This is a genomic window from Armatimonadota bacterium (genome assembly GCA_029907255.1).
Taxonomy (GTDB): Bacteria; Armatimonadota; UBA5829; order DTJY01; family DTJY01; genus JAIMAU01.
This window is the reverse complement of sequence record JARYMF010000018.1, coordinates 1-50,050: the sequence shown is the minus strand read 5'-3', so window position 1 is coordinate 50,050 and position 50,050 is coordinate 1. Positions and strand designations below refer to the sequence as shown.

39 protein-coding genes and 2 rRNA genes are annotated in these 50,050 nt (G+C 48.0%); 24 read left to right on the top strand and 17 right to left on the bottom strand.

Annotation, left to right across the window (positions count from 1 at the left end; all coding sequences use genetic code 11):
- From QHH26_12945 to QHH26_12915, 7 genes are all read left to right on the top strand, one after another.
- Positions 1-409, top strand: a 23S ribosomal RNA gene (locus QHH26_12945); the annotation flags it as partial.
- An 85-nt stretch (positions 410-494) separates the two neighbouring features.
- Positions 495-611 (top strand): 5S ribosomal RNA (gene rrf, locus QHH26_12940).
- 298 nt (positions 612-909) lie between these two features.
- Positions 910-3,765 (top strand): glycoside hydrolase family 38 C-terminal domain-containing protein, encoded by a 2,856-nt coding sequence (locus tag QHH26_12935; protein ID MDH7482863.1) that lies wholly within the window; start codon positions 910-912, stop codon positions 3,763-3,765.
- A gap of 124 nt (positions 3,766-3,889) precedes the next feature.
- Positions 3,890-5,329 carry a serine hydrolase gene (locus QHH26_12930; protein ID MDH7482862.1) on the top strand — a complete coding sequence of 480 codons (1,440 nt, stop codon included), beginning with the start codon at positions 3,890-3,892 and terminating at the stop codon, positions 5,327-5,329.
- A gap of 40 nt (positions 5,330-5,369) precedes the next feature.
- A complete protein-coding gene (locus QHH26_12925; GenBank protein ID MDH7482861.1) occupies positions 5,370-6,572 on the top strand; it encodes a sialidase family protein in 1,203 nt (400 codons plus the stop codon).
- Between the two features lie 168 nt (positions 6,573-6,740).
- On the top strand, positions 6,741-7,676 hold the full coding sequence (locus QHH26_12920; GenBank protein MDH7482860.1) for a glycoside hydrolase family 130 protein: 936 nt from the start codon (positions 6,741-6,743) through the stop codon (positions 7,674-7,676).
- 5 nt (positions 7,677-7,681) lie between these two features.
- Positions 7,682-9,151 (top strand): sulfatase-like hydrolase/transferase, encoded by a 1,470-nt coding sequence (locus QHH26_12915; GenBank protein MDH7482859.1) that lies wholly within the window; start codon positions 7,682-7,684, stop codon positions 9,149-9,151.
- Positions 9,152-9,246: 95 nt separating this feature from the next.
- Here QHH26_12915 and QHH26_12910 read toward each other — a convergent pair whose 3' ends face one another.
- On the bottom strand, positions 9,247-10,095 hold the full coding sequence (locus QHH26_12910) for an NlpC/P60 family protein (protein ID MDH7482858.1): 849 nt from the start codon (positions 10,093-10,095) through the stop codon (positions 9,247-9,249).
- Positions 10,096-10,320: 225 nt separating this feature from the next.
- On the opposite strand from QHH26_12910, the gene QHH26_12905 reads away from it, so the two are divergent.
- The gene (locus tag QHH26_12905; protein ID MDH7482857.1) at positions 10,321-10,482 is read left to right on the top strand and encodes a hypothetical protein; all 162 of its coding nucleotides are present in this window, start codon (positions 10,321-10,323) and stop codon (positions 10,480-10,482) included.
- A 19-nt stretch (positions 10,483-10,501) separates the two neighbouring features.
- Here the strand turns inward: QHH26_12905 and QHH26_12900 are convergent, their stop codons facing one another.
- From QHH26_12900 to QHH26_12885, 4 genes are all read right to left on the bottom strand, one after another.
- Positions 10,502-11,611, bottom strand: a complete 1,110-nt coding sequence (locus QHH26_12900) for a uroporphyrinogen decarboxylase family protein (GenBank protein ID MDH7482856.1) — start codon at positions 11,609-11,611, stop codon at positions 10,502-10,504.
- A 23-nt stretch (positions 11,612-11,634) separates the two neighbouring features.
- Positions 11,635-12,213 carry a peptidylprolyl isomerase gene (locus QHH26_12895; GenBank protein MDH7482855.1) on the bottom strand — a complete coding sequence of 193 codons (579 nt, stop codon included), beginning with the start codon at positions 12,211-12,213 and terminating at the stop codon, positions 11,635-11,637.
- Between the two features lie 183 nt (positions 12,214-12,396).
- On the bottom strand, positions 12,397-14,190 hold the full coding sequence (locus tag QHH26_12890; GenBank protein MDH7482854.1) for a GxGYxYP family putative glycoside hydrolase: 1,794 nt from the start codon (positions 14,188-14,190) through the stop codon (positions 12,397-12,399).
- 438 nt (positions 14,191-14,628) lie between these two features.
- On the bottom strand, positions 14,629-14,775 hold the full coding sequence (locus tag QHH26_12885) for a hypothetical protein (protein ID MDH7482853.1): 147 nt from the start codon (positions 14,773-14,775) through the stop codon (positions 14,629-14,631).
- A 160-nt stretch (positions 14,776-14,935) separates the two neighbouring features.
- Between QHH26_12885 and QHH26_12880 the strand changes: the two genes are divergently transcribed.
- From QHH26_12880 to QHH26_12865, 4 genes are all read left to right on the top strand, one after another.
- Positions 14,936-16,777 carry a peptidoglycan recognition family protein gene (locus QHH26_12880; protein MDH7482852.1) on the top strand — a complete coding sequence of 614 codons (1,842 nt, stop codon included), beginning with the start codon at positions 14,936-14,938 and terminating at the stop codon, positions 16,775-16,777.
- Positions 16,778-16,794: 17 nt separating this feature from the next.
- Positions 16,795-17,343: an isoprenylcysteine carboxylmethyltransferase family protein gene (locus QHH26_12875; protein ID MDH7482851.1), complete on the top strand. Its 549-nt coding sequence runs from the start codon at positions 16,795-16,797 to the stop codon at positions 17,341-17,343.
- Positions 17,344-17,431: 88 nt separating this feature from the next.
- A complete protein-coding gene (locus QHH26_12870) occupies positions 17,432-18,451 on the top strand; it encodes a Gfo/Idh/MocA family oxidoreductase (GenBank protein ID MDH7482850.1) in 1,020 nt (339 codons plus the stop codon).
- An 85-nt stretch (positions 18,452-18,536) separates the two neighbouring features.
- Complete coding sequence (locus tag QHH26_12865) at positions 18,537-19,181, top strand: haloacid dehalogenase (protein MDH7482849.1); 645 nt, start codon at positions 18,537-18,539, stop codon at positions 19,179-19,181.
- A 105-nt stretch (positions 19,182-19,286) separates the two neighbouring features.
- Here the strand turns inward: QHH26_12865 and QHH26_12860 are convergent, their stop codons facing one another.
- The 3 genes from QHH26_12860 to QHH26_12850 all read right to left on the bottom strand — a co-directional run bounded on the left by QHH26_12860 (position 19,287) and on the right by QHH26_12850 (position 24,530).
- Complete coding sequence (locus QHH26_12860; protein MDH7482848.1) at positions 19,287-21,242, bottom strand: glycoside hydrolase family 2 TIM barrel-domain containing protein; 1,956 nt, start codon at positions 21,240-21,242, stop codon at positions 19,287-19,289.
- A 154-nt stretch (positions 21,243-21,396) separates the two neighbouring features.
- Entirely contained in the window at positions 21,397-23,676 is a 2,280-nt protein-coding gene (locus QHH26_12855) for a heavy metal translocating P-type ATPase (protein MDH7482847.1), read from the bottom strand.
- 119 nt (positions 23,677-23,795) lie between these two features.
- Positions 23,796-24,530 carry an SPOR domain-containing protein gene (locus QHH26_12850; protein MDH7482846.1) on the bottom strand — a complete coding sequence of 245 codons (735 nt, stop codon included), beginning with the start codon at positions 24,528-24,530 and terminating at the stop codon, positions 23,796-23,798.
- A 234-nt stretch (positions 24,531-24,764) separates the two neighbouring features.
- Here QHH26_12850 and QHH26_12845 point away from each other — a divergent pair, with 234 nt between their 5' ends.
- The gene (locus QHH26_12845; protein MDH7482845.1) at positions 24,765-25,901 is read left to right on the top strand and encodes a hypothetical protein; all 1,137 of its coding nucleotides are present in this window, start codon (positions 24,765-24,767) and stop codon (positions 25,899-25,901) included.
- Positions 25,902-25,906: 5 nt separating this feature from the next.
- Here the strand turns inward: QHH26_12845 and QHH26_12840 are convergent, their stop codons facing one another.
- Together QHH26_12840 and QHH26_12835 are read right to left on the bottom strand one after the other, a co-directional pair.
- Entirely contained in the window at positions 25,907-27,325 is a 1,419-nt protein-coding gene (locus QHH26_12840; protein ID MDH7482844.1) for a family 10 glycosylhydrolase, read from the bottom strand.
- 292 nt (positions 27,326-27,617) lie between these two features.
- Positions 27,618-28,232, bottom strand: coding sequence for a biotin transporter BioY (locus tag QHH26_12835; protein MDH7482843.1), 615 nt, complete (start codon positions 28,230-28,232; stop codon positions 27,618-27,620).
- Positions 28,233-28,607: 375 nt separating this feature from the next.
- Here QHH26_12835 and QHH26_12830 point away from each other — a divergent pair, with 375 nt between their 5' ends.
- The 3 genes from QHH26_12830 (at position 28,608) to QHH26_12820 (ending at position 33,063) form a co-directional block, all read left to right on the top strand.
- Positions 28,608-29,246 carry a hypothetical protein gene (locus QHH26_12830; GenBank protein ID MDH7482842.1) on the top strand — a complete coding sequence of 213 codons (639 nt, stop codon included), beginning with the start codon at positions 28,608-28,610 and terminating at the stop codon, positions 29,244-29,246.
- 166 nt (positions 29,247-29,412) lie between these two features.
- Positions 29,413-30,426 (top strand): uroporphyrinogen decarboxylase family protein, encoded by a 1,014-nt coding sequence (locus QHH26_12825; protein ID MDH7482841.1) that lies wholly within the window; start codon positions 29,413-29,415, stop codon positions 30,424-30,426.
- Positions 30,427-30,516: 90 nt separating this feature from the next.
- A complete protein-coding gene (locus QHH26_12820) occupies positions 30,517-33,063 on the top strand; it encodes a glycoside hydrolase family 2 TIM barrel-domain containing protein (protein MDH7482840.1) in 2,547 nt (848 codons plus the stop codon).
- A gap of 3 nt (positions 33,064-33,066) precedes the next feature.
- Here QHH26_12820 and QHH26_12815 read toward each other — a convergent pair whose 3' ends face one another.
- The 4 genes from QHH26_12815 to QHH26_12800 all read right to left on the bottom strand — a co-directional run bounded on the left by QHH26_12815 (position 33,067) and on the right by QHH26_12800 (position 37,470).
- Positions 33,067-34,389 (bottom strand): HD domain-containing phosphohydrolase, encoded by a 1,323-nt coding sequence (locus QHH26_12815; GenBank protein MDH7482839.1) that lies wholly within the window; start codon positions 34,387-34,389, stop codon positions 33,067-33,069.
- A 177-nt stretch (positions 34,390-34,566) separates the two neighbouring features.
- Complete coding sequence (locus QHH26_12810; GenBank protein ID MDH7482838.1) at positions 34,567-35,397, bottom strand: tetratricopeptide repeat protein; 831 nt, start codon at positions 35,395-35,397, stop codon at positions 34,567-34,569.
- Positions 35,398-35,435: 38 nt separating this feature from the next.
- Positions 35,436-36,119, bottom strand: a complete 684-nt coding sequence (locus QHH26_12805; GenBank protein ID MDH7482837.1) for a hypothetical protein — start codon at positions 36,117-36,119, stop codon at positions 35,436-35,438.
- A 19-nt stretch (positions 36,120-36,138) separates the two neighbouring features.
- Positions 36,139-37,470, bottom strand: a complete 1,332-nt coding sequence (locus QHH26_12800) for a glycosyltransferase (protein MDH7482836.1) — start codon at positions 37,468-37,470, stop codon at positions 36,139-36,141.
- Positions 37,471-37,645: 175 nt separating this feature from the next.
- Between QHH26_12800 and QHH26_12795 the strand changes: the two genes are divergently transcribed.
- Positions 37,646-38,359 (top strand): prolyl oligopeptidase family serine peptidase, encoded by a 714-nt coding sequence (locus tag QHH26_12795; protein MDH7482835.1) that lies wholly within the window; start codon positions 37,646-37,648, stop codon positions 38,357-38,359.
- 71 nt (positions 38,360-38,430) lie between these two features.
- Entirely contained in the window at positions 38,431-39,279 is an 849-nt protein-coding gene (locus QHH26_12790; GenBank protein ID MDH7482834.1) for a Gfo/Idh/MocA family oxidoreductase, read from the top strand.
- Positions 39,280-39,282: 3 nt separating this feature from the next.
- On the opposite strand, the gene QHH26_12785 is transcribed toward QHH26_12790, so the two are convergent.
- Genes QHH26_12785 through QHH26_12775 form a run of 3 tightly spaced genes read right to left on the bottom strand, consistent with a single transcriptional unit; the run spans position 39,283 to position 42,753 of the window.
- Positions 39,283-41,154 carry a cytochrome c3 family protein gene (locus QHH26_12785; protein MDH7482833.1) on the bottom strand — a complete coding sequence of 624 codons (1,872 nt, stop codon included), beginning with the start codon at positions 41,152-41,154 and terminating at the stop codon, positions 39,283-39,285.
- Positions 41,129-41,860, bottom strand: coding sequence for a hypothetical protein (locus QHH26_12780; GenBank protein ID MDH7482832.1), 732 nt, complete (start codon positions 41,858-41,860; stop codon positions 41,129-41,131). The genes QHH26_12785 and QHH26_12780 overlap by 26 nt, the downstream gene beginning before the upstream one ends.
- Positions 41,860-42,753 (bottom strand): cytochrome c3 family protein, encoded by an 894-nt coding sequence (locus tag QHH26_12775; GenBank protein MDH7482831.1) that lies wholly within the window; start codon positions 42,751-42,753, stop codon positions 41,860-41,862. Before QHH26_12775 ends, QHH26_12780 begins: the two co-directional genes overlap by 1 nt.
- 692 nt (positions 42,754-43,445) lie before the next feature.
- Between QHH26_12775 and dnaK the strand changes: the two genes are divergently transcribed.
- The 6 genes from dnaK to pyk all read left to right on the top strand — a co-directional run.
- Positions 43,446-45,278, top strand: coding sequence for a molecular chaperone DnaK (dnaK, locus tag QHH26_12770; GenBank protein ID MDH7482830.1), 1,833 nt, complete (start codon positions 43,446-43,448; stop codon positions 45,276-45,278).
- A gap of 91 nt (positions 45,279-45,369) precedes the next feature.
- Entirely contained in the window at positions 45,370-45,813 is a 444-nt protein-coding gene (locus QHH26_12765; GenBank protein ID MDH7482829.1) for an Hsp20/alpha crystallin family protein, read from the top strand.
- A gap of 81 nt (positions 45,814-45,894) precedes the next feature.
- Positions 45,895-46,773: a DnaJ C-terminal domain-containing protein gene (locus QHH26_12760; GenBank protein ID MDH7482828.1), complete on the top strand. Its 879-nt coding sequence runs from the start codon at positions 45,895-45,897 to the stop codon at positions 46,771-46,773.
- Between the two features lie 67 nt (positions 46,774-46,840).
- Positions 46,841-47,179, top strand: a complete 339-nt coding sequence (locus QHH26_12755; GenBank protein ID MDH7482827.1) for a MerR family transcriptional regulator — start codon at positions 46,841-46,843, stop codon at positions 47,177-47,179.
- Positions 47,180-47,594: 415 nt separating this feature from the next.
- Positions 47,595-48,905 carry a phosphopyruvate hydratase gene (gene eno / locus QHH26_12750; protein ID MDH7482826.1) on the top strand — a complete coding sequence of 437 codons (1,311 nt, stop codon included), beginning with the start codon at positions 47,595-47,597 and terminating at the stop codon, positions 48,903-48,905.
- Positions 48,902-50,050, top strand: a 1,149-nt coding sequence (gene pyk / locus QHH26_12745) for a pyruvate kinase (GenBank protein ID MDH7482825.1), incomplete at its 3' end; no start/stop codon positions are given. The genes eno and pyk, both read left to right, overlap by 4 nt.

The following is a 50,050-nucleotide window of genomic DNA, read 5'->3' as shown; positions in this document are numbered from 1 at the left end:
TCGATGTCGGCTCGTCGCATCCTGGGGCTGAATAGGGTCCCAAGGGTTGTGCTGTTCGCACATTAAAGCGGTACGCGAGCTGGGTTCAGAACGTCGTGAGACAGTTCGGTCCCTATCCGTCGCGGGCGCAAGAAGTTTGAGGGGAGCTGTCCCTAGTACGAGAGGACCGGGATGGACAGACCTCTGGTGTACCAGTTGTTCCGCCAGGAGCAGACGCTGGGTAGCTATGTCTGGTCGTGATAAGCGCTGAAAGCATATAAGCGCGAAGCACACCCCAAGATTAGACTTCTCTTCCCGCCTTCGGGCTGGGAGTAAGACCCCAGGTAGATTACCTGGTTGATAGGCAGCAGGTGTAAGCACAGCAATGTGTTCAGCCTAGCTGTACTAATCGGTCGAGCGGCTTGACCACTAATTTGCTCTCAGCTTTTCGCTGAGTAGCTTTGCCCAAACTCTATGCGGTTTTCAATGTGCGGTCTCGCACAATCTTAAGTTTTGCTGGTGACCATGCCGGAGGGGGTACACCCGTTCCCATCCCGAACACGGTAGTTAAGCCCTCCAGGGCCGACGGTACTTCCGGGGCAACCCGGCGGAAGAATAGGTCGTCGCCAGCTTATAAATAAAGCCCTTGGATTCATGCGAATCCAAGGGCTTTTTCATTGGTCATGACTTTTGGTTTTAGTGAAGGTGCTGGGTGTGTCTATAGCATTAAATTTGCCCAAAACATCTAACTCAAAGGAAATTCCTCACAAAAACGTTTCTACATTTCTTCATACCGCCACATTTTCGAAGGAATCACTTTACTTCTGCACCAATTATTACTCAGGTGGACCTGGAGAAGGTAAAATCCGGGATTGAAAGCAAAAGCTTAAAATTCCAAAAAAGCTAATAATATTTGAGAGGAAGAGTTAGATGGACTTCAAAGAATCATTCGATGGTTTACTCAACAGCATAAATTTGGCTGAGGCAGAAGGGGCAGCCTTCTTGCAGAGAATCAGAGCCGAAATGAAGTTTGCCGCAAAGTTTGTCCAACTATTCCCAGAAAAGCAAGAGGAATGGCAGAATCTCATTCTAAAGGCGGCAGAGGTGGTAAAAAACGCGATTTCGGCAGAGGGCCCGGTAGATGTTGAGGCTGCGGTGTCGGAGGCAGAAAAGATAATGGCGCCAATTGGGGAGGCGGCAAAGGCGTACACTATCCATTGCTGTGGGCATGCTCACATTGACATGAACTGGATGTGGCCTTGGCAAGAGACCGTCAATGTAACGCATGACACTTTTTTGACAATGGACAAGTTAATGGACGAGTATCCCGACTTCTGCTACGCTCAGAGCCAGGCGTCCGTGTACATCGCCATGCAGACCTACTGCCCGGAAATCTTTGAAAAAATTAAGCAGCGTGTAAAGGAAGGCCGGTGGGACGTTACGGCTAGCATGTGGGTGGAGGGCGATAAGAACATCGTATCTGGTGAATCGCTGTGCCGCCATCTTCTATATACAAGGCAATATTTTAGGGAAGCCATGGGTCTCGAACCAGAAGACGTCAAAATTGACTGGTCGCCGGACACCTTCGGGCATGCGCACACCATTCCTGCAATCCTCTCTCGAGGTGGTGTTTCCAGATATTACCATTGCCGCACAGGGCCAGGGCCTTGGCTTTATAAGTGGAGATCGCCGGATGGGAGCGAAATAATTGTTTTCAACGACAAAGATAGGCATGGTTACAATGGTCCAATTTACCCAGAGATGGCGGAGAACATGATTGATTTTGTCAAGGAAACTGGGCTTAAGGACTTCCTTTACGTTTGGGGCGTTGGAGACCATGGAGGCGGGCCGACAAGAGCAGACCTCCGCAGGGTTCGCGATCTTCAGTCCTGGCCAATTTATCCGAATGTCAAGCTTGATACCGTCAAGGCATTTTTTGATATCGTCGAGAAGGCGGATGTGAAGCTACCCGTTGTGGATTCGGACTTAAACTTTATATTTGAAGGATGCTACACCTCGCAAAGCAATATCAAATATGCCAACCGAGTAAGTGAAATCACTCTCCCTGAGGCAGAGACCCTGGCTATCATCGGTTCTCATTTTGGAGAGATGGAATACCCACATGATTTGATTCGCAGGGCGTGGAGATGGGCGCTTTTTAACCATTTCCATGATATACTTCCAGGGTCCGGTGTGCACGCTACTTATGAGTATGCGCAGGGTCTTTTCCAGGAGATTATGGCTACATCGTCTTCGATTCGAACGAGGGCTCTCAGGCAACTAGCGTCAAAGGTTAATACCGAGAAGGCGGTGAAAGGGCAAACAAGCACAATGGCGTCAGGATTGGGCAATGGACTTGGGGCAGGTGCAGGCGACCCTAGTCTACCTGGCGGAGTTACAGCGTATAATGCGGGTGCAGAAGGAGCTGAGCCAGTTTTAGTATACAATCAGAAGCCATGGGCACGCTCGGAGATTGTATATGCAAAAGTTTGGAACAAACCTTTGGATGACGATAAGGTTGTGGTGCGCGACTCGGAAGGCAATGAGTTGAAGGGCCAGGTAGTCGGAAAGGGAGGCTACTGGGGCCACAACTTCGTCACAGTTGCGTTCAAGGCGGATGTACCCCCATTGGGATACAAAGTATATGCTATAGATAGCAAGTCAACCCCAGTTTCTGGTGAAGGCGCCAGCATGAGCCACATGTTTAACAGCATCTATGGGATTGACTTTCCAGATCCAAGCGGGCCTAGCATAATGGAGAATGAATTCCTGAGGTTAGAGATAGACTTTCCTTCGGGCGCTATCAAGCATCTGATTGATAAAGAGACGGGTTTTGATTATGTTCCCGAAGGAAAGCTACTAGGAGTACTTGAGGTTTATCAGGAGTGCCCTCACGGGATGACAGCTTGGGTTATTGGCCAAACGCAGGAAAAGACTGAGCTCACGAGTGGCGGTGTTATTAAGGTGACTCAGCGTGGGCCAAACCGTGTCGCAGTAAGGTGTGACAGAAAATATAAAGATTCCACCATTTCTGTTGAGATAGGTTTGAATGCCGGTTCTCGAATGGTGGATTTCAAACTAAACACACGGTGGGTTGAACGCGGCACACCAGAGACCGGTGTCCCAATGCTGAAAGTGGCGTTCCCTGTAAATGTGGTTGGCGGCACTGCTACCTATGAGATTCCTTTTGGCAGCCAGACCAGACCTCAGTCTGAGCAGGAAATACCAGCGCTGAAATGGGCAGACCTTTCAGATGAGGAGCATGGCATAACGCTGGTCAATGATTCAAAGTATGGGCATTCGTGCTTTGAAGATACGCTGAGACTTACCCTCATAAGGTCAAGCTTCGATCCTGACCCACTGCCCGAGATACGGGATCATGAAATCAGGTTTGCCGTAATTCCGCACATTGGACCATGTGATAGGGTGGCTGCAACACGGGCAGGTGAGGAGTTCAACTCACCAATGTCGGTGGTCAGCACTACTGTTCAGACAGGGGAACTCCCACCGGAAAAAAGCTTTATTGATGTGCTAACGCCGAATGTGATGCTGGCGGCGGTAAAGAAGGCAGAGGACTTTGACGCGCTGATACTGCGACTCTACGAAGTAAAAGGCATCGACACAGAAGCTCGCATAAAAATCTCGGACCTTGTCGCTCCAGGTTCGCCATTTACTCAAGTTGACCTGCTGGAAAGGAGGATTCATGGTACCGAGGGGCGCATGAATGGGGATATATTGACCGTAAAGGTCCCAGCATACGGGATTGTATCTGTTGCTGTTGGATAGGAGAGACTATGGAGGCATGGAGAGCCTAAAAATGAGGGCTTGGGCAATAGACAGCAGCTGCTATTTCTTCTTTTTGGCGTCTCTCCATGCCTTTAAGTTCAGCGAGGGGCGACATCATTGAGCTATGAATACGTCTGCAATTGACAAAGCGATAATATCCGCGATGAGGGCATGGAAAACCCCTGGAGTGGCAGTCGCCATCGTCGAGGGGAATGAGGAATACATCCAGGGATATGGCGTGAAGGAGGTTGGCACGACCGCCTCCATAACGCCGAATACTCTATTTGCTATCGCCTCAATGACGAAGGCTTTCACGGCAACGGCAATGGCTATTCTCGTTGACGAAGGCAAGATGGCTTGGGACGACCATCCTAGGAAATATCTTCCTTATTTTAGACTGTCCGATCCGGTCGCAGATGCCAACGTTACAATGCGCGACTTGCTTTCTCATCGAACTGGTATGTCCCGACATGATGCTCTTTGGTGCGTTGGGGAAAGAAGTGCAGAAGAAATCGTTAAGCGATATGGACTTGCTCCTCCATCAACTTCGTTTCGTTCAACCTATGAGTATGCAAATGTTCCTTTTACAGCAGCTGGCCTTGCAATCGGGGCCGCGGCAGGTACTACCTGGAGCAAATTTGTGGAGGAGCGCATTTTCAAACCTCTTGGAATGAATGCGGTATGCCGTGTGTCAGAAACCGAGGCATCGTCGGATCATTCCCATGGTCATGTCCCTTATAGGGGCAAAATTGTTGTTTACCCGACTCCTGAACATGATAATTCCACTGCGGCGGGCGCAATCAATGCAAGCGCCAACGACATGAGCAAGTGGATTCGCTTTCATCTAAATGACGGAGTGTTTGAGGGCGAACAAATTGTATCTAAGAGAAACCTGGACGAGACGAAAAAGCCGCATATGGTCGTACCGGTAGAGAATCCAGATAAATACGGCTTTGATCTAGGCACTAACTTGAGCACATATTGCTTGGGATGGAGCAAAGAGGAGTATCGAGGTGAAATTATTGTCACCCACGGCGGCTGGCTCAGGGGTTTCACTGGCAACGTTACGCTTATACCAAAACGCAAAGCGGGGATTGCGGTGTTGACCAACCTTGCAGTTGCGGGTGAAGCCATATCAATCAGGAACTTGCTTCTCGACATTCTTTTGAGTCTACCAAAAAGAAATTGGCCTTCGATTTACAAGAAGATCAATACGCTAACGAAGAAAGAGGCAAAAGAACAAAAAGCCAAAGAGGTTCGACACAAGAGGACGAAGCCATCCCGTGAGCTTGAGGCTTATGTGGGTGACTATGAGGATTCGGCGTATGGGACTCTAACCGTTTATCTTGAGGGCGGTGCTTTACACGCCAAATATGGTGCGGCTGATTACAAGCTTAAGCATTTCCATTTCGATACGTTCACAGGCAGACATGAAAGGCCTGAAATATGGGAGGACATAAAGGTAATGTTCGCCCTCGGCCCGGATGGCGAGGTTGCTTCCATCAAGACGCTTGCAGATTGGTTTTCGGTTGAGTTCAAGAAGGTGAAAAGAGAAGCATCGTGAACAACCGGCGCTGTTTCTTGCGAATCATGAGGGATAATTCATGAGACTTGTTAGCAAGGAAATCTTCGCCAAATCACCTGAGGCTGGTGTCGCCGGGCTTGGATACTGCTGGTATGTGCAGCCCGATGGCGCGGAAATGGAAGCAGTGTATGCAGCGCAGACAAAAAGCGACATGCAGGACAGAAAATGGCGCCGGTGGTCTAGCGACAATGGGAAGACTTGGAGTGAGGCTGAGGAGATTGAGTTCATACGAAAATCGCCTGAGGGGGTCTATCGTATTTATTCCCATCCGCCGAGAATAGACCCTTATAAGCGTTGTTTGATTCGCTTTAGCAACCGAGTATGCCTTCCCAACGATAGAATCAGCGAAGCTCCATCTCGTTGGACGATGTGGTATGAAGTGTCGCGCGATGGAGGAAGGAATTATACTGTTGCAGAGCAGATTATCGGTGAGGGCTTTACGCCCGACCATCCCTTTGAGCCGATTTTTTCTGGCAAGAATGGCTATATGCTGGGTGATCAGACTTGCGCGCCGATTTTTCTGCCAAATGGAACAATCTTAGTTCCAATTCAGATAGCGGAGCTCAATGCGGATGGAGAGCTGTTTCAGCCTTATAACACGCCGTTTTACCAATCTAGGGTTCTCATTGGAAAGTGGAAGAATGACACGCAAATTTCCTGGGGGATATCTAGCCCAGTGCGTCTTTCGCCGGCAAAGACCACAAGGGGTGTATTTGAGCCAACGCTGGCGCATGTTGCCGATGGAAAGATTCTAATGGTGCTTCGAGGAAGCAATATGCGAAAGAAAGAATTGCCAGGATACAAGTGGTATTCTGTATCAGAGGATGATGGTAGGACTTGGAGCGAGGTTAGGCCGTGGACATATACTAACGCTGAAAGGTTCTTCTCACCAAGCTCATGCTCGCAGCTTATCAAGCACAGTAGCGGTCGGCTTTTTTGGCTTGGCAACATTTGCCACGATAATCCAGATGGCAATTTACCACGTCACCCTTTTGTAATTGGTGAAGTTGACCAGGCAAGCCTATTGTTAAAAAAGGAAACCCTGGTTGTAATTGATGATGTGCAGAATGGTGAGAACCCCGATATGCGTCTTTCAAACTTTTATACTTACGAGGACCGCGTGACGCATGAGATTGTGATCTGTATGCCACGATGGTTTGCTTATCGGAAGAGCGAGAATGATTGGACAACTGATACTTATCGATATCGAGTTCGCGTGTGACGGAATGCGAGCGGGTTGTTATTGCAGTCCCCAGTGATGGCATATTAGAAGCTTGTCGAGTTGTCTGAAGTCGGACAGGAAGATAGCATATGATTTGGCGAGTATTTTACTTTCACTTTGTTGATTAAGTGGCGGCCATGCACCAAATAAGCAGGAGCGGAGAATGAGATGAAAGAAGAGCTTTTGAAGCGATACCCAGGCAATCCTATACTTACCTATAAAGATTTGCCCTACCATGTTAATGCCATCTACAATCCGGGAGCAGTGAAGTTTGGCGACAAGTATATTCTCATACCACGTGTCGAGGACGGCCGCAGGGATAATGACCTTCACGTTGCTGTTAGCGACGATGGCATACATTTCCAGGTCAATCCATCGCCAATTGAAATTCCTGGCACCGAGAATGATTTTATGTGGGAGAAGCATCGCTATGACGCCCGAGTAACGTATCTTGAAGGTGCTTATTATATCGCTTACTGTGCACAGACGATGGCTGAAACAGTGCGCATTGGCTTGTGCCGTACCACTGATTTCAAAACCTTTGAGCGGATGCCTTTTATAACTTCGCCATGGAGTCGAAATTGCGCCCTCTTTCCTGAGAAAATCGGCGGTCGGTATGCGCGGCTCGAACGCCCGATGAGTGGAAATAACGCCATTACATTTGTCTCATACTCGCCAGACCTTGTTCATTGGGGTGAATGGGCGCCGCTTAATCTTCAAGTCGAGACCTGGATGCGTGAGAAGTGGGGTATAGGTCCGACGCCTATCAAGACAGAGCGGGGCTGGCTGCTGATTATTCATGGAGTGTGGTTTGCATGCAACTTTGTTTATCGGCTCGGCGCAGTCCTGCTCGATTATGAAGATCCTACTGTAGTAATTGGCCAATGCCCGGAATTCATACTAACCCCGCGAGAGCCTTATGAACGATGTGGGGAGGTGCCGAACGTTGTTTTCTCGAATGGAGCGATTCTTGAGCCCAATGGCGAGCTTAAGGTTTACTATGGCGCGGCGGATACCTGCATTTGTTTAGCTACTTGCCAAATAGATGATTTAATAGAGGCATGTCTGGAAGGTATTAGACCAACCATTATAGTATCCTATTGAGAAGTATGGCAAAGCGACCCAACATTGTAATCTTCAACCCTGACCAGTGGCGCGGAGATGTGCTCGGGCATATGGGCAATCCGGGCGCCTTAACGCCGAACCTCGACAAAATCGTTGAGGAGGAGGCAGTTTCATTCAGGTATGCTTTCTGTCAGAATCCGGTGTGCACCCCAAGCAGGTGCTCGTTCATGACTGGCTGGTATCCCCACGTTCGGGGGCACCGCACGATGTATTATATGCTACAGCCGGATGAACCAGTGCTCCTCAAAACCCTAAAGGATGAAGGATACTTCGTTTGGTGGGGCGGAAAGAATGACCTAGTCCCCGGCCAGAATCCATTCGACCCATACTGCACGGTGCGCTATAAGCATTCTAAGCCTTTTAAGAGAAGCCGCCTTGCAAGGCAGGAAGAGTGGCGCGGCGAGCCTGGGAGCGATACCTATTATTCGTTCTATGTTGGAAAAATCGAGGGTGGCAACAGGGAATCACCGCTTGACGCCGATTGGTCAAATATTTATGGGGCATTGGATTTTCTAAAGAATCCTCCGAAAGATCAACCTTTCTGTATTTTTCTGTCTCTTGGCTATCCGCATCCGCCTTATGCGGTCGAAGAACCATGGTATAGCATGATAGACCGGCGGAAAATTCCCGCTCGTATACCTACGCCTAAGCATTGGACTGGCAAGCCTAGTATTCTGAAGGGCATCTGGGAGCGGCAGAATATGCAGACATGGAGCGAGAAGCGATGGACCGAGCTTCGGGCTACTTATTATGGCATGTGTGCCCGCGTCGATCATCAATTCGGTTTAATCGTGGAGGCGCTGAAGAGCGCTGGCGTATATGACGACACGGCGATTTTCTTTTTCAGTGACCACGGTGATTTCACTGGCGACTATGGGCTAGTTGAGAAAACCCAGAACACGTTTGAGGACTGTCTAACCCGTGTGCCGTTTATTATTAAGCCACCTTCGTGGATTCCTGTTAAACCTAGAATTAGCAATGCGCTTGTAGAACTTATTGATTTTCCAGCTACTGTGGAGGCTATGACTGGAATCCACCCCAGGCATACTCATTTCGGACGATCGCTACTACCAGTAATCGCGGGCAAGACGGATAAGCATAGAGACGCGGTCTTTTGCGAGGGCGGACGGCTTCATGGTGAGCTGTATGCAATGGAACTTGAAAGCACTAGCTCGCAGAACCCTACGGGTTTGTACTGGCCACGTGTGGGTCTCCAAAGGAGCGAAGGTCCTGAGCACACAAAAGCCACAATGTGCCGAACGCGCGATTTTAAGTATGTTCGTCGGTTTTATGAGCAGGATGAACTTTATGACCTAAATCGCGACCCGCAGGAGCTCTACAACTTGATAAACGATCCTGGCTTTGCAAATGTGGTAGCTAGTTTAAAAGAGCGTATGCTTAGCTGGTATCAGGAGACCTGCGATGTTGTTCCCCACAAGGCCGATGCAAGGTGAGCAATATTCCTTCATTAGGGAATCGTTTCCGGTGATCTTCGAATAATAGGGGTCGCGGCACCTTTTGTTTTTAAGCAAGATGCTTGCTATTTCTTTTACTTGTTGCTTATTATGCGACGCGCTCCGACGTATCTGCGGCGATAGTAAGCTTGGTCAAGCGAGTCAATTCGGACGCCGCGCCCAGGTGATGAAGCATGGATGAACTGCCGATTTCCGACATAGATGCCAACGTGAGAGATTCCCCGCCGATAAGTGCCCCTAAAGAAAACGATGTCGCCTTCTTGGAGATTCGATTGAGCAACAGGCTTGCCACAATTGAACAAGGCTCTTGATGAGTGAGGAAGTTTAACCCCTTTAGTCGAAAAAACGTATTTCACAAACCCAGAGCAGTCGAATCCACTTCGTGAGGTGCCACCTCGCCGGTATCTTGCTCCGCGGAAGGCGAAGGCAGTTCGAACAATGTCGCGCCTAACATCATAGCGGTCTACTTGCGGCTTTGCGGGTTCGGGTGCATTGATGGTATTAATAGGTACCCAACCAATCCGACCGTCTTCTAGTTTGATTCGGATGAAATTGCCGGTTCGCGCTAGCATAGTAAACTCAGAGCCTCTTGTGAGGACAGCTACCACTTGATTGCCAGCACGGACCTCCACGTTGTCGCGCATGCACTTTGCAGTTGCACCGAGTGCGTACTTTTGAGAAGGGGTTGGATTATTAAGTGAAATGATTAATTTCTGACCGGGCTTTAAGAGGTGGATGTTTGTAATATTGTTTAGTCTTTTAAGTTCAGAAATGGTAGTTGAGAATTTATTGGCTATTTCGCTGAGAGTGTCGCCCTTGCGAACAATGTAGGTTTTATTTGCCCAAGCGTCGGCTGTAGCAGTAACCAACGCCAGTGCTATCATTAAGCAAATCAGCAAGGCGGGATGTTCGTTTCTTTTCAAAACGCCATCTCCCTCCCAGGCATAAGAGTCCAATTATTGTCGGCGTTTTGGCTAATCAGGATTACCAAGCCTAGTAAAGCTCGATAGCTGATTTACCATACGCCATACCAAATCGCATGATACCCAATCGTACGTCCACTGTCAACGCATTGGGGAAAATATCAAGAAAGTATCACAAAGGTTTCAAATTAGGCCAGTTTCAAGCAAGAGGGTACTCACGATAAATTGAGCGATAATGATGAGCTTGTTCAAGATGATGTCATCTCTTTTACATTCCGCCAACATATTCGGCGAGGCCTTGGAGTAGTGGCTGACTTTTTAAGATATCACGTTTTGAGGAAAGATTATATGCTTATCAATCCTGAAAAAACATTCGGCTCTTATTAAAAAAGCAGTGTTGCTTGTATCACCTACTCGCGGCTCGGAGATATGCGTCAAGGTTTTCTGGAGGTGTGCCAGGAATGAGAGGACTACCGTTTGCGAGAATGAAAGGCCCATACTCTGCGGCTCGGAGTTGTTTTTCGACCTCAACTTTGATTTCACTTGGCGTTCCCCGAAGCAAAAGCGCAGAGTCAATGTTACCAAATAGGCAAATTTCGGGCTTAAGTATTTGTCTGATTTCAACAGGATCGAGTGTGAATGTTTTCTTGTCTTCCTCTATCATTAAACCTGCCATGTCGATGGAATTTATAAAACGCATGTTCTTCCGAACGTCGCCGAGAAAATAGCCAATTGGTAGGAGCCCAGTCTTGCGGACTTCGGTGTAGAACCAACGCTTTGTGTCCAGCTCAAGACGCTTGTGCATCGATGGTGATAGGTTGTCCAAACTGCCAAGGAAGCCTTCCGAGAAAATATATGCATGTGCCCCTGCCGTTTTTGCTGCGCGGACGTCGGCTAGAAAGCGCTCACAGTCCTTGTAAATGAAATATGCGACTAACTCGGGTTTTTCAGCACAAGCGATTGCGATATCCTCGAAGCTCCATCTATGAATCCAACTGCCGGGCGCACCATCGTTGATGGCAATTAGTACTGAATCGCCGTATTTTTGGGCAAGGATACTGATGTGAAGAAATCGTCCAGATTCTAGGATTTCCTGCTCTGAAACTGTGATTTTAGCAAAGTAGTCATCAATTTCCGATTTTGATTCCAGCTTCGGGATTGGGCTGGATTCCCACCAGGGCACATCGCTGTAATCGGCTAGCGAGTAATCATCTTTAATCTCGATCCAATGGCTGGCGTCGGCGCTTGAGATGAAAGCCCTCCCACCTTCAGTCTTCCGTGCTCTTTGCCAAAATCCCCTCCACCCTGCTGAGCCGAGATGAAACCAATCTGGTTGGAACCGCTCATAAAATTTCATCTCGATTTCTGCGAGTTCGCTTCCTCCCAGGTAGTATTGGAACTTGGGATGGTAGCCGCTGAATTCGACCTTGTAGTCGCCCCAGCTATGAAAAACGACTGGTGGTGGTATCAGCCTCGAGCCATGGAGCGCTTGCAGCATTCGTTGTTTGGGAGTCATTGGAATTTCAATTAGGCATTCATCTACTTTTTAGATTCCGATTTTTGTTTGGGCTTGGGTTCAGGTGGCATGCGGAGCGTAATCTTTTTTATTTTGTCTCCGACTTTTATCTTTTCAACTACATCCATGCCCTTTATTACTTTGCCGAAGACGGTATAATTTCCATCCAAGAAGTGAGCAGGCTCAAGGCATATATACCACTGACTACCTGCGCTGTTTGGCAGTCTTGTTTTTGCCATGCCGACTGCGCCTTTGTCATGCTTGAAAGGAGTTTTCTCGTCCTTGATAGTATATCCAGGGCCGCCCCTGCCTGTGCCTGTGGGGTCGCCTGTCTGCGCAACGAACCCTGGCTCTACCCTGTGGAAGATAAGGCCATCATAAAACTTCTTTTTTACTAGATTGATGAAATTCCCCGCTGTTATGGGGGCCTCTTTTGGGTATAGTTCTATCTCAAAGGTACCGCCCTTTTCCATCTCGACAACGGCAATTGGGTTTTTCTGAGGCTGGGGCTTTGAAGTAGGGTTTTTAGACTCTTTGGTTGCGGCTAAGGTTGCCGTTGCAAGTATGAATCCTGTGATAATCAATACAAAGGCTTTCCTCATCTATTGCTCTTCTCCTTCTGGTCGTTTGCTTGGTGTTGTTGGGTTTATCAATGATTACGCATAATTATCCCGCAAGTTATGGCTGTGGTCAAGGTTGATGGATTTAATCATTTTTAATATCTATGCCAGCATTCATTTTAAAACGCTTATGCTTCTTGGGTTTGAATTGGTCCTAAGCGATGCCTAACGTTCTTCATGTTGTCTTATAAGCATGAAGAGCGTATACGGATCCACGATTTCTACATCTTTTCCATGTGGAGATCCTTTCAACGCATCGAACAGTTGCTTATGGGCACTTGGGCTCCATAGAATCGTGCGGAATATAAAAAACTCCGGCTTTGATTTGCCAATCTGCTGGAGAATCTTTTTGGCTGATTCCTCCGGTTTCCAATTAAGGTCCATGCCCATTTGGATGAAGGGCATTCCCTTAAATGTTCCCCAGCGTTCGATTTTTTGAGCGACAATTCCATTTGGCGAAAAAGTTGTGTAAGCCTCAATAACCTCCTCCGACATTGCCGGCGCATAACCATCAATTATGAAGCCTGTAACTGAGATATCCCACTGGCTATAGTACTTCTTGCAATGCTCTGTCCAAGTTTTCAGACCTGATGGAAGGCCTGAAAATATCCTCGGTTCCTGAAGATGGCCTGGATTAATATATCCTGCACCCGAGTCGCCGGCTACGAAAAAGTCGTTTGCGGTTTTAGTTTTCCTCGTCCATGCCATTCCAGGCGCAAAGCGTTCGGCAAGGTTGGGATTGAAAGCCCAACCAAGTTGAATGCTTCCCCTAGCTTGGTCGTTCCAGAGTTGTGGAAGTTTCTGATAGAGCCAGGCAGCTGAGTCATAATCGCCAACGTAGATGGTGATATATGTCTTCGGCACTACTTTGCCGAATTCATCCACCAGACCCTTGGCTTGGAGGTCGTGGATGCTTGGAAGCTTTTGGGGATACTGCTCTTCAAGCGGGTAATGCTGGAACACCGATGCATTCGCCATGCACCCAATACCTAAGGCGTCGGCGTCCATAAAAGCGTTGAAGCAGGTAATTATCTCTACAAAGCGCCATTCGCTAGGAACGGCGTCATGCTTGCCGTTGTTATTCACTGTGGTGTATTTCTTATCCCAGGGGACAAAGCCGCCGATATGGATCATTTTTTTACCTGAAAGTTGTTTCCAGGCGGATAGGAGGATATCTTGAAGGGTTCTCATATCTGCACCTAGTGGCTGGCCGCAGTCATCAACTGGTGCTTCGTCATCCCAGGGCGAAAGATCGAAAAAGAACCCTCTGTTGGCGATGAAATAATCATGGTTCGATAAGGTATGATTTGGAATATATCCTTCTGGTTTTCTCAGCCAATATTGGTCAATATAGTAACCCATCTTTGCTGGATTACACCTGCCAGTGTCGAGGTATTTTTCCTTAGCCCATATATATGCGTCACACTTTGCACTCCCTGTGGAAGGCGTGCTTGAGTTTGGAATCGTACCGTTGCCTGTGAACATACTCGAGCCATCCTCATTCAAAAGGCGTACCTTCACGGGCAACTTTGGCCCTTCAGGGTCGAGCGTTAACCAGTAATAAAGTGAGTCCTGTGAGAGATCAAAACGAATGCAAGCTAGGTTTTCAACGCCGGCAATCGTTGAGGCAACGTTTGATGTTGCAGGGACGTTTTCATCATAGACGACGAGCCCAGATATATTATCTCGAAATATTTCGATGAGCTCCGACAGGCTTTTGATTTCTTCAATAGAATGTTCTGCCAACCACTCGCCGGGCTCGCGAAGCTTGTCCAACCAGAAGCGGTCGATGCTGCCATCTTCGCCACCAATAAAATAAAGGTACAGCCGCGCCTTCTCACGGTTGACTATCCCTTGAAGTGATGAAACGAAATGTGCCTCATCCCATATTCGCCGACGCTCATTTTGGTTGTCACGGTTCATTTTTAATGTGTAAGTTAGGTCGTATGTGTAAAGCATTTTATCTCCTTTGGGTTACAAAAGCACAAGGAACTTTGGCCTACTGGTCGGTTATATTTTCTTTAGTGTTAGTCGGTTTCTTCCGATTACCTGCAGAGGCACAGCAAAATGTATTAGAAGTGGCGCAAATTATGACAGCTTTGTGAACATCCTTACGGAGTTTTGTTGGAAATTATAGAGCTTATTTATGTGGAAAAAAATTCGAAAACTTAAAAATCGGTCAAAAAATTTTCACTTTTTTGAGTTTTGGATGTCTAAAAACCCAGTTGGCAGGGTATAATAAGAACGTAAGGAAAGAGGAGGCTGCAAGAAAGGATAAGTTAGGGGAAAGTAGGCGATTTAGCCATTTCTAGCAGTCTTCTAAAGATTCAAAGGTGGGCCTTGGGTAGGCCGCCAGTCACCGGTTGGTCGGCGACGAGCCTGGTTCGCGCCGTGCGTTCATAAGATGAGAAACGCCAACCTACCAGGTTTGTCGGGCCCTGCACTGGGGTAAATGTGGGGTGTGCACTCTGGAGCAGGCTTTCCGAACTCAGCATCGATGATTTGCCCAAGGTCCACCTTATTGTTATAATGAGGCCGGGTCATTCTGGCCTCATTATTGTTAGACTTAGGAGCTCAAATGGTGGCAAGGGTGATATTTTTCGGATTGGTTTGCTTTTCCTTGTTTTTCTTCTCTATTGCATTGGCCTCCCCTGCTCTGCGTGTACCCCAACCTTCCATTGTAGGCAAAAACATTTGGGGCTCGATGCGCGAAGGGGATTTCTGGCAAGACCATCCGTATGACCCCTATTCTCAAGGGATTATGGGTGACCCAGTAGCGATAACCATTCATCATACGTACAGGCCTTTGGGGACAAACCCCCCTGACCCTGCACAGGATAGGCAGAAACTAATAGAGATTCAGCGCTTCCATGTTGGCAAAGGCTGGGGCGATATTGGCTACCACTTTCTGATTGGAAGTGATGGAACGATATATGAAGGAAGGCCTTTGGGATATACAGGAACGCATGCCCCACCAAACTATGGAAACATTGGTGTAAATGTGATAGGCGATTTTCATGAAGCGGAGTACCCTTCTAACGCGCAACTTGAGGGTCTTGTGCGCCTTCTGTCATGGCTGTGCGACAGGTTCGATATAGATCCCACCTCAAAAATTACCTTATTTGGCCAAAGCAATCTGGCAGTTGCAGGTCATAGGGATTGGAATGCCACTGCCTGCCCTGGTGATAGGCTTTATTGCTTAATTCCGCAGATTCGAGAGCAAGTACGCACCCGCCTTCTTTCAGGACCGCCGTATGATGCTCGCGTTGCGGTAACACAATTTCTGCCGCCGGCGATTCTTGCCGGGCACGTTTACGAGCTCCCATTGACCGTTCGAAATACGGGATATGTCGAATGGTCTCATTTAAACTTAGTTGGCTTGGATGCGGTTACGCCTGAAATAGTTTCAGTTTCGGAACCTATGTTGAAATCACCGGAGACAGTCAGCCCTCTAGCAAACCGTCAGTGGAAAGTAACTATAAAGGCGCCGAATAATCCAGGTGCTAACCGCATTTCCCTTCAGATGATTGAGTCAAATCGCCGGTTTGGTCATGAGCTTGCCTGGAATACGCTTGTGCTTTCACCGAAGGACTTTATTTCTTCATGGCTGGTAGCTGGACCGTTCCCTGCCGAAACACCTGATAAGGCTTATGCAAAAGATTTCCTAGCTGGAGAACCGCTAGATTTGCTTGATGTGATGGACACTGTAAGCGAGGCTGCGCACGCCTATAAGGTCGCTGGAGAATATGAAAGTGGAGAAGGTAACTACCGAGGTGAGGATGGTGAACGTTTCAGCGAAAGCGGCCGCTACTTCAGAGGTGAAGAAAGCTTTCGGCTATCGCTTGGCAAGTATAGGGGTGGTGACTTAGTCCTTCGGAAGCTGATTAACGCGGGCGTTAGGGACCAGGAGGCGGAAGTATATCTCGGCGATCGTAGATTAGCCTTTTGGCGTACCCGTGGGTCTGAGAGATTTCGCAGATGGAAAGAGATTGACCTCATATTGCCGGCATACCGGGTTGCTGGAAAAAAATCGCTGGATATCCGATTAAAGGTGCTTGGGACAAAACAGTGGGGATGCAACTCATTCCGATATGTGTTGCTGGATAAGGCAGAACCGCTAGCAGCTCCGAAGCCTAATGAGAAGGGGTGGTTTGCCTGGAAGTCCGATGCTGGCTTAACAGACCTTTCGTCGGTAATCAAGACTGCGGAAAGCGGAGCGGTATATCTCGCAGTCTACGTGAAGGCGCCACGGACCGCTTGGGTAGAGCTTCGTGCGGGTTATGCTGGCAGGCTTAAAGCATGGCTAAACGGTGAACAAGCAATTGCTTCTCTTGGAGGATTCGGCGATTTCCCCGACACAGCAAAGGCGGAGGTCTTGCTGAAAGAGGGTTGGAATAGGCTGCTTTTGAAGGTTGTGCTTGAGCCGGGGAAAAAAGACTTGTACGTTCGGTTTTGTGATCGTCAGGGGAAGCCGCTCGAGGGACTCAAGTTTGCTTTGGAACCTTCAGACAAATCCTCTGAGCTGTGGATAGCATCAAATCGCTGATTTGCGGGAGCAGAATATTGAAGCTCAGTCTTGAAAGTGTTGGCAGGTACAGGCTCATATTTGGTTATTTGATTGCAGGCGCATGTCTTGCGTTTGCGAACCAGCGCCTGTTTCTGCCTGGTGTGGCTGTCGCACTTTTAGGTATTGCTTTTAGAATGTGGGCGGCTGGTTACATCCAAAAGAATAAGCAGCTTGCTATTGACGGGCCATATGCGCTCACCCGAAATCCGCTTTATTTTGGTAGTTTTTTGCTGGGTGTTGGCGGGGTTATGGCTGTTAGGGCATGGTTGCTATTGGTGATATACATCATCGGCTTTGCGATCTTCTATCTTCCTACTATTAGAAAAGAGGAGAAAGATTTACTTGCTATCTTTGGCGATGAATTTCGTGAGTATCAAAAGCAAGTGCCGGCTTTTTTCCCATGGAAGCCTCGACTGCCAATAAAAGGGTTCTCCTGGTCAAACATGGTGCGCAATGGCGAGCTTAAGCATGCTGTCTTTTATTTGGGCTTTTTATCCTTTCTTGAAGTGTTGGGTGAGTTGCGCATGTTGGTGAATGGCAGATAAAAAGCTGCTGAGTTAACATTAAGTAGGTAGTGTACTGAAGTCGTAATTTGGGGAGAACCTTAGTAGCAAGTATGAATGGAGGGCTTGAATGGATCGCTTAAGAATCGGCATAATTGGCGCTGGTGATGTCGTACAGGCTGCCCATGTTCCGTCATTCGTAGAAAATCCTAGAGTTGAAATTGCGACGGTTGCTGATCCTGATATTGATGCAGCACAGTCGCTTGCTGAAAAGTATGGAATTCCAAAGGTAATCGAGGACTACCATGAAATTCTTGACGACGGGAGTATAAACGCTGTCGACATAGCTGTCCCCCACTATCTTCATTATTCTATAACGATGGATTGCCTAAATGCGGGGAAGCACGTGATTTGCGAAAAGCCGATTGCCATGAACCTTGAAGAGGCAGACAAGATGATTGAAACGGCGCATGAGCTTGGGCTCTGGCTGCTCGTCACTCTTAATCAGCGATTCCTTCCAATCCATCGAAAGCTTAAGGAGATGCTTGACGATGGTCGATTGGGTAAGCCGTTTCTTGTAAATGCATATATCACTGGCGATGTTCTTGCAAGGCTTGATGACCCTTATGATTGGAAGTCTACATGGGACCGTGCTGGCGGTGGTGCGTTTTTCGATACCGGAACCCATATCGTTGACCTAATGCATTATTGGTTTGGGCCGCCCACTGCCGTGACTGCTAGCTTGAAAAAGCTGCTAACCAAGCCCGAAAATAAGGCTGATGATAACGCCTCTGTAATCCTTGAATGGGACAGCGATCTTGTAGCCAATTTGGTAGTTTCGTATACCGTTGACCAGGAGCCGTGGAGCGAGAAAAAGTTCATCTACTGCACAGAAGGGGATGTCTCGATGATAAACGAGGCGGCGGTGCCAATGTTCTTGGTTCGGAATGGCGCTCCTGAGATAATTGAGGTTGAGCACAACGCTAACTGGTGGGACTGGTCGCTCGATCGTTGTCTTAGACATTTTGTGGATTGTATACTTGATGGCATAGAGCCGATTGTGACAGAGGAAGATGCACGCGCGGCGCTTAAAACTATTCTAGCTGCGTATGAATCTGCTAGACAAGGAAAGCGGGTGGAGATAGACTAATAGCTGTCAAAAGTTGAACTTCTAACGACAAACTTGCTTATAGAGGTTCATGATATAAATGTTAACGACTAGTCAAGGAAGACCTATGGAAAACTTGGCAAAAATAGCAGAAGAAATACGCGCTGAAATGGACGTAAAGAATGCCGCTCGGGACAAAGCACTCGTAACGACAAGGGAGGCAATCCGTTTCTGCGCGAGCTCAATTAGGTCGCTTCACAGAGGCGAATTCGAGGAGGCAGCTGCGCTTCTTGACGAGGCGCGCAAACGCATACGCGAGACAACTGAGGAGTTGAAAAACCATCTCGATATTTACTTCTCGGGCTACGTGCAAGACGCACAAAAGGAATTTGCTGAGGCTGAAACCCTAAGTTCGATAATTCGAGGATTGCCGCTCCCCAGTCATAAAGACCTTGGGATTGAGGCGTCGCCCTATCTAAATGGCCTTGCCGAAGCCATAAGTGAATGTCGGCGTTATGTTCTTGACCGACTTAGGGAGGGCCGAACACAGCGAGCCGAAGAGATTATGAAGATCATGGATGATGCCTACTACGTGCTAGTGGGCTTTGATTACCCTGATGCAATTACTGGGGGACTAAGGCGGACAATGGATGGAGTTCGGGCTGTGTTGGAACGGACGCGCGGTGATTTGACAATAACGATTAGGCAGAGAGATCTCGAGGAGGCGATGAATCGCGCAGTCGAAAGATTTGATAAGAGTTCGAAGGCTTGAAAGCCATTCGGCAAATTCGGTGCCTTTCAGAATGTGAAAGGTAAGCTCGCTAAGGATTTTGCGTGTTTGCCTTTTTTGGACCAAGCATTTAGCTGATATTAGATTTTAAAGTGGCTTTGTGGAGGGATTCCTCCAGATTTCTTTTAATTCCAACGCAGCCGGTTTAGGATTTCCTTCAAAATCAACGATAGCCGTGTTCGCAGTGCAGGGGAAGCAGTCATGCCCCATCCATAAAATGATTCCACCGCACCGGGGAAATCTGCCCTTGCATGCTTTCACAGCTATTGCAAGTGCTTTCTTCTGCCGTTCCTGACTCCAAGCAACATATTCGTCAAGGCTTTCAGGTTCACGGCCCTTTTCAGCAACGAATTCATGCCATTCAATCCACCAGGTAGAGGTGCGGCGCCAGAGGGGATTCTCCGGAGTTGCAGGCATGACTGGAAGTTTGCCGGCTGACTTGCGGATAATCTCGGTGGGACTTGCCGAAGGAGCCCCCACCTCTGACCGAAACAAGGCATCGTCGTTCTTCCAGTAATCTGACCATTCGCATTCTAGATTGCCAACAGCTTTCCATGGCCCATGTACATCCCAGTGTATGCCCTTCCCAAAGTTCTCAGGCGAGCCCCATTCCGATGGTCCGCTGGCAGATGTTGGAAGAAATCTTCTAGTAGGGTCCTCATTTTTCACTATGTCATGAAACCGTTTAATAAGTGGATGAGAAATATCAACTGGCTTGCCGTCTAGGTACATTAGCTCATTACCGCCGCTCCATAGAAGGAGCGAGACATGGTGCTGCCTACGGGCGATATATGATTTAGCGATTTCACTCATCTCGCGGATTGTCTTCTCGTCGTCCGGCGGCAAGTTGTCAACCCCTGAAGATGACAGGGGGAACTCCTGCCAAACAAGTATGCCTAACTCATCACATAAGTCATAGAAACATTCTTTCTCAAGAACTGCCCCGCCCCATACACGCAAGACGTTGCATCCGAGGTCGCGATAAAGCTCGAGGCGCTTGCGGTAATCTTCAATGGTTACGTCGGCGAAGTTAGTGCGGATGGGCGTCCAATTGACGCCTTGAAGAAAGATGGGGCGGCCGTTTACCTCACATATCCACGGGTCGGCATTTTCTGGTGCATCTTCGCAGGGAACCCATCTGACGTGTTTGAAGCCTATTCGGCGGTCAATTTGATCAAGTTCTCGGCCTTCTTTGTCAACCAGGGTGCATGAAAGTATATACAGGGGTTGTTGACCCTCCATATTCGGCCACCAAAGCTCAATAGAGGGTACTTCCCAAATGACCCCTTGACTTATATGCTCGGGTGGAACTTCCTCTGTCCGAATTATCTGCTTATTTTGGGTGAGGGTAATGCGAATCAGATCACTTTTTCGTGCAGAGACGAGCCCGTTCATTTGAATTATGCCGGTTGCTGTTACGGGGTCGGCATCGGTGAAACAGCGGAAGTCCTTTATCTCGCGTCCATCGGTTACCTCGAGGATTACATCGTCCCATATGCCAATCTGCACCAGCCTAGCAGTCCAATCCCAAGTGTAATTAAATCGGACTTTCCAGTCCTTCATTTTAGAGGTATAGCCGAATTGCCCCAGCCACCGAGGGGGTGTCGTGAAGACAATGCGCAATATATTACCTTTCTCCTGTAAGTGTGGTGTGAGATTGAAGCAGTGGGGAATGAAGGAGCCGCAAAAATCGGATACTAGTTTACCGTTTAGGATGACCTCCCCTGCGAAATCAAGGCCAAGACATTTTAGTCGAAACGTTTTCCTTGCCTCAATCCACTCATCCGGGATTGCCACTTCGTAAATCCAATGGCGATTCTCGACCCACTCGCATTCTCGGAAATTAAGACCAACATTCCAGTCTGGGATGATACCCGCCTCAAGTAGCGCATGCTGTACTGAACCTGGCACATGAGCGGGAATCGCTGGTATTTCAGCATCGGGCGAGGTGCCAATTTCCGCCGTTTGATTGAGCCGCCAGTATTCAGGTATCCACCCCGAAAGCTTCCAATGGAGTTTTGATAGATTATATTGCTTCTTCATATATCCCATCCAAATATGTGCTATTCATTAGATTAGCGAGGAAGTACCAGAAAACCTACCAAAGTCTATTACGAATTCGATTATTCAAAAATGTTGGGTGTATCAAGTGTTTATATTCAAGGTCTCACGCTATAGGCAAATCTAAAATTGCGTTTTAGTGACTAAGCTTTTCTGGTTGGAAATTTCGAAGTCGAAGGGAATTGCTGACGACAGAGACGGAGCTGAGGGCCATTGCGGCTGCAGCCCACATTGGGTTTAGGAGGATGCCGAAGAAAGGATGGAGCACTCCGGCTGCGATTGGAATTAAGATTGTATTGTAGAAGAACGCCCAGAAGAGATTTTGTCGAATTATCCGCATTGTTGCTCGGCTTAACAAAATCGCTGTTACTGATGCGCGGAGGTCGTCACTAATTAGCGTAATATCGGCGGCTTCCATCGCAACATCTGTGCCAGTTCCTATGGCAATCCCTATATCGGCTTGTGCAAGTGCTGGTGCATCGTTAATACCATCGCCGACCATGGCTACGACCCTGCCTTCTTCTTGCAGGCGCTTTATCTCATTGGCTTTCTGTTCAGGCAGGACTTCAGCCATCACGCGTTCGATTCCAAGTTGGTTGGCGATAGCCTCTGCAGTACGGTGATTATCGCCAGTGATTATTGCAACTTCCAAGCCAAGGCGTTTTAGCTGGTCTATGGTTTCGCGCGAATAAGGTTTGAGCGGGTCAGTAATAGCGATTATCCCAGCTGGCATTCCATCGCTTGAAATATAAACCAATGTTTTTCCTTGCATGGCAAGTTTGGAACCAAGGTCTTCTTCCTCTTTGGCAGGGGAAATTGACGAGGTATGGGCAGTTGTTTCTTCAAATAGTTGTCGACTGCCAACGATGACATTATGCCCCTCGACATTTGCCCGGACGCCCAACCCTGCGATGGCTTCGAAAGCAGTTGGGTTTGGGATGATGATATTGCGCTCTTTTGCAAGCCAAACGATCGCCTCGCCCAGGGGGTGTTCCGAGTTCTTCTCTGCAGAAGCCGCCAAACGAAGGAGTTCGTTCTCGGAGAAACCAGGCGCTGGAATGACATCGGTTACGACGGGCTCGCCTTGAGTAAGGGTCCCGGTTTTATCAAATACAATAGTATCAATTTTGTATGCCTTCTCGAGTGCCTCGCCGCTCCTAATCAGCACGCCGTTCTCTGCGCCCTTGCCGGTCCCGACCATAACCGCCGTTGGCGTCGCCAAGCCGAGTGCACATGGGCATGCAACAATTAAAACAGCGATGAAATTCAAAAGCGCATGTGTGAATGCTGGCTGGGGACCAAACAAGTACCAGACAAAAAAAGTAAGGACTGCTACCCCAATGACTGCGGGTACGAAGTAGCTTGCGATTACATCGGCTAGGCGCTGGATAGGCGGCTTAGAACTTTGAGCCTGCTTTACAAGTTGGATTATTTGAGCTAGGACAGTATCTTTTCCCACTCGGGTTGCTTTGAATTGAAAGCTTCCGGTTTTGTTGATAGTCGCTCCGATTACCTCATCGCCGGGCTTTTTGGCTACTGGGATTGGTTCGCCAGAGATCATTGATTCATCTACGGTGGATTGGCCGTCAATTACAATGCCGTCGACAGGTATCTTTTCGCCGGGGCGGACGATAATAATGTCGCCGACTTGAACATTCTCGATAGGGATATCAACCTCTTTGCCATCACGGATAACCCTGGCAGTTTTCGCCTGCAGGCCAATTAACTGTCGAATAGCCTCTGAGGTTCGTCCTCGTGCTTGCATCTCGAGAAACCGCCCAAATAGAATAAGGGTCACGATGACGGCTGATGTATCGAAATATAAAGCTGGCATAACCTTGGTTGCTCTTGCAAAAAAGTCGGGGAACAAGATGACAGCTACGCTGTAGAGATAGGCTGCCGAGCTCCCCACAGCGATAAGCGTGTTCATGTCGGTGGTTTTGTGTTTTGCGGCAGTTATTGCGCCCTGGTAGAATTGCCACCCACCCCAGAATTGTACTATAGATGCTAGCGCCCAAAGCAGGTAGGGGTTTGCGAGCCATCTGGGCAGTAGTGGTAAGAATTCCCTGAAGCTCCCGAGTAGGATTGGAAGCGTGATGCCAGCACAAATGACGGTTTTGACTAGTAGATTTCGAATATCACCCGCGTAAGAAATGTGTTCTATTTCCTCCTTCTCAGCTAGTTCTTCTGAAATTGCCGACTTTGGCACTGAGTAGCCCGCATCTTCTATTCTGCGAACGATATCCTCTAGTTTGACTTTATTAGGGTCGTATTCGATGGTTGCTGTGTTGAGTGCAAAGTTCGCGGTTGCCTTTATAACTCCATCTAGCTCTTGGAGGGCTTTTTCGACCTTTGCGACGCATCCAGCGCAGTGCATTCCCATTACTGGTAGAGTAATCTTTTTTGTCTCGCTCATCTTTTTATACCTTCGCACAATATTATACACTAGGGCTTAAATTAGGAATTTTGGTTGAATGGCGGGCGGTTGGCTGGTGGCGTTCCTTTAGTAGTGTTTTTTATAATTAATACCTTCAATTATTCTTTTGGCTCGGAGGTGATTGTAGGCGAGTAGCCTTCATCTATGAGGTCGTTTGCAAGCTCCAAGGCATCTTCTTGGGTATTGTACCTGCCAATTTGAACATGGTAGAGGGTGCGCCCACCGTCTTTTATCTGGACAACCCTTGCTTTGTAGCCTTTCTCTTGGAGCTCGGTGGCTAGTCGGTCTGCATTTTCTTTATTGTGGTATTTCCCCACCCGAACGCGGTAAGTGATTTTGGGTGCGGCTGGAGCTTTTGGTTCAGTTGCAACTCTAGGGCGTTCAAGATTCGACTGTTCGGCAGGTTGGGGGGTCAAATTTTCCTTTGCGTTTCTGTTGCTATCAGTTGGTGAGACGTCTTTCTGCGGCTCGAGGGTCATGGTAATTTCATTATTGTTTACTCTTACACCCTCGTTGGCATTTGATTCCACAGATTTAGGCTCGGTGATAGGCTTTGGCTCTTCCTGATGTTCCCTAATTTCTACTTCTACCGCTGGTTTTTGCTCGTTTCGCCAGGGCTCTTCGAGTTGGCGCGTTGGCGGAGTTTGTGTGTATGAGGTCGGAGGGACTTGCTGAAAGGTTCCTTCATGCGGAGAGTTGATTTTTGGACCAATGATTAGAAAGCCGAGCATGAAGAGTCCGGCAAGTGCGATGAAACCGATAACGCCTAGTGCGATTATCCGTCGGTCAATTTCTCCTTTTTGTTGTCGGTGGGGCTTTCGCGGAGTTTGCATTATAAGTTCTCCAGCACCTCAAGTTTATTCACAAACGTTGGAATTGTCAACGACATTGAAAGTATGGCTATTTCTTTTTACGCACGATAGTATAAGATTGTTTCGCCGCAAGGTGGGAAGGGAATGTTAGTCATTAGAAACCTACTTGAACCACAAGAAGGATTATTATTGCTTAGTTGCTAATGATTGTTTAAAGTCTTGGCATGGGATGTAATCCTTTAAGGGGGCGTGGGGATGGATTTTATAAAAGCAATGGGTCCTGCTTGGAACCAAATGGTTGAAGTACTATTCCGCCCATTCCAGTTAAGGAAGTGGCTTGCACTCACATTTGTTTCCTTGATAGCGTATGGCGGAGGGGGCTTTAATGTTCCGTTTTCGCACTGCAGAGAGGATCATGATGTTAAGAATGCTTTGTGTTCGCCCTCACCTAATTTTATTTATGCTCAATTGAAAGATAGCATAAGAATAAATTGCAGTGATAGCACTGCAGATTGGAGAAAGGATACGGTCTTTGACGAGCTTTTGCAACTGTTTTTTTCTGAAAACTGGCCATGGATAATTTTGGGTTTTCTTTTGTTATTGGCAGTTGGCATTTTGATAGTTTGGGTTATCTGCGTGCTCAATTTTGTATACATTGACCAGGTCGCCAGGAATTCAGGCGCTATACGCGAACCATGGGCACGACTAAAACATTTGGGCACTTCATATTTCCTTTGGCAACTGTGTTTCACTGGTGTGGTATTAGTTGTCCTTGGGCTCGAATTAGGGGTTTTAATTTGGTCTGGTGTTACTTTTACCGGGGATTCTGGGAGGCCTGGGCCAGCCCTTTGGGGGATTATAGGGATTGGTGTATTGATATTTATTGCGCTCGCTATTCTAGCGGTGGTTGTTCAGGTTCTCACAAATCATTTTGTAATAGCGACGATGTATGTTAAAAATATTCGAGTTTTGCAGGCTTGGAGAGAGTTTTGGGGTATTTTGCGCTCAAACGCGGGGCAGGTGGTTCTTTATTTGCTTATGAGGATAGGCTTGGCGATAGCCACTGCCATTGCCGCATTGTTTGCCTTGATACCTGGTTTGATTGTGGCAGCGATTCCTGGGGTCGTTGTTGGCGCTATTATCCTTGTGCTTTTAAGCCTTCATGTTTCCACCCCGGTGGTGATCATCACGGGTGTAATACTGGGGCTTCCTATCGTCTTTTTATTTGTGTTTGCTGTCAATTTTGTGATGCAACCTGCATATGTATTCCTGCGAGCATATCCAATGGTCATGCTTGGGCAAGCAGACCCTGCTTTGGTGACAATACCGATAGGTCCTACCCATCTCCGCCCACCTGAGGGGATAAGCGAACAGGGGTCGCAGGCTACGTAACCATCTTAAGGTTGCTCAAGCTTCTTGAGCTCTTCCAACGCACCTTTGTGTGAACCCTCGATTTCCAATGTCTCGCGGAATTGCTCAACCGCCTTGATGGTCATGCCCTTTCTAAGATAGCACCGGCCAAGGCGGAAGTGGGCTTCGGCAAAGTTTGGTTCGAGCTGGATTACTTGTTCGAGGAGTGAGATTGCCTCATCTAGACCCGCGTCGTTTTTTGCCGCTTGGATTGCCTTGTCGAATAGTTCTTTTGGCCCGGGAGGCTTCTGGGGGCCACCGCTAGGTCTGGGAGGCTTCCACGGCATCGAAGGTGTCGGGACCCACGTCTTAAATACTTCATTTCTGAGAGCATTGGCTAGTTCTCGGCGGTATGGGCTGGTATTAAATGCGAAACCACACATGCCATCGGCGCCCCTCTTTCGAGTTTCTGTGATTTGTGTAATTAGGTCGCGCGTTCCGCGAATACTGATGCCATTGTATACATGTCTTCCACTTCGCCATCTGACCATCCCATCAATCCAATCGCGGAATTGTTTTGCCTCTGTTGGGTCTCGCTCACTTTTGTAGTTCATTGGTATTACGGCGTCTATGATGCCCTCGCGGAGCCAACGGTCCCATTCTTGTAGAAGTAGCAGATAAGGGCGCGTTTGTTTGAAATCTTCTGAGCAATCTCCACTGCAGACGACAGAAGCGGTAACTTTAACCCATGGTTTAATCTTTTTAACTCCTTCGTAAACTTCTCTTACCAAATCGGTCACGCGGTCGCGCCGCCATTGGCACCATTCGGGGTCGTCTGACTTTGGAATACCAGTGCGTCCCTTTTCCTTATTAAAACGGTTTATGGCAAGCTGGGTGTAGCCAAAGTCTGGGTCCCAGTAGCGCACATAGTCAAAGTGTATGCCGTCAACATCATACTTCTTTACGACATCAAGATAGATTTCGCGTAAATAGTCGGTGACTTCTCGAATACCTGGGTCAAGAGCGTAGTTACCGCTTTTCGAGGTTGAGCCATTCTTGTTTTTATTTATCCATTCTGGGTGGCGGTTGTAAACGTGGTTAGGATTGCTTGGCGGACTGCTTCCCTGCCAAACTTTGAATGTGTTTATCCATGCATGTATCTCTAGCCCCGCCTCGTGGCCCTTCTTTATTATGTATTCGAGGGGGTCAAAATCTGACTTCGGCAGGTTGTCTGCTCTTGGTTCGTAAGCGGATTTGTAGTATGCATCTCCCGTTTTGCGCACCTGGACCACCAATGCATTGAGGTTGGCGGCACGGGCATCGGCTATCAGTTTGTCAATGGCGGCGGGGCTTCCAAGGTCAATGTTATTGCCGTATGAAGAGATCCACATCCCGCGAAACTCGGGCTTTTCATCCGCACCAATAGCTGCCCCGGCTATGGTTAACAAGGCGAATAAACAAATCAAAATTGCTCTTATTTTTATCAGAAACACCTCCGTTTTCGGTCTGAGTGAAGGTTCAACTTCACCAATTTAGTTGTATTTGGCACAGCGCCGTTCCTGCAAGAAAAAGGCTATATTTCTAGCATCATATTGTTTAGACGCTCTACTTATGCCTGGGGTTAGCTAGAAAGTATCGGGCACGAGTTGAATAGAAGTTATAATGTTTAGATGGATTGAAAAGATTTCTTAATATCGTTAGTTCTCCTGCAAGCGAGCAAAAATTGGGAGTAAAGCAAGCAGCACAAACGAAATCTTGCTATCTATATTTGGTGAACGCACTAAGAGACCCTTTGCTAAATCTACCGCCGAGCACAACACCGGATGCAATGACCGCTTTAAGGAAGTCAATTCCGATAAAAGGTGCTACCCCTAGCTGCCAGGCGCCCAGGATACAGCCGCCGATATTCTCGCCTTGAAAGAATGCCAGCCAAACAGCTAGCCAGCTGGCGCCGAATAAATAGATTACAACAATCCCAAGGCATCCTGCTAGCACGGCTGAGGCATTGGACCGCGATTTGAGTTTTTCAAATACCATTCCAGAGACATAGGCGCCGACGACGAATCCGATTAAATATCCGCCGGTGGGCCCAGCGAAGGCTGCCATGCCAAAATTTCCACATGAAAATACCGGCATCCCAAGCAAGCCCATCATAAGGTATTGGATTTGACTCAATGCGCCGAGCCGACTGCCAAGTGTGAGACCGGAAAGGATTACTGCAAATACTTGAAGTGTGACAGGCACTGGCGTATACCACAGGCGGAAGGATATGTGAGCACATATTGCCGTAACGCCTGCAAAAAATAACGAAGCAAGAAAATGGATGCCTGAAACTGGGAATACACGTGTTGCTTCTCTAGAATAGTTTGCCATCGAGGCCTCCCTCAAGTCACTTGCGTTTTCTACCACCTATGATAACGGTTGGTTCAAGATGTGTCAAATAAAAAAGCCCGTTGCTATGGAGCAAACGGGCTCCCGTGCCACGAGCCTAGCCACCCCGGGCACGGCAAAAGTGAAAGGAAGGGGAAAGTTGTTCTTTCCCAAGCAAAAATACCTGCAAGAATCGTGCCAATTTGTGAAAACTTAAAGATTAAGCTTGCAATACCCTGCAAAAACTGCTGGTCTGCGGCTTTTAGATTGCACATTTAAAGAAACCTAAAGTTGGTTTCGATGGTGTTAATTAATCTCTGCGGATGATGGGTATGAAGTTGCGTGATAATCTCAAGCTTGTGGAGCATTTTATAAGCGATGGTGGATGAAAACTCGGCAGAGCATTATAAAATTCAGGAAAATGGCTTTAACTGGCGAGCGTGCCTCATTGCTCCTGCTGGCGCCATTCTCGCAATTCTTCTCTTAACGGTGATGGCTTCAGTTTTTAGTCTACGATCGAAGGTGCAGAATGGCAACCCACAAACCCCACGCATAGTTTTGGAGCGACGCGAGGCATTTGCAGATTTTGGGCGGGAGTTTTTTGCAATTGCGCACAAGGCTGATCAAGTTAACGAACGGGCGTTTGCAGAATTGGGCAAGCTATCGAAACACACTGGCGACCTTGCGCGAGTTCAAGACGCCTTTTCGGATGCATCTTTGGCTAACAAAAATGCATCATCGAGATATAAAGCGCTTGTGGTCCCACGTGTTCTGGTTTCGCGGGAGCAGCTTAGGCAGGCAGCGGACTTGATGTCCAGTGCATATACGGCTAGGAGTCAAGCTTGCGATATTGTTGTGCTCTGGACGAGCAGTCCTCGAAGCAAAGATATTGCACAGAAATACAACTCTCAAATTGGTAAGATTAATGCTCTTACAATGAAAAGCTTGAGAATTCTTGTGCTTGCCGCCAAGGACAATGGAATTGCAATTGATGACTTGCGCCAGCTCTTGCCGTAGCTAAGTCGAAGATATCGCATCGTTTTGGAAATCCCCTAGCAATTTTTCATTAAGTACCAAGGGTTTGTTTTTGTTCTGCAATCTCACCCAATTTTTCAAGAGGATTTCACAAAGCTATCCTCTAATTGTTTATGTGTATTTTTATTTCAGCTTGAGGAGCGCATGCATGAATAGTCGCGAGCGGGTAATACGAGCAATTGAATTTAAAGGGCCTGACCGTGTTCCACTCTTGCATGCTGTTCTCCCGGCGGCGATTATCGTCCATGGCCAGCCCCTCCTTGAGCTCCTAGATGAGTTCAGGGATGACTTCGGCGGCAGTTGGGGAATTCCTCAGATTGAGAATCTCCCGCCGGGCTACCGGAAGGGGATTAATACCGACGAGTGGGGCGTCGTATGGCAAAATGACCGCGATGGAATGCTTGGCATTCCAGTTGGGCATCCGTTGGCCGATTGGAGTAATTTCGATAACTATAGGTTTCCTCCGAATCCAGATGATGATTGGTTCAGAAGCTTTCAAGAATCTCTTCGGAAGTCGCATGACCATTATGCTATGCTTGGCGGGATAAATCTTTTTGAGCGAATGCAGTGGCTTCGTGGCTATGAAAACTTGATGTACGATCTGGCGATAGGGGCGGAGGAAGCTTACAAACTTCGCGACCGCCTTGTAGAGCATCATTTGGAATATCTGCGCAAGGCGGCGATGACGGACGTTGACGGTTTTCATTTTGGCGATGATTGGGGCACTCAGATATCGCTTATCATCAGCCCTGACCTCTGGCGAAAGTTTTACAAGCCAGCCTATGCGCGCATGTTCGAGCCATGCAAAACGGCAGGTAAACACGTTCACTTTCATTCTGACGGTATGACTTGGGAAATATTGCATGACCTGGTTGAGATTGGCGTAGATGTGCTAAATGTCCAACACTGTGTGATGGACTTAAAAGCGTTGGCTCGTGAGTTTGGCGGCAAGGTTGCGTTTCGCTCTGATCTTGACCGTCAGCATATACTCCCCCACGGCACGCGAGACGAAATTAGAGCCCACGTTCGTGAGGTTTTTGAAGCCTTAGGAAGCTATAATGGCGGCCTTATAGGGCATGGGGAGATTGCGCCAGATGTTCCGCTAGAAAACGTTCGAGCAATGTTTGAGGCCTGGCGCGAGTTTGGTGTTTACGATAGCTAATTAATACACAACTCACATTTGTAAAAACCGGAATGCTTTTTAATCATATTTTGATTCTGCCGATTGAGTTATCCTGACGGGCTTTAAAATATGGGTGATGGCAATAAAACGATTAGTCTGAATGGAACATGGTCGCTAGCTTGGTTCGAAGAAGGCATGGGCGAGAAAGCTGGCGCGCATCTTCCAGGCTACGATGCTAAACAATGGCTCGAAGCTGTAGTACCCGGCGACATCCATCTTGACCTAATGCGAGCTGGGAAGATTAAAGATCCCTTCTATGGTCTGAATTATCTGGATTGCAAGTGGACAGAAGAAAAGGAGTGGTGGTACCGCCGCTCCTTTTTTATTCCCAAAGCAATGGAAGGCGGCAGGATTGAGCTCCAGTTTGGTGGTTTGGATACGTTTGCCACTGTGTGGGTAAATGGACAACGGGTTGGAAGCCACCGGAACATGTTTGTGCCTTGTTCTTTTGATATCTCGGACCTGCTGGAGTATGGGAAGCAGAATTTGGTTGCAGTGCGCCTGTCCTCCCCCTTAGAAGCTGTCAAGAGTAGGTCAACTGATGGAATGATTGCTGCCTTTGAGACTCATGAGAGGCTTTATGTGCGGAAAGCTCAGATGTCGTATGGCTGGGATATCGCGCCTCGAATTGTAACCACGGGTATTTGGCGGCCGGTGTATCTTTCAAGAAGAGGCGATGTGGCAATCGAGGATGTATGTGTTCGCACTATTTTAAAAAGCTTGGAGCATGCAGTAATCAACCTAGAGATTACCTTGCGCCAAAATGGTACTCGGGCGAAATCCGGAACGCTTGAGATAATAGCGAGGAATCGGAAGGATTCTTCCGAACTATCGCTCCCGTATAAGATTGCAGGTGAGACTGCAACTGTGATTGCTGAATTGCCTATTAATGACCCAAAGCTTTGGTGGCCGTGGAACATTGGTCGGCCAAACCTCTATTTGCTTTCGGTTGAAGCCATCCCAGATTTCGGCGTTGGGGAAAAGCGCAGGGTTGTGTTTGGTATACGTTCGGTAGAGCTTATTCAAGAGCTACAGGAGGATGGCTACCACAGCTTTATCTTTGCTATCAATGGGCAGAAGGTCTACGCCAAGGGGACCAACTGGATTCCTGGGGATGCAATATTCGCCCGCATTGACCGCAGAAAATACCGAAAGCTTATAGATATGGCGGTGGCTGAGAATATCAACATGTTCCGTATCTGGGGCGGCGGCATCTATGAGGATCCTTATTTCTATCGCTTGTGTGACGAGCGAGGAATTATGGTTTGGCAGGATTTCATGTTCACCTGCGCTGGCTATCCTCATGATGAGGAGTTCCTTTCGGAAGTGAAATATGAGGCTGAGAAAGTTGTAACTAACCTTAGAAATCATCCTTCAATTGTCATCTGGTGCGGCGACAACGAAGTGGATGCCACAACCTGCGGGCAGGGAATGGACATAACTAAAAATCCAATCAACAGAAGCGTTTTACCAGATGTTTGCACGCGACTAGACCCGACAAGGCCATATATTTGGAGCAGTCCTTGCAGTCCTTTTGGCGACCCCAACCCAATGAGTCAACTTGAGGGCGATAACCATATTTGGCACCATGGGTTATCGTATAAGGATGTGGTTTATTCTCAAGATGAGAGTCGTTTTGTTAGCGAGATTGGGCATCTCTCGATTCCTTGGCCGGAATCTGTGTGCAAATTTATACCTCAAGAGAGCTTGTGGCCGCCTGAGAACAAATTGTGGGATTTCCATTTTGGCACGGTTGAGCGGTTTGACCCACGCCGTAGAGAGGCGCTCGACAAAGCAATAGAAAACTTTGGATTTGAGCGTCCTGGCAGCCTGGAGGAATATGCGTTTTTGACTCAGCTAATCCAGGCCCTTGCGTATAAAGAGTGGATAGAGCACTACCGCCGCAGGAAATTCTCCTGCGGCGGTTTATTATATTGGAACCTATATGACAATTGGCCGCAATTTTCGGATGCTGTTGTTGATTACTATCTTAACCCCAAGATTGCATACTACTTTGTTCGTCGCGCTTTTGCGAATTTGTTGGTCTCACTTCAGGACATGGGCGATGGCAGGGTGGGAGTCTGGCTTATAAACGATGAATTGAAGGAGCGCACAGGCAGATTGCTACTCCGCTGCCAAAGGTTTAGCGGAGGTATCTCTTGGACACGCATTCTTCCAGTAAAGCTTCCAGCGAACTCTTCGCGCATGTTATGGGACATGCGACTACCCCATCCCTTGATGGAAAATCCTCGCACGTGCTTTGCGCAAGCGCAGCTGCTAGTAGGTGGTCGGATAGCGTCAGAAAACTTCTACTTCCCGGCGGAGTTTAGAGATATTGAGTGGCCGGAAACGCGCTTATCCGTTCAAATGGGCAACATTGCTAGATTAGGCAATAGGTTGGCGGCCGATTTTATAATTTCGTCAGCACTCTATGGTCGGCTGGTAAACGTGAGGGTTTCTGACGTTGGCGCAAAGCTTAGCGACAATTTTTTTGACATTCCACCAGGCGAGAAGCGCATTGTCCGAATGGTAGTAGATGACTCTAAGACTATGCCTCTTGCCGTCACTGTATCAGCGGCAAATTCATCGGAAAACATTGAGTTTGAACTTCAATAGGTATCACGCAGCTCTAAGAGCTTGTGACTCCCAGGAGCCCCATACTGCGTGAGCGGCATCTACTACTTGTGGGTCAAATTGCGTGCCGGAGGCTTCGTAAAGTATCCTCAGCGCTTCCCGCGGCGTTTTTGTTTCCTTGTATGACCGAGGTGAAGTAATTGCGTCAAATGCATCAGCGACGGCCATAATCCTGGAAAGCAAGGGAATCTCCTCACCGGCGAGGCCGTCGGGATAGCCGGTGCCGTCCCAGCGCTCGTGGTGATGGCCAGCAATCCAAGCTAGCTCAGAAAGGTGAGCTATGTTTCGTATGATATCCATTGTCAGCACCGGATGATGTCTGACTTGCAAGATTTCACTTTGTCCAAGTGGGCCAGGCTTATCTATTATTGAGCTTGGAACTGCTACCTTGCCGACATCATGAATCAATCCAGCAAACCGAAGTTTTGTAACCTCATTGTGTGGAATTCCTAGAGCTGTTGCGAGGTCAACGCTGTATTTAGAGACGCGCTCGGAATGGCCAGACATAAAGCCATGCTTGCTGTCAATGACACGTGCAAACACAGTCAGGACTGTGCCCAGCAAATCGCTGTTGGGTTGGAATACCGGCGTTCCGACATCCAGCTCGAACCTTTGGATTAGCCTGAATAGTCTATCCTCATCTACCAAATCGCGGTAGAAATCTTCATTGGAGAGAACCATTTTGAAGGCATCGGCTACTTCCAGGGATACCTCCATGCCTCCAACAATTCTAGCGATTTCGAGGGTCTCAGCTAATGATGCTTCTGGCTTGAAGCGCCTGCTTACATCGGCGCTGTCGGCAATCCGAATGAGCTGCGCTCCTAGGGCTATCTCTTCTTCCTTTTTGCGCTTGGGATAGCCTGCTCCGCTAAACCATTCATGGTGATCTACTACGAAGTCAGCGGATTTTTCGAGTCCTGGGATGCCTCGAACTATTTCGCCGCCGCGCTCTGGGTGGGTGACTATCTCTGGTCTAGATAGTTGGCTATAGAGTGTTGGAAAGCGAACTATATGGGGGAATGCTCCCATGCAGCCCACATCGTGGAGGAGAGCTGCAAAAAAGATATCCGAAGCTTGCCCTGGGACCATTTGCTCGGCCATTGCAGTTGCTACCGCGGCAACGCGCCATGCGTGATACAGCCGCGGATCTTCTTGTAAATCAAGAACATAAGACATTGCAGCTATTATATCTGAGAAAAGCCTTGAACAATCGCCAGTGAGAGAGTTTTGATAAGCAATGGCCGCTTCTTTCGAGCTAAAAATAGGCGAGCTTGTGATTGCAAAATTAAAGCCGGACATCGGTACCATTCGGACTCTCCTCCAATAAGCTTTTTGTCCCTTTTAGAATTTTCGGAAAAAATAGTAAAGAAAGTAGTCCTTCAAGCTTTTAAATTACAGCTTCTTTATAAAACAGGTAGAAATACGGGGTTTGAGAGAGGTATTAATTGTATGGGTTACGCCAATCCGAGAAGAGCTTTGTATTTATTATGCTGCCTTTCGCTTGGTAGAAAGTTCTTCGATAAAGTAAATGCCCTTTTCTGCCTCATCGAAATCTGGGCGTATTGCAAGTGCTTGCCGGAAAGCCATTTTTGCTAGCTCATAGGCACCAATCTCTATGTAACAATTCCCAAGCTCGACGAATACTGGAGCGTTTCTTGGGCTATAGGAAAGGCCTGCGCGGTACACGTCAATGGCATCTTTGTACCTGCCCGAGGTTGCAAGCATTCTAGCTGCTGCGAAATAAGCATCTGCATAAGTTGGGTCTATCTCAACAGCTTTAGCAAAGCACTGCAGTGCATTGGTCAGCTGATTCCGTTCGCCGTAGAGTCGCCCGAGTTCGACGTGGGCATCGAGGTAAGTTGGCCGCAGCTCGATTGCCCGGCGAAAATGCTTCTCGGCTGTTTCGAGATCACCCAAATTCTTAGCACATAGCCCCAATCTGTATCTGATTTCGGCGGTGTCATGGCCCATTTCAAGGACAGCAGAGTATCTCTCTTTGGCCTCCGGGTATCTTGCTTGGCTATATTCAACGTCGCCCAGCTCAGTAATAACACGGATATCATCGGGGCGAAGTCGAAGAATTTCTGTCAAGTGTTCCTTTGCGCGCTCAATGTGTCCAAGGCGGGCATACACTCTTTTCAAGATTTCGTGTTTCTGAGCGCGATTTGGGGTCATTGAGTTTGTTTTCTCTGATTCGATTATTTCATCTTGTTCAGGAGTGGTCCATCCGGGATCATAATGGTAATCCACTCCACAGCCGCAGGGTTCACTTTTTTTCTTCCTAGCTGGAACTTTTTTGCTTGCGACTTTGACCATCCAGTGCTCACCTCAAAAAATCATAATCGTAAGTTGTCCTATGCACCTGCCAAGCTTCTTAAAAGAGCGGCTTCCAATGCATTCCTGTTGATTCTAGATTCTGCGCTTTCATGGTTGGGGCTGGTCATCACTGCTATTGAATCTATTTCTATGGCTCGTACTGGCAGGAAACGCTCGACCGCTTGATAAATATAGTCGGCATCAACAGCCTCCATTACGTGCTGAGGATGCAGCTTAGTTATGCCTGCCAACTCGTGAGTTCTCAACTCTTTAGTAAAACCCGTTGCAATTTTCTGCAATCCTTCTATTTGCAGTTCGACGCATATTGGCTCTAATGAACGAACTTTTCTAATGCCTACAGATGGGCAGGGAGCATTTTCAATCAGATTTAAGGCTTCCTTTGTGAGAGGCAAGCTGCCTTCTAGGGAAATGAACGGTTTGTCGAGGGCAACAGTACCTAGCCTTAGCATGTCCATTTCGGTCGCAGTTTCAAAATCGTGGCTGACCGCGAATATGGCGTCTTCTCGCCGCGCAAGGACGGCCTGCATGATCTGCGCTGCTTTGAATCCTGCCACAACTACCACATTATCATAGTCGTCGAGCGCGTCTAGTTGGTGGTGTATGATTGGACGGCCATCAACCCAATTCAAACACGCAGGTGTTGCAATCCCTAAGTTCCAGGTTATGTTTGTACAATAGATTATGGCATTCTTATGTTGCACCTTAGTTCACCTCAAACGTTTATGCCGCCTTGCGCATTTTCTTGCCATTGGTTGCTGATTTCTTGTGACGCGCCATCACGGACTTGTAGATGGCAATTATCTCCTCAGCATGGCGAGCCATTGGTTTAGGTGGTGCAATATTAGACCTAAGCATGTTTAGCGTTTGCGGATTTTCAATTAGATATCGCAAATGCGAAGCTAATCCTCGAGTGTTTCCCATTTCAAAGAGAAAGCCATTTTTGCCGTGTTTAATCCACTCAGGTATCCCCCCTGCGCGCGCACCAACTACCGGCACGCCTGCGCCAAGAGCCTCCATGACGGTTCGCGGCGCAGGTTCATGCCATAAAGGAGGCACCACACAGGCGGACATGTTGCCAAGGATATGCGGAAGTAGGTCGGGCTTGTAATAACCTGCAAATTCCACTTTGGGTAGGAACCTGTTATCCTCTTGGAGGCGGCGTTCAATTTCGCGTGCGTAATTATGGTCAGCAATTGAGCCGTGAATGCTTATTTCAAACTTGTCTCGGACGTCGTGAAGCATTTCGGCGGCATCAAGAAGTAAGTGAACGCCTTTTCTGAAAATAATGGTTCCAAGGAAACCAAACGTAATCTTTGCGCTCTGTTGCCGCAGAAACTTGTCTTTTGTTGCCCAGAGTTGTTCAGCTGTTCCCGCTGCTGGAGTAATTGTAATTATTCGCTCTGGGGCTATTCCATGTTCCAGATAAAGGTTGCGCACATAGTTTGAGACCGCAATTATTGCATTAGCTTTGTTAAGCCATCGAATAATGTTTCGATAGCGGGCTGCGTAGGCGAGAGCCCTGTCCTTCACATCAGGTTCGCCTTCTATTGGTGGGATGCACTCCGCGCACTTGGTGCCATCTCCGGGGCCTGAGCACACCCTATTGTGTCTATCCAGGAGATCGTGTCTTGGGCAAATGAACCAGTAATTATGTAAAGTTACGACAAAAGGAATTCCCATTTCGTAGGCGGTTTGCAAAAGGGAAGCCGAAAGCCCGGCTAGATTGTGGAAGTGGATAATGTCCGGATGCTTCTGGTTAACCGTCCAGCGAAGCACTATCTCGCTTTCGGTGTTTTGCATTTCGCGCAATGGATGGTTTAAATCTGCGAATTCCACATGACGGTTGGTAACCCCATAGATATCTAAACCCTTGTAATTTTGATGAAAAACAGCGAACCCCAACCCCCCTTCAACTTGCCTAGGGCATGCTGCTAGGATTGAGCTGGAATGGCCGGCGATAGAGAGCTGGTCGCACAATTCCTGAGTGTATGCCACAGGTCCCAGGGTGAGATGGTCAGGAGGTTGACCCCAAGTGACGTGGAGAATCTTCATTTTTTGCTCTCCTTAAGGAAAATAGTTTATTCCATAAAATTGGGGCAATCACAAGACACTTTTTATTATCGGAAATTGGGGTTAAGGGCTTTAGAGGACATCCATTTCCATTCCGAGAGGTAATTTGCTAAGATACAGTCAGCAAATATTTTTGGGGGTGATTCGATTGACACACATGGTGTTGATTTTAAGCATATGTGCGGCTTTGATTTTTGCTACCGTTGCCACCGCTGAGATTTCAAAGGGGTTTCTTATTAAGACGGTTTCTGTTGGAGGGAAGGACTATAAATATGTTGTCTACGTCCCTTTATGCTATGATGGAAAGAAAGCATTGCCTGCGATTATATTCCTAAATGGTAAAGGTGAGTGCGGTTCCGATGGATGGAGGCAGGTTTTCCACTTTGGCTCGGCTATTATGTTGGACGCGGAAAAGTGGCCATTTATTGTCATGTTTCCGCAAAAGCAGTCGCCGGAGACACAGTGGGAAGATGAGGAGGCAATGGTCCTTTCAATTCTGGAGAAAACCTGCCTCGAATATAAGATTGATAAGTCAAGGCTCTACCTTACGGGGCTTTCGCAAGGTGGTCATGGGACGTGGGCAATCGCTGCTCGCCATCCAGATCTCTTTGCCGCGATTGCGCCGGTATGCGGGTATGGAGAAAAGTCGCTCGCCGATAAGGTCGCTATGCTTCCTGTGTGGATTTTCCACGGTGACGCTGACCAAGTCGTACCGGTGGAGAAGGCATATGAGATGGAGAAATGGATAAAGGAGGCGGGTGGCTCGCCGAAGCTGACCATTTACCCTGGCGTCGGCCACAATTCGTGGGACAAGGCTTATCGAGAGGAAAATCTTGGCGCATGGTTTCTCGAGCATGAAAAGGCTAAGTAGGTGGATGTAAGTCTTGATAGTTAATGCTGCCGAGATTGGCAGGCTAACATTATTCTGCTGAGGAGGTTTCAATGCGCATAGGATTTGTTGACCATCATCTAAACAACTATCATGCGGACAAGTTTCTTTCGTTGATTCGCGGGCCGCTATCAGATTTGGGAGCAGAGGTTGCCATAGCGTGGGAATCGGACCCAAAGGATGGCGATTGGTGCGAAAAGAATAGCGTCCCAAGGGCGGGGAGCATTGCCGAAGTATGTCAGAAGTCTGATGCGGTATTCATCCTAGCCCCCGACAATATAGATGACCATTTAAAACTAGCGAGGGAGGTTCTCCCTTATGGGAAACCTACTGCAATTGATAAGGCACTTGCTTTTAAAGTTTCTGAGGCCAAAGAAATTGTTGAGCTTGCAAGAAAGCATAACACACCAATTACATCGAGTTCAGCCCTTGCTTTTGCGGTCGAGCTTGAGGATTTGCTCAATCAGATAGCTGAGCCACCTGCGGAAGTCTTTGTTACCGGCATGGGCGAGTGGAAGAACTATGGGCTCCATACGCTTTCGATGGCACTGCGAGTCATGGGTCCTGGTATTAAGCGGCTGATAGACACCGGCACGGAGTCCAGCCGTGTGGTAACTCTCGATTATGGCGATGGAAGAAAGGCTTTTGTGACAGTCCGCTGGTCGAGCGATATGTGGCAGATTTTTCCGTGGACCCTTGGCATCCGACTTAACCGCGAAAAATACCTTTATACAACAATTCAGGACTATGACGGCTTTTATGCGAACCTTATGAAGAGGGTAATCGAATTCTTTCGGATCTGCATTCCACCATTTCCTGGTGAGCTTGCCATGGAGCTGGTCACGGTTCTCGAATATGCAGACCAGTCTCTAGCTGCTGGCGGATTGTGGGTTGAGATTTAGCAATCAATTTGAGGGATGGCACATTCGGCAGTATTTCTCCTCATGGCATTTGAAGCACGGAGAGCCTTGAGCAAGGCTGGCGCCGTGTTTCTTGTGCTCCATGATAAAATTGGATGGATGCGGCATCTCTACCCCATGGCACTTCTGGCATGAATCCTTACCATGGCACAGGTCGCAAAGTTGGGGCGAAGCCTTTCCTTGCTCGGAATGTTTTTTCTTAAATTCGCCCGCATGGGATGCGGGAGCTGCGCTGTGGCACTTAGCGCAATCAGAGGAATTATGACAGCGGAGGCATGCTGTTGACTCGGACTTTGCTGAATCCTTATGCCCCATCAACCAGCTTGGCTTGTGTGGCATCTCAACTTTGTGGCAATCAGAGCAACTTTGAGTTCTGTGGCAGACCAAGCAAGATTTAGTGTTTTTCACTGCAGTTTTGCCATGGGTTTTCAGCCAATTACCCTTGTGTGAAGCAGGCATGGTGGTGGCGTGGCATGACTCACAGAATCGCTCATCGTGGCAGCCATAGCAAGCCGACCGATTGCTGGCACTAGACCCATGCGTCTTGACCCAATCGAAAGTGTGGCTTTTTGGGCGACTGCTGAGATGGCATGAGGTACAGAAGTCATCTTGGTGGCAGCGCTGGCAGGTCTGTTTGCTTTTCAATGCGGCAGACGTATGCCTAGTTTGCCAGTTTTGTGGATGTGGCATGTCAAGGCCATGACAACTCCTGCAGTAATCTTTTGTATGGCATGTTTCACACGTCTTTCTGCCTATGTTTGCCTGTGTTGAATGCCGCTTGACCCAGCTTGAGTCGTGCGAAGGCGGAAGCTTTGTTTCGTGGCATTTCAGACAAAAGGCGGATTTGTGACAAGCCAGACAGCTTTCTGCATTTTGGGTGATTTGCCGACCGTGAATACTAGTCCACTTTGAATCCTTATGTGAGGCAGGAATCTTTTCTTGATGACATGCAATGCAGAATCCTTCCTTATGGCAGTTTACGCAGTTTCCGGGATTCTTCTTTGCTGATTCTGGATGGGTTTTAATCCAACCCAAGGGGTGAGCCGGTTGCTTATGTTTGTTGGAAGAGGTTTCTGTTGATATCTTGCTCGCAGTTGCAAAGCGATGACAATTCTTACAGAACTCTTCATTGAGGTACCTTTTGAGGTAGGCGTTATGCTTGGCAATCGCTTGCTTGTGTGTTGTTATCCATTCAGATGAAAACTTATCTGTTTGCTTTGAACTAAATGTCTCATGACATAGGTTGCAGGAATTGCTTGCTTTTCTGCCGTCATGGCAATCGAAACAGACGGTCATTTTGAGGATATTCTTAAGGGTGTTCTTAAGAATATCCTTTGTAGTTGCATCTGGATCGTGGACGATATCGTCATGGCAAAATGTGCACTCGATGCCTCTTTCTAGGTGTCTTCTGTGGGTAATCTTGAGGTTGTGGTGGACTATAGAATCCGCTATATTGGTGTGACATTTTTCACAATTGGCGTTCAAGATATTAGCTTGGATGTTCTTTGATTCATTACCAAGCTCAGTTTCGTACAAAAACTTTTCGCCATCGCCCCTCTTAGCACGTATCATGCTACTAATGCTTGGCACGACGTGGCATTGCTCACAGGAGACATTTTTGTGGAGAGACACGCGCCAGGTTTGGATGGCAAAGCGCATCTCGTGGCATGCAGTGCAGAAAATGGGCCTTTTTGAGTAAACAACGCCGCCTGTAACGCCAATTAAAACAGGAGCCGCAAAGGCGAGGAGTAGCCACCAGCTCACAACCCATCGGCAAATGGGTATGGTAATTTTCGAAGTTAACCAGCGGCGGATAATTCCGCGCCCCTCTTCACTTTGCGATGATTGCATTCTCATTCTTTTCTGCCTGATTGACTATGCGCTCGTATTCAAGCGGATGATTGTGCTTAATTTTGTCCTCGGATATTTTGCCGTCAATCCAGACTCTGTCCATAGGAAAATGTCCTGGTTTGAGATGCACATGGTACATATGCCAAATAAGGATGGTTAGGAACGCAAGCAATGCCTCCCAGCTGTGTACTGCTCTTGCAACGTCAAGTGCCCAAAGCGGAAGAATGTTTATTGATTTATCCTCAAACCAGAGTATAAAACCAGTTAGAATCATCACTACAGAGCCCCAACCAACTGCGAAATACTCGAATTTTTCGATGTAATTGTATCGGTCGAACTTTGGCTTACTTTTAGCAAGGGCGAAGTAGTACTTAAGCATATGAAAAAGGTCTGTGAAATCTTTCCATCTTGGAAGAAGTGCTCTGAACTCATTGCGTCCCTCATGGGTTAATGCAGTGTGGATAACGTGATAAACTGCTAGGCATATTAAGATTACTGCGCCAACACGGTGTAGTATTGCCCGCGCTGTAAATCCACCCATTATTTGGATTATCGTTGCAGAAATTTGCGAATCTGAATAGCGCACCGGCAGGCCTGTAATAACAAGCAGGGTGAAGCTAAACATAAGCACAATGTGCTGAATCCTTCGATTTAAAGAGAACCGCTCGAAGTATCGTGTTTTTTCAGCTTGTCTTTTTTCTGCAAGCGCCATTATCCGTTACCTCTCTTTTTGTTTCTTAAGTGCGCCAGTAGGTCAAGCGTAATGTAACCGCAAAAAGCAAGTATTATTAGAGAGACAAACACTCGATATGCTGTGCCAACCCAGAAAACCACTATGTCCTTTTGGGGCGAGGGTTCTAAATGAACACTGCCCTTAGCAAAGTTCTGAGCATTTGTTTGGTGACACTTGCCGCACACTTTGGGCAGGTTCTTCTTATTTGTTGCCGACCTAGAATCTCTTGATGGTCTGATGTCATGGGACCCATGGCAAGAAGCACAATTTGCCGCTAATACATTGCCATATCTATTTGCGATGCCATGATAGCTAGTGTTATATGATGCTAGCCGGTTTGCAGGAATTTTGTATTTTTCTTGAATCTTTGGGTTCTCATGACATTTAGAACAGGTCATCCGCACGTTGGTAGGGTAAACCGTAGAATCAGGGTTGTAACTCGGAAGTATTAAGTGGGTTCCATGGCAATCGCTACATGCCGCCGCATCTAACATGCCACTCATGATTGCTTCACCATGGATGCTTTTCTGGTAAGTTATTAACTGCTTTCTATGGCATTCCCCGCATGTTTTAGATATGTTTGCTTTGTTGACCAATGACTTGGGGTTTTCAGGCGCAAGAATTTCGTGCGTCCCATGGCAATCGGTGCAAACTGCAGTAGGTGGAAGGCCATTTGACTTGTTTAGCTTGCAGTGGACGCTCCTCGTATACAACCTGATTTTTTTTACATTAGTTAGGTTGTATCTAGCGGCGGTGGCGGCGTCAGAGTGACACTTGCTGCAAGTTACAACTATATTGGCCCGCGAAACCATAGAATGCGGATCGCGTGCTGGTCTAATGTCGTGGGTTCCGTGGCAATCTTTACAATGCACTATTTTTTTGTCTCCTTGCCGGGCAGTTTGTGCGTGGACGCTGGAAGCAAATTGGCGCATGAGTATAATATCTCTATCCCCATCGGCACTTCTCTTGCCGTGACATCGGGTACACATAACGGGGGCAACATTTGGACGATGAGGCAATTTTTCGCCGCGTAAATCGGTATGGCAGTCCGTGCACATCAAAGCCCTATGAGACGATTTGGATAAAATTTCTGCGTCAACGTATAGTAAAACTTGCTTTCCTTCAGAGGTTTTGCTCAAACTCTGGGCGCTGTGGCACATCATGCATTGAGAATTGTCTGCAAGTGCGACTCCTGGAAGAAAAGAAGAAAACAAAGCCAAAAAAGCGAGAAAACCGAGCGGTGGTGCTATGGTATTTAAAATTATAGAGTGTTTTTCCATCGGATTTTGATATGACAATCTCAGTTGGCACTTTTAGTATATCATACCGAGAGGTAAATTGGGAAGACATGCGATTAACCTATGTGTTGGGAATCGAAAGTAATGAAAACTATTAAGGAAATGCCAATAATATAAATGGAAAATTTTTTATCAAAACACTTGACAATATGACACTCAAGTGTTATAATCCACTTAGGCTTAGGAAGATGTGCTATTAAGCGATTGCTATTCAGTTTAGTTTTGCAGACTCAAGGGTATGAAGTTTATCAGGAGGTGAACCTTAATTGGGCAGAACTGTTGGTATTGACTTAGGAACTACGAACTCCGTTGTAGCCGTGATGGAGGGTGGCGAGCCCGTAGTAATTCCAAATGCAGAAGGCTCGAGACTAACACCATCAATTGTGGCCTTTACTAAGACGGGCGAGCGGCTTGTGGGTATACCTGCAAAGCGCCAGGCTATTCTCAATCCCGAGCGGACGATAGCTTCTATCAAACGAAAAATGGGCACAGACTACAAGGTGACCATTGATAACAAAACATACACGCCGGAAGAAATCTCCGCAATGATTCTTCAAAAGCTGAAGACGGATGCGGAGGCGTACCTTGGCGAAAAGGTAACAGATGCCGTTATTACGGTGCCAGCATACTTCAATGATGCTCAGCGAACTGCTACAAAAACAGCGGGCGAGATTGCGGGGCTGAACGTCTTGAGGATTATCAATGAACCCACCGCTGCTTCCTTGGCATACGGTCTTGACAAGAAAGAAAGCGAAACCATCCTGGTTTACGACTTGGGCGGTGGCACTTTTGATGTTTCGATACTGGAAGTCGGCGAAGGCGTATTCGAGGTAAAAGCCACAGCTGGCGATACCCAACTAGGCGGCGATGACTGGGATCAGCGCATTGTAGATTATGTTGCAGATGAGTTTATGAAGCAGGAAGGTATTGACCTGCGCAAGGACCGACAGGCTCTTCAGAGGTTGCGGGAGGCAGCCGAAAAGGCGAAGATTGAGCTTTCCAGTGTAGTGCATACAAACATCAGCCTGCCGTTCATTACGGCGACACAGGAAGGCCCGAAGCATCTCGATATGACCCTAACAAGAGCGAAATTCGAGGAGCTAACAGCTGATTTAGCAGAGCGCACAATTGGCCCCTTCAAGAGAGCGCTAGCCGATGCCGGCCTAACAGAAAAAGACATTGATGAGATTATACTCGTTGGCGGTGCAACGAGAATGCCACATATTTATGAGCTTGTTAAGCGGCTTGGTGGCGGCAAGGAGCCTCACAAGGGCGTGAATCCGGACGAGGTTGTTGCAATCGGCGCGGCAATTCAGGCGGGTGTTCTGAGCGGTCAAGTAAAGGACGTGGTATTGCTCGATGTGACGCCGCTTTCCTTGGGCATTGAAACTCTTGGCGGCGTATTTACAAAGCTGATTGAGCGTAATACAACAATTCCTACTCGTAAAAGCGAAATTTTCACTACCGCCGTGGATGGCCAGACAGACGTTGAAATTCACGTCCTTCAGGGCGAGCGCGAAATGGCAAAAGACAACAAGACGCTAGGACGGTTCCATCTCGTTGGCATACCGCCGGCGCCGAGAGGTATTCCTCAAATTGAGGTGACGTTCGATATCGACGCGAATGGGATAGTCAACGTCTCAGCCAGGGACAAAGCTACCGGAAAAGAACAGAGCATTACAATTACCGGTTCAACTAGGCTGAGCAAAGAAGAGATAGACCGCATGGTCGCGGATGCCCAGCGGTATGCGGAGGAGGACCGAAAAGCCCGAGAAGCGGCGGAGACACGAAATAGGGCTGACAGTCTTATTTATCAAACCGAGAAGCTTCTGCGCGACTTGGGCGACAAAGTTCCGAGTGACCAAAAAGTCAATATTGAGAACGCAATCTCAGAAGTGCGTTCGGCGCTGAATTCGAATGACATAGAACGAATCAGGCAGGCGACCGACAACCTACAGCAGGCGTCGTATAAGCTTTCAGAGATCATGTACCAGCAAGCGGCGGCAGGTGCAGCAACCGGAGGCGCTGAAGCAGGCGCCCGACAGGAGGGCAAACCTGGCGAAGAGGGCGTCATAGATGCCGAATTTAAAGAGCAGTAACGACGAACGCTGATGGGTGTGGCTCGCTGATGTTTGCGAGCCGCACCATGGACGGCAGTGTAAAAATCTCTTAACCGGAGGTGAAACAGCCGTGAGTATCTTAAGATGGGATCCATTTCGTGAGTTGGAAAACTTGCGTGAGGATGTAAATAGGCTCTTCCAAGAAGCTATGACAAGACCTGGACGAGGAGCGCCAGCTTCGAGGTCATGGGCGCCGCCTGTGGATGTGGTTGAGGACGAAGATAAGTTCGTGCTCCGGGCTGAGCTGCCTGGAATGAGCAAAGAAGACATGGATGTTGAGATGCATGGCGATACGCTCACCATCCGTGGAGAGCGCAAGTTTGAACAAGAAGAAGGAAAAGAAAATTATGTCCGCATTGAGCGGGCGTATGGCAAGTTTCAGCGTTCGTTTACACTGAATGTGCCAGTAAAGGCCGACGAAATTAAGGCAACGTACAAGGACGGCATACTCGAGGTTACCGTCCCTAAGGCAGAAGAAATTAAGCCAAAGAAGGTCGAGGTAGCTATAGAATAACATGTCAATGAAGGGGGAATGAGCTAAAAAAGAGAACCGAGTCGCAAACATTTCCCATTCCCCCTTCATGTTCGAACTCCTATGAACTACAAAGATTATTACGCCATACTCGGAGTAAAAAGAGACGCCACCGAAAAGGAAATCAAGCAAGCCTATCGTAGGCTAGCCCGGAAATACCACCCGGATGTAAACCCTGGCAACAAGGAAGCGGAGGAAAAATTTAAAGAAATTAGCGAAGCCTACGAGGTATTAAGCGATAAGGAGAAGCGCGCAAAGTACGATATGCTAAGTCGCGAACCTTGGGCTGCTACGGCGGGTGGGCCGGGAGGTTTCACCTACGAGACGTTTGGCGATTTTGACCTTGGAGGTGGATTTGGGGGATTTAGCGATTTCTTTGACATGCTCTTTGGGCCTCGCGGAGGAATGCGCACACGCCCAGCTAGGGGGGCAGACGTCGAAGCGCAAATAGAGGTCACACTCCAAGAGGCATATGAAGGGGCAACAAAAACATTCTCGATTCCCATCGAGCCAGGGAAGCCTCCACAGAGGTTCGAAGTTAAAATTCCCCCTGGTGTTGCTGATGGGTCGCGGATTCGGCTTGCAGGCAAAGGTGCTCCTGGTCCAACAGGAGAACGAGGCGATCTCTACCTAATAGTAAGGATTCGGCCGGATTCGCGCTTCGAGAGAAGAGGAGATGATTTATACACAGAAGTAACCATACCTTTCGCCACAGCTGCCCTTGGAGGAGAGGTTACCGTTCCCACGCTCAAGGGTCGTATTACGATGAAGGTGCCGCCGGGCACACAAGGAGGGCAGACATTTCGGCTTGCTGGCCAAGGAATGCCCCGTTTGAATAAGCCTGGAAGAGGCGACCTATATGTTCGGGTGCAGATTGCTGTGCCGAGGCATTTGACCCAGAGGCAGAGGGAAATAATCCAGGAGCTTGCTGGGGCAGCATAGAACGCAGGCGGATTATTGTTTTGGAAAACAGAACGCCGTCTGTGGTCTGTGAAGGGAGTGACATATAATGGCGCAGAGAGATGAAGATGAACCCGTATACATGATAGGCGTAGCGGCTAAACTGTGTGAGATGCATCCGCAGACGCTCAGAATGTATGAGCGCATCGGGCTCATCAAGCCCAAGCGCGTTGGAAGAAAAAATCGCATGTATTCGGACCGCGACATTGAGCGACTGCGCCAAATTCAGCGTCTCACACAGGATTTAGGTGTCAATCTTGCCGGCGTTGAAGTCATATTTCGCCTGCTCGAGCAGATGGAAAACATGCGGAAAACCATGGAAGAAGAGATGAACCGCATGCGGGAGGAGATGGAACGCCGAATAATGGAGCTCGAGCAGCAGCGTTAGTTATAACAAATACGGTGTATTTAACTAGCATATAGTAGGCAATAGGTTTAACTTAGATGGGCTTACTAAAGAAAAGCTCGACGACCACTACCACGAAAGCAAACGTGGTCCATTCATTCTTCTGCTCATAGCCTGTAACCGCTCAATTAGAAACTAGCTTGAAGCCTACTTTGGGCATGTCCAGTCTCCGGCTTATATTGCTAGAAGCCCCTATTGTTTCTTTACTTCCCTTGCGATTTGCTATTTTGCTCAATTGCGCCAGCATTCTCTCTTAAGCTAGGGTAGACATTAAAATATCGTTCGTGAGAAAGGCCATCAGGTTTACAATTGCCACCTCCTGTGATATAATTACGCGGTTTGCCTTACCTGACGGGCAGAAACCTGTTTGCGGATACTATTTCATGGAGGTTTGCACATGCCGACGATAGAATATGTCCTAGCGCGGGAAATCCTCGATTCACGAGGGAATCCTACAGTTGAGGTTGAGGTTCACCTTGACGATGGAAGCATAGGCAGGGCGGCGGTTCCCTCTGGAGCCTCTACTGGCGCCCACGAGGCAGTTGAGCTTAGGGATGGCGACAAGTCTCGCTACCTTGGAAAGGGAGTAAAGAAGGCAGTTGATAATGTAAACGAGCGAATTGCTGCCGAAATCATTGATTTAGACGCCACCGACCAAGTTGCAATTGACGAACTAATGATTGAACTTGACGGTACACCAAACAAAAGCAACCTTGGAGCGAACGCAATTCTAGGTGTTTCGCTTGCGGTGGCAAAGGCGGCTGCTGAGTCGCTAGGTTTGCCTCTTTACAGATACATTGGAGGAACTAGCGCACGCGAGCTCCCAGTTCCAATGATGAATATCCTCAATGGTGGCAAGCATGCAGACAACAGCGTTGATCTCCAGGAGTTCATGGTTATGCCTTTAGGCGCCCCAAACTTTGCAGAAGCTCTCAGAATGGGTGCCGAAGTTTTTCACCACTTAAAAGCAGTTCTAAAGAGCAAAGGAATGAGTACCGCTGTCGGTGATGAGGGTGGATTTGCCCCTAACCTCCAGAACAACGAGCAGGCAATAGAAGTCATTGTCGAAGCTATCGAGAAGGCAGGCTACCAGCCGGGCAAGGATGCGTATATTGCCCTTGACCCAGCGGCATCTGAGCTTTATGACGAGGCTAAAAAGAAGGGTGAAGAAGGAAAATACTTCTTCTGGAAATCGAACATACTAAAGACTAGAGAAGAGATGGTAGATTTTTGGGCTAACTTAGTTGAAAAATACCCAATTATTCTAATCGAGGACGGCATGGCTGAGGATGACTGGGATGGCTGGAAGATGCTCACGGAGCGGCTTGGGAAAAAGATTCAGCTCGTTGGAGATGATGTCTTTGTAACAAACACCGAACGAATTAAAAAAGGCATCGAAATGGGCGTAGCGAACTCCGTTCTAATAAAGCTTAATCAGATTGGCACGCTGACTGAGACGCTGGCGGCGATTGAGTTAGCAAAACGCCATAACTACACTGCAGTAGTATCCCATCGCTCGGGCGAAACCGAAGATGCAACCATCGCTCATGTTGCAGTGGCCATGAATACCGGCCAAATCAAGACTGGTGCACCATCGCGCACCGACAGAGTTGCAAAATACAACGAGCTCCTGCGAATTGAAGAGGAGCTGGCCGACACAGCGGTTTTCCGTGGCCTTGACGTGTTCTACAATCTTAGAAAATCGTGAGACGGACCAAAATTATTTGCACAATAGGCCCTGCGACCAAATCACCAGAAATGCTTCGGCGGCTTGCAGAAGCTGGCATGAACGTCGCGCGCCTCAATTTTTCGCACGGCACACGAGAGGAACACGGCCAGCGGATACAAGAAATTCGAGCAATTGAAGAGCAAATAGGGACGCCGATTGCTATTCTTCAGGACCTGCCGGGCACAAAATTGAGAACAGGTCGAATGCCGCCTGGTGGAGTAAGCCTCGTAGCCGGACAGCGTTTCATCTTTACCACACGCGATGTCCCGGGAAGCGCTGAGGAAGTGAATTTGCCGTATCCGGAGTTAGTTCGTCAGGCGGTTCCGGGGAGGCGAATTTTTGTAGATGATGGGCAACTTGAATTCAAAATCGAATCCGCCACCGAGACGGATATAATCACACAAGTAGTCATTGGTGGCGTGCTGGGCGCTCATAAGGGCGTCAATATGCCAGGAGCGCGCATTAGCCTCCCATCAGTCACAGAAGCCGATATAGAGGATTTGAAGTTTGGATTAGAAAAAGATGTTGATTGGGTTGCGGCATCGTTCATTAGGTCTGCAAGCGACCTTGCACCGATTAGGAAAATTATCGAAGATGCTGGAAAACCTGTTCGATTGATTGCCAAGATTGAGAAAGCCGAGGCGGTCGAAGAGATAGATTCAATCATTAATGCGGCAGATGGGATCATGATTGCGCGGGGCGATCTCGGGGTTGAAATGCCTCTAGAGCAAGTTCCAGTGGTTCAAAAGATGATTATACGGAAGTGCAATGAGGCAGGGAAACCGGTCATAACTGCCACCCAGATGCTGGACTCAATGATTCGGAATAGGCGTCCAACCCGCGCTGAGGTTACCGATGTGGCAAACGCAATCTACGATGGAACGGATGCCACAATGCTTTCAGGTGAGACAGCAATTGGGGCGTTTCCCATTGAGGCAGTCGAGATGATGTCGAAAATCGCTGTTCAAGCTGAGGAGACTATAGACTATAGGGCCGTGCAGAAGGAGAAAATATTAGGTGCGGCGAATACGGTAACCGAAGCAATCGCCCAAGCGACCGTTGAAATTGCTGGCGATCTCAATGCCACTGCGATAGTAACGCCGACGTCATCTGGCGCAACTGCA

Excerpts from the sequence above, each read along its gene's own strand:
- QHH26_12900 (MDH7482856.1), bottom strand. The coding sequence starts at position 11,611 with ATGACTCCCAAACAACGAATGCTGCAAGCGCTCCATGGCTCGAGGCTG.
- QHH26_12845 (MDH7482845.1), top strand. The coding sequence starts at position 24,765 with ATGGATTTTATAAAAGCAATGGGTCCTGCTTGGAACCAAATGGTTGAA.
- QHH26_12830 (MDH7482842.1), top strand. The coding sequence starts at position 28,608 with ATGGTGGATGAAAACTCGGCAGAGCATTATAAAATTCAGGAAAATGGC.
- QHH26_12865 (MDH7482849.1), top strand. The coding sequence starts at position 18,537 with ATGGAAAACTTGGCAAAAATAGCAGAAGAAATACGCGCTGAAATGGAC.
- QHH26_12870 (MDH7482850.1), top strand. The coding sequence starts at position 17,432 with ATGGATCGCTTAAGAATCGGCATAATTGGCGCTGGTGATGTCGTACAG.
- QHH26_12930 (MDH7482862.1), top strand. The coding sequence starts at position 3,890 with ATGAATACGTCTGCAATTGACAAAGCGATAATATCCGCGATGAGGGCA.
- QHH26_12835 (MDH7482843.1), bottom strand. The coding sequence starts at position 28,232 with ATGGCAAACTATTCTAGAGAAGCAACACGTGTATTCCCAGTTTCAGGC.
- QHH26_12780 (MDH7482832.1), bottom strand. The coding sequence starts at position 41,860 with ATGGCGCTTGCAGAAAAAAGACAAGCTGAAAAAACACGATACTTCGAG.
- QHH26_12855 (MDH7482847.1), bottom strand. The coding sequence starts at position 23,676 with ATGAGCGAGACAAAAAAGATTACTCTACCAGTAATGGGAATGCACTGC.
- QHH26_12850 (MDH7482846.1), bottom strand. The coding sequence starts at position 24,530 with ATGCAAACTCCGCGAAAGCCCCACCGACAACAAAAAGGAGAAATTGAC.
- QHH26_12795 (MDH7482835.1), top strand. The coding sequence starts at position 37,646 with ATGGTGTTGATTTTAAGCATATGTGCGGCTTTGATTTTTGCTACCGTT.
- QHH26_12915 (MDH7482859.1), top strand. The coding sequence starts at position 7,682 with ATGGCAAAGCGACCCAACATTGTAATCTTCAACCCTGACCAGTGGCGC.
- QHH26_12860 (MDH7482848.1), bottom strand. The coding sequence starts at position 21,242 with ATGAAGAAGCAATATAATCTATCAAAACTCCATTGGAAGCTTTCGGGG.
- QHH26_12800 (MDH7482836.1), bottom strand. The coding sequence starts at position 37,470 with ATGAAGATTCTCCACGTCACTTGGGGTCAACCTCCTGACCATCTCACC.
- QHH26_12880 (MDH7482852.1), top strand. The coding sequence starts at position 14,936 with ATGCGCGAAGGGGATTTCTGGCAAGACCATCCGTATGACCCCTATTCT.
- QHH26_12920 (MDH7482860.1), top strand. The coding sequence starts at position 6,741 with ATGAAAGAAGAGCTTTTGAAGCGATACCCAGGCAATCCTATACTTACC.
- QHH26_12755 (MDH7482827.1), top strand. The coding sequence starts at position 46,841 with ATGGCGCAGAGAGATGAAGATGAACCCGTATACATGATAGGCGTAGCG.
- QHH26_12925 (MDH7482861.1), top strand. The coding sequence starts at position 5,370 with ATGAGACTTGTTAGCAAGGAAATCTTCGCCAAATCACCTGAGGCTGGT.
- QHH26_12935 (MDH7482863.1), top strand. The coding sequence starts at position 910 with ATGGACTTCAAAGAATCATTCGATGGTTTACTCAACAGCATAAATTTG.
- QHH26_12790 (MDH7482834.1), top strand. The coding sequence starts at position 38,431 with ATGCGCATAGGATTTGTTGACCATCATCTAAACAACTATCATGCGGAC.
- QHH26_12820 (MDH7482840.1), top strand. The coding sequence starts at position 30,517 with ATGGGTGATGGCAATAAAACGATTAGTCTGAATGGAACATGGTCGCTA.
- QHH26_12885 (MDH7482853.1), bottom strand. The coding sequence starts at position 14,775 with ATGACCCGGCCTCATTATAACAATAAGGTGGACCTTGGGCAAATCATC.
- eno (MDH7482826.1), top strand. The coding sequence starts at position 47,595 with ATGCCGACGATAGAATATGTCCTAGCGCGGGAAATCCTCGATTCACGA.
- QHH26_12810 (MDH7482838.1), bottom strand. The coding sequence starts at position 35,397 with ATGGTCAAAGTCGCAAGCAAAAAAGTTCCAGCTAGGAAGAAAAAAAGT.
- QHH26_12895 (MDH7482855.1), bottom strand. The coding sequence starts at position 12,213 with ATGAGGAAAGCCTTTGTATTGATTATCACAGGATTCATACTTGCAACG.
- QHH26_12815 (MDH7482839.1), bottom strand. The coding sequence starts at position 34,389 with ATGGTACCGATGTCCGGCTTTAATTTTGCAATCACAAGCTCGCCTATT.
- QHH26_12890 (MDH7482854.1), bottom strand. The coding sequence starts at position 14,190 with ATGCTTTACACATACGACCTAACTTACACATTAAAAATGAACCGTGAC.
- QHH26_12825 (MDH7482841.1), top strand. The coding sequence starts at position 29,413 with ATGAATAGTCGCGAGCGGGTAATACGAGCAATTGAATTTAAAGGGCCT.
- QHH26_12785 (MDH7482833.1), bottom strand. The coding sequence starts at position 41,154 with ATGAGAATGCAATCATCGCAAAGTGAAGAGGGGCGCGGAATTATCCGC.
- QHH26_12760 (MDH7482828.1), top strand. The coding sequence starts at position 45,895 with ATGAACTACAAAGATTATTACGCCATACTCGGAGTAAAAAGAGACGCC.